Raw genomic sequence first — 50,227 nt, 5'->3', positions numbered from 1 at the left:
GGGGGGGGTGTTTGGGGGTTGGGGGGTGGGTGGGCGCGCCCGGGCGCGCTCGCGGGTGGGCGCGGCGGCCTCCCCTCGCGGGGGGGGGGGCGCCCCCCCCCCCCCCCCCCCCCCCCCCCCCCCCCCACGTCTCCGCGAACCGGTCCTCAGCAGGACTCGGTCACGTACTTCTCAACGGGGGCGGCCAGGTTCTTGGCCCAGACGGTGTGCGTCTTCACGTAGCTGTCGACCTGAAGGGCGTCCTGGATCTGCTGGCCCAGGGAGGTCTCCAGATGTGCGGACTTGACGTGCTGGAGCAGCACGCTCAGTGCGTCGTCGGCAATGGCGCCGGAGCCGTTGACGGCCGGAGTGAGGATCGACTCGACCCAGACGGTGTGCATCTTGATGTAGCTGTCGAGTTCGAGGGCGTCCTTGACCTGCTGGCCCGGGGATGTCTCCAGGTGTGCCGCGTTGAGGTGCTGGAGGATGGGCTTCAGCACCTGCTGGAAGCTGGCGCACTGGGCGTCGTTGCCCCCGCCGGAGCCGCCGGAGGACGAGCCGCCGGAGCTTGACCCCCCGGAGGACGAGCCGCCGGAGTCCGAACCTCCCGCGTCGGAACCGCCGGAGGTGCCCCCTCCGGAGTCGGTACCCCCGGAGCCGGATCCGCCGGAACTTCCCGATCCCCCCGTACTTCCCGAACCGCTCTCGACGACCGTGATGCCGGCCACCATGTCGGGGTGCACGGCGCAGTAGTAGTCGTACACACCGGCCTTGGTGAAGGTGAACGACCAACTGTCGCCCTTCGCCAGGTTCCCGGAGTCGAGCGTGTCAGGACCGCTGGAGGTGGTGACGGTGTGCGGCGCGGTGTCCTCGTTGACCCACGTCACGGTCTGGCCGACCTCGACCGTCAGCTTCGGCTGCGCGTACGCCATGTCCTTGATGACGATGGTGTAGTCGGCCGCCTTCACCTGCTGGGCCGCCGCGGGCTGGGCAGCCTGGGCCTCGGGCTGTGCGGCCTGCGCCGCGACCGGGACCGTGGGTGACGCCGGCGTACCGCTCGCCGACTGGAGCAGCGCCAGACCGGCGACTGCGGTCACCGCCGCGCCGAGACCGACCGCCAGAAGGACGCGGTTGCCGAGCCGGGACGGTGCCCTGCGACGGTTGGTTTGTTCATCGTCCATGGGTGAGGTACTCCCTGGTGTGTGAGTGTGAGAAGGGTGGTTGGGACGGTCAGCGGCCCGGAGAGGCCGTGACGAGCACACTCGCCGCGGCGAGAACGGCCAGTACGAGACCGGTCTCCGCCGCGACCGAGTAGACGAAGGGCCGTACGGTGGCGCGGTCGCCCCGCAGCAGTACGGCGATGTCGAGCCGGGTGCGTACCCAGCTCCGGCTGCGCTGCGCGATCAGCAGCACTGCCGCCAGGAGCGCCAGCTTGATCAGCAGCAGCCGCCCGTGGTGGGTGTCGAACAGCGCCCCGAAGGACCCGAGGACCTGCCAGGACAGCACCACACCGGCCACCGCGATCGCGGCGACCGAGGCTCCGGCGAGCACGGAGTAGCCGGGTACCACGGCAGCCAGTTCATCCGGCCGCCGCCGGGGCAGTACGCCGACGACGAGCAGCACGAGGCCGCCGATCCACAGTGAGATGCCCAGCAGATGGACCAGGTCCGCGACCGCGCCCCAGCCGGGGTGACTCCCCTCGCCGCTGTGGGAGTTCATGCCGAACGTGTACAGCAGCCCGAGGCAGACGGTGATCGCGCCGATCCGCCAGCCCGGCGAGCGGGCCGTTCGCTCGCCGCCATGGAGGACGGCGGTGAGCACGACGGTGGCCAGGACCCACAGCAGTACCCGCGCGGCGGAGGCGACCCCGGCGTCGGTGGCCAGTACGTCCCCGTACGTCGACGCGCGCAGGACATCGCCGAACGAACCCATGGTCGCGTACACGGCCTGGAGTCCGGTGGCGGCCACCGTGGCCAGGCAGCCGCAGGCCCATGCGAGAGCGAGAACGGTACGGGCCCTGCGGTCCTCAGCACCCTGCGGCCACAACAACAGCAGAAAGCCGAGGCCGCCGACGAACAGCGCGAGCGCCAGGTACTCCGTCCAGCGCGCCACCGCGACAGCGTTCCGGAGGGAGGACGACGGCTGGGGAACAGCCTCCTCCTCGGCCTGTTCGCCCGCCCGCTCGGTGGAGCCGGTGGAACCGGCAGAACCGGCGGATTCGTCCGAGTCGTCCGAGGCGGCACGGATGCGGTACGAGACCTTGCCGGTGCTGCCGTGACCGTCCTGCTCGCTGACCACCCGCCACACCAGCGACAGCCGTCCCGTCCTGGCGGTCGGCAGCGCGACGGAGACGGTGCGCGGGTGACGGGCGTCCGGCCGGGTCACCGTCAGCCTCTCCCCGTCTGCGGTGACCCTCACGTCGTCCGGCCCGACCGGCTCGCTGAAATTGAGTCGCACGCTGTGTACGGAAGGGGCGAGGACCGCACCGTTCCCCGGGCTGGAGGAGGTGAAGTCGGTATGGGCGGAAGCGGCGGGTGCGCACAGCAGCACGGCGATCAGCGCGAGCACGGGAACACCTGACCTGCGCAGTGTCATGGTGTCGCCTCACTGGTGGCCTCGCGCGCGGGACTGGCCGTCCCGCCGCCGCCCAAGGCACCGAGAGCGTCGTCAAGACCGGTGCACACGCGGCCGGTTGAAGCGGCCCCGGTGGAGGGCGATGGGGTGGTGCTCGGAGCCGGGGACGGGGTGCCGGGCGCGAGGAGTCCCTCCGCCAATCCGTACAGGGGGGTGATCACCCCGTTGAGCAGCGGCTGCACGAGGCGGACCTCGCCGTCCTGGCACGGGCCCGGATCGGACGGGGTGGGGGACGGGGTGGGAGTGGGGCTGGGAACGGGCGAAGCGGGCGGGCCGGAGGGGCCGCCGTGTCCGGTGTGGCCGCCGGTGCCGTCGCCGGGAACACCGACGCCCCAGTCGACTTCGCCCACCGGGCCGCCACCCAATCCACCTCCCACCGGCAGTCCGCCGCCGCCCGGGTCCTGGGCACCGGGTCCGGCGCCGCTGTCCCCGTCGGGCGGACCCGTGTCGCCCGAGGGTGCGGACGGCGTGGGCGCGGGGGAAGTGGCGGGCGGCGAGGCGGTGTTGACGGCATCGGGTCCCGGAGCGCCGATACCGGAGGCGTAACCGAGGACGACGACCACCGCCGCGACGAGCGCCGCCGCGACAACCTCGTCCCGGCGGTCCGCCGACCACGACGCCCGGGGAAGGAAGGACATGAGCACTCCTGTCAGGCTCTCGTCAAGTAGGAACGTGACGGAGTGAATCGGCACGACGATTCCCCTCAGATACGCGGCAGTTAATGCGCCGTGCCTTCGACCTCTCGCACCGCGCCCGGCCTCCGTGAGATCGGGTATTCACGGGGATCGCCACGCAATAGCCACTGTGCGAGAAGAGTGAAGAATCGAGTGGACCTTCGATTCCCGGGTCCAGCTCCCGCTCCCGCCCCGGCGACGGAGGTTCTTGTTCCCCCGTCTTTGCTCCCGTAGGGAGCGGGTGACCGCTCGTCATGCCCGCACGGAGTTCAGCGATCGGAGTGAACCGCCCCGTCGCGCGGGGCCCCGCCCATCATGCGGAGCATGCTCAGCCCGCCGGTCCGGAAGAAGCGGACCAGGAGCGAGGCCGTCAGGATGAGGAAGGCGATGTTCAGGAAGGTCGTGTAGTTCCAGGTGATCCCCTCCATGGGGATCCTCGCGTCGGCCTGGTCGGGGACGAGACCGAGCCCGTCGAAGACGAACTCCACGACGTAGCCGGCGACGACCGCCGCGAGGTAGAACGTGCCCAGCAGGAAGAGCGCCGTCCTCGCCCCGTAGTACTTACGGTAGATGTTGAGGATCGGCAGGATCAGCAGGTCGGCGAAGATGAACGCGACCACACCGCCGAAGCTGATGCCGCCCTTCCAGAGCACAACCGCGAGTGGCACGTTGCCGATCGAGCAGACGAACGACGCGACGGCGACCAGCGGGCCGATGACCGGGCCCCACAGTTTTGACGCCAGCGGGTGGTCCTCGAAGAAGAACGCGCGCCAGAAGGAGTCCGGCACCCAGGCCGCGATGGCGCCGGCGACGAGCAGGCCGATCACCAGGTCGCGCAGGATCGCCGTCCATTCCATGACGAACACGTGGGAGGTGGCGGTGAAGCCCTCGCGCGAGAACAGCCTTCGGGCGAAGGACCCTTCGCGCCGGACGGACATGTCCATCGCCGCGTGCCCCTCCATGGAGCCCGCCAGCCCGCGTTCGGCCTGCTCACGGGCCCTGCGTAGAAGTCCTTCGCGCAGGAACAGCCGGAACAGTACGGCCAGGACGACGATCATGACTGGCCCCCCGACGAACTCCGCCACGGTGAACTGCCAGCCCATCAACAGCGCCAGGATGACGCCGAGTTCGACCACGAGATTGGTGGAGGCGATCTCGAATGCCATCGCGGCGGTGAAGTTCGCGCCCTTGAGGAAGAGGGAGCGGGCGAGAGCGACGGCGGCGTAGGAGCACGAGGAGGAGGCCGCACCGAGCCCGGCGGCGACGGCCAGGGTGCGGGGGCGGTCGTCGCCCAGCAGGGCGACCACGGTCGACTTGCGGACGACCGCCTGGACGACGGCGGAGAGGGCAAAACCCAGGATCAGCGCCCAGGTGATCTCCCAGGTCATGGAACCTGCGATCGACAGTGCGTGCTGTACGGCGAGGAGGACGTCGTGGATCATCCCCGAAGCCTTCCGACCGGAGCGCGGCCCGGGGCCCACCGACACGACTCCCGGCGGCCCGGACCTCGGCATCCGACTCGTCAGCCGCAACGCCGGCTCCGGGACCCGCGACACCTTCCAACGCCGCATCCTCAAGGGCTTCGAGCCGGGCGCCTCGTCCACCGACTGCCGCCCGGAAGGACGACGCGAGCGCCCGCGTCTTCCGCTGCGAGTCCGAAAGCACCGAGCAGGTCCTCAACACCGTCGCGGAACCGCCCGGCGCCCTCGGCTACAGCGAACTGCGCGCCGCCACCCCGACGAAGGGCCTGCACCGGCTGGAACTGGACGGACGGGCGGCGCCGGTCGGGAACCGGCGCTTTACGATTCGCCGCTCGCCGCGCGGGCGGTGCAGTTCTTGCAGCGTCCGAAGATCGCGAAGTGCTTCATGTCCGTCGTGAAGCCGAACGTGTCACGCAGCTTGTCGGTGAAGTCCGCTGCGACCGAGACATCCGCCTCGATGACGTTCGTGCAGTCGCGGCAGACCAGATGGATGTGGTGGTGCCGGTCCGCGAGGTGGTACGTCGGCGCACCGTGCCCCAGATGCGCGTGGGAGACCAGGCCCAGCTCCTCCAGCAGCTCCAGCGTCCGGTAGACGGTGGAGATGTTGACGCCGGACGCCGTCCTGCGTACCTCGACGAGGATGTCGTCCGGCGTCGCGTGTTCCAGGGTGTCGACGGCTTCGAGGACAAGCTGGCGCTGTGGGGTCAGGCGGTAGCCGCGCTGCCTCAGGTCACTCTTCCAGTCGGTGCTCACCACGCACCCAGTGTAGGCAGCGCGGCCCGGATCGTCGTCCGGACTACTTGAAGAACGCGATGCCGTCGTCCGGCAGATCGCCGAGGTCCTTCGCCCAGGCCGCGACCTGCTCCGGCGAGACGACCTTCTTCAGGTGTGCGGACATGTACGCGCGCAGCGGGACCTCGGGGGTGGACTTCTCGCCGACCCACATCAGGTCGCTCTTGACGTAGCCGTAGAGCCGCTTGCCACCGTTGTAGGGCCCGGCGGACGCCGTACGGGCGACCGCGTCCGTGACGAGATCGATCTGCGGCTTCTGGTCGGCCAGCTCCCCGTACCAGATCTCCACGATGCCCTGGTCGCGCACCATGACGGCCTCGACCTTGCGGTCCTTGTCGATACGCCAGTAGCCGGACTCGGACTCGATGGGGCGCAGCTTGTTGCCCTCGCCGTCCAGCGCCCAGGTGTGCGAGGCGTACTCAAGGAAGTCCCGGCCGTCGTGGCTGAAGGAGACTTCCTGGCCGAAGTTGGCCTTCTCCTCGCCGGGGAAGTCGAAGACACCCACGCCCTCCCAGTCACCGAGGAGGAAGGCGAGCGGGACAAGGTCCGGGTTGAGGTCGGACGGGATCTCGATCATGAGCGGCTCAGGCGATCTGTAGGGAATCGGATGGGATCAGTTCTGGCCCTGGTAGAGCTTCTTCACGACCAGCACTGTGAACGCCAGGATCGCCACCGCGATCAAGGCGAGCAGGGCGGAGAAGAAATCCTCAAGCACGGGGTGCTCCTCGAAGAGCGTCGGGGCGGTAAAGGGCCGGTCCCCAGCCTAATGGGTGGGGACCGGGGCGCTCCGTGGGGCCCTCGGCCGCGCACTAGAGTTCGGAACATGGCGAAGAAGCTCGTGATCAAGGTAACCGCCGGCGCCGACGCCCCCGAGCGCTGCTCCCAGGCCTTCACCGTGGCGGCGGTCGCCGTGGCGAGCGGTGTGGAGGTGTCCCTCTGGCTGACCGGTGAGTCGGCCTGGTTCGCCCTGCCGGGCCGGGCCGCCGAGTTCGAGCTGCCGCACGCCGCGCCGCTGCCCGACCTGATCGAGTCGATCCTCTCGGCGGGCCGGATCACGCTCTGCACACAGTGCGCGGCGCGGCGCGACATCGCGGAGGCGGACGTGCTGGAGGGCGTACGGATCGCGGGTGCCCAGGTCTTCGTCAGCGAGGCGCTGGCGGACGACACGCAGGCACTCGTCTACTGAGGCCGGGCGGTGCGCTCACCGCTTCGCCTGCCCCCGGTTCACCTGCCCCCGGCATCGTTCGACGGCGGCGGCGGAGGCTTCTTCTTGCCGTCCAGCTCGTCCCACCACTCGTCCGACTTCGGATCGCCCGACCGGTCGTCCGACGGTTCGTCCCACCACCGGTCGTCCGGGCCGCGCGCATTGGCGATCATCGCCGCGACCGGCGGGATGACCATGGCCACCACGCACATGCCGATCGCCGCCGGCACCGACCACAGGCGCACGAATGCCCAGGCGCAGACGAACAGCACGATGCATGCGCCCATCAGCACGAAGTAGCGGCGACGGCGTCGCGTATACATACATCGACCTTACGACGGCACGAAGGGCCGCACCCGGTTTCGGGAGGCGTCCAGCTCCCGGGGTGCGGCCCTTCGGCCGATCATGTACGGCTCGGGTCAGACCGCGATGGCCACCTCGGCCAGACCGCCGGTCTGCGCGACGACCGTACGGTCCGCCGTACCGCCCGGCACGAGCGCGCGCACGGTCCACGTGCCCTCGGCCGCGTAGAAGCGGAACTGTCCGGTCGCCGAGGTCGGGACCTCCGCGGTGAATTCTCCGGTCGAGTCCAGCAGGCGTACGTAGCCGGTGACGGGCTCGCCGTCACGGGTCACGGAACCCTGGATGGTGGTCTCACCGGGCTTGATCGCCGAGGCGTCCGGGCCGCCGGCCTTCGCTCCACACATATGGGATCTGTCCTCCGGGTCAGGCGAGTGGGCTGGGATTACTTGCGGGCTGGACTACTTCGCGGCGCCGAGCTCGATCGGCACACCGACGAGAGAGCCGTACTCGGTCCACGAGCCGTCGTAGTTCTTGACGTTCTCCTGGCCGAGCAGCTCGTGCAGCACGAACCAGGTGAGCGCGGAGCGCTCACCGATGCGGCAGTAGGCGATGGTGTCCTTCGCCAGGTCGACCTGCTCCTCCGCGTAGAGGGCCTTCAGCTCGTCGTCCGACTTGAAGGTGCCGTCGTCGTTGGCGTTCTTCGACCACGGGATGTTGCGGGCGCTCGGCACGTGGCCGGGGCGCTGCGACTGCTCCTGCGGGAGGTGCGCCGGGGCGAGCAGCTTGCCGCTGAACTCGTCGGGCGACCGCACGTCGACCAGGTTCAGGCTGCCGATCGCGGCGACGACGTCGTCACGGAAGGCGCGGATGGACGTGTCCTGGGCCTTGGCCTTGTACTGCGTGGCCGCGCGCTCGGGCACCGCGTCGACCAGGTCGCGCGAGTCCAGCTCCCACTTCTTGCGTCCGCCGTCGAGGAGCTTGACGCCCTCGTGGCCGTACAGCTTGAAGTACCAGTAGGCGTAGGACGCGAACCAGTTGTTGTTGCCGCCGTAGAGGATCACGAGGTCGTCGTTGCCGATGCCCTTCGCGGACAGGAGCTTCTCGAAGCCCTCCTGATCCACGAAGTCGCGGCGCACCGGGTCCTGGAGGTCCTGCTTCCAGTCGATGCGCACGGCGTTACGGATGTGGTTCTTCTCGTACGCCGAGGTGTCCTCGTCGACCTCGACGATGACGACCTTCGGGTCGTCGATGTGGGCCTCGACCCAGTCGGCGTCTACCAGGACGTCGCTGCGGCTCATGTGTTCTCCTCCGGGGCAGTGTGCGGCGGGTGGTGCGGGCGGCGGCGCCTTCCGGGCACGGGGGCGCGGCGGGCTGCGTACGGCACGGGGTGGCCCTGATGCGGTCGAAGGGCCGGGGAGAGGTGGCGGGACGGACGTGTCCCGCTCAGGCGGTGCGACAGAGCATGGCGGCGACGCGGCACAGATCGACTGCCCGCCGCTTCGTGAGGTTCGCCTGTCCCCGCTGCTGGAGACCGCTGATGAAGCACTGCATGCGTCCGATCGTAGGGACGGATACGGTGCGATGTCACCGACGTGTCGGATGGTGAGACAGGATCGTCCGGGATGCGGGACCGATCGGTGTTCCCGGTGGCCCGGATCCGGCTCCTCCGGCTCTCGTACGCCTGTTTCGGCTACGGGATGGACATCCGCGTCTCACGATACGGAGACCGACCCCGCCGCCGACCCCGCCGCCGACCTCGCTTCTGCCCGAGGCGGAGGCGCCGGCTCGTCAGCCCGTCAGGTCGACGTCCGTGCCCGTGCCCGAGAACCGCAGACCGTCCTCCGTCGCCGCGACCTTGTCGAGCTTGATGGTCGAGGGCAGTCCGTCGATCGTCAGGTCGTAGTCCACGACGTCCTGGAGCTTGTCATCGACGCCCGGCACCGGCAGCTTGGGAAGATCCTCGGCGCGCAGCCGGACCTTGTCGCCGCCGTCCAGCGAGACGGTGCTGTACGTCGTGAAGTCGTCCTTCAGCAGCCTCTCGAAGGGGGCCGGCACGTCGATGCCCGCGCCCTCCACCAGATCGCCCAGCGGCCCCGAGACCTTGACCTCGCCCTTCGCCGCCCGCTCGGCCCCCGCGTAGCTGACCGTCGCGCCCTTCGGCGCGGACTTGGTGAGGTCCTCGTACGAGATCATCGCCGAGCCGTCCGCGCTGCCCGCGATCGCCGACGAGAAGCTGCTGTTCACCTTCACGTCCCGCAGCTCGGCCTTCACCTCGGTCACCTCGACCTCGCGGCCCTCGGTGGTGGCGGTTATCCCGCCGATGCTGACCTCTATCTCGTCCAGGGAGGAGTTCGCGACCTGGGTGAGGAAGGGGAAGCCATTGATGGAGACGCTGGGCTCGGTGCTGAGGCCCTGGCTGCTCTTGATCTTGCTCGCCGCCTCGGTCTCGGCGAAGTACACCGCGGCCCGGTCGGCGGCGACGAACAGCCCGCCGAGGATCACGACGACGATCAGCAGAATTCGCAGTGCGCGCATTGCTCGGTGTCCCCCACCTTGGTCGTACCAGCCCCCATGACGACCGCGAGCCTAATGGCGACGCTGATCGCCCTGGTCGTGCGGATCGATCTCGGTGCGGCCGAACGGCGACCGCACTGGGGTCGACGTCCGGGGCGGTTGTTCGGTTCCCGGACGCCCGTGTGTCGCGTGTGCGCCGCGCGTGCGTCGCGTGTGTCGCGCGTCAGGCCAGCGCACGCCCCAGCAGGTAGATCGCGGGCACGGCGACCGTGAGCGGCAGCGCCACCCCGGCCGTCATGTGGACGAAGCGCGACGGGTAGTCGTAGCTGGCCACCCGCAGCCCGATCAGCGCGCACACGCCGGCGCCCAGGCCGAGGAGCGCGCCCTGGCCACCGATGTCCGTCAGCCCGCCCGCCACGACTCCGGCGCCCGCGGCTGCCGCGAGCGCGACCACGACCGAGACGGGGCCCGGCAGCGGGAGCGCGCGGGCGACGGTCGCGGCGGCGACGGCGAGGGCGCCGACCGTCACGGCGTCCGGCGCCGAGGCGAGATTCCCGGTGGCGATGATGGCGAGCGAGGCGGAGGCGACCGTGGCCATGAGGCCCTGCATCCGTTCGTCGGCGCCCGCGTAGCTGCGCAGTTGCAGTACGACGGTGAGCAGCACCCACGCACCGAGCGAGCCGAGGATCGCGGCGAGCGAGTACTCCTCGTCGACCGCGAGCACCGCGACATCGGCGACGAGCGCGCCGGCGAAGGCGAGCGCGATGCCCTGACGGGCGGGCCACATGCCGTTCAGCCGGAACCAGCCGGCGGCGGTGACGGCCTGGAGGATGACGAGCGGGACGAGGAGCGCGTACGGGCCGACGGCCGCACCGCCCGCGAGCAACAGGCCGAGCACGGCGGTCAGCCCGGCGGGCTGGATGCCGGGCGGGATGATCGGCGACCGGCCCTCGGCGCGGGCGCGCTGGGCGTCGGTGATGCGGGCGTTGCCCATGGTGGTGGGCGCGCTGTAGCTGTCGGGGGAGGCGGCGGGTGCGGGGGCCGGGGCGGGGGCCTCCGGTGGCAGCGGGTGCGCGCCGGACTGGTGCGGGAGGTAGGCGGTGTCGGCGGCGGCCTGCTGCGGGTGTTGCTGGGGGTGCTGGTACTGGAGCTGCGGCTGGTACTGCGTGTCCCAGGTCTGCCCCTCCCAGGTCTGCGCGTCCTGCGTGTCGGCGGGTTGCTGGTACGGGGGCTGGTACTGCGGCTGGTGTGGCTGCTGGTGGGGCTGGGGCTCGTACGGTCGCGGCACTCCGTACTGCTGTTGCCCGGAGTCGTAACCCTGCCCATGACCGCCGTACTGGCCGTACTGGTCGTCGCTCATGCTCTGCTGTTCACCCTCCTGCGAACGGCGGGAGCACTTCGACCGTGCCGCCCTCGGCAAGCCGTACGGTCTCATGCCCACGGGTCCCCACGGGGTCACCGTCGACGAGGAACGAACACCTCTGGAGTACGCGGACCAGCTCACCGGGGTGCTTCGCCCGCGCGGCGTCCAGCGCCTGGGCCAGATTCTCCGCCGTGTAAGGCTCCTCGGCGAGGCCCGCAGCCGCCTTGGCCGCCGCCCAGTAGCGGATGGTTCCCGCTGCCATGGCGTACTCCCTCCGCTAATTTCTCGGCAATATTCCAGTCAGATTTCGTCGGCCCCTCATCATGGCCGATCCCCAGTCCCACCACGGCATCGGCGCCCTCCGAAGCGGGCGCCGGAACGGGTGACGCGCTGTTCGCCCCCTCTGACACTGAGCACATCTGGGTTATTCTCCTCCGGAAGAGGATCCGGGCAATGTAGCCCCCGGGTCCTTTTGCGCTTTCCGGCGTGTGGGAGGTGCCCCCTTGCAGGGACCGAGGAGGAACCGACGTAATGGGCGAGCCAATGACGCAGACACCTGAATACTGTGCGACCCGGGCAGGTGAGCGGCGATGAGTTCTCTGCTGCTGCTCACCAACGCCCTCCAGCCGTCGACGGAGGTGCTGCCCGCGCTGGGCCTCCTCCTGCACCACGTGCGGGTGGCCCCGGCCGAAGGACCGGCCCTCGTGGACACCCCCGGCGCCGACGTCATACTGATCGACGGCCGGCGCGACCTGCCGCAGGTGCGGTCGCTGTGCCAGCTGCTGCGCTCCACCGGACCCGGCTGCCCGCTGGTCCTCATCGTGACCGAGGGCGGTCTCGCCGCCGTCACCGCCGACTGGGGCATCGACGACGTCCTGCTCGACAGCGCGGGCCCGGCCGAGGTCGAGGCCCGGCTGCGGCTGGCCACCGGACGCCAGCAGATCTCGACGGACGACTCACCGATGGAGATCCGCAACGGCGATCTGTCGGTTGACGAGGCGACCTACAGCGCGAAGCTGAAGGGGCGGGTCCTGGACCTGACCTTCAAGGAGTTCGAGCTGATCAAGTATCTGGCCCAGCACCCCGGCCGGGTCTTCACCCGCGCCCAGCTGCTCCAGGAGGTGTGGGGCTACGACTACTTCGGCGGTACGCGGACGGTCGACGTACACGTACGACGGCTGCGCGCGAAGCTCGGCCCCGAGCACGAGTCGCTGATCGGGACGGTCCGGAACGTCGGTTACCGCTTCGTCACCCCGGAGAAGGTCGAGCGCGCGGCGGAGGAGGCGAAGGCGAAAGCCATCGCCGAGGCGGCGGCGAAGGCGAAGTCGGCGGAGCCCGCGGACGACACCACCCACACCGCCGACACGTCCGAAGTACGCGAAGGCGCCGTACGGCCTGCCGGGAGGTAGGTCACCACGCGTAGACTGCCGCGCGTGGCCAAGGTGACGCGGGACGACGTGGCACGACTGGCGGGGACTTCGACCGCGGTCGTCAGTTACGTCATCAACAACGGACCCAGGCCGGTCGCCCCGGCCACGCGCGAGCGTGTACTCGCCGCGATCAAGGAGCTGGGCTACCGGCCCGACCGGGTCGCGCAGGCGATGGCCTCACGGCGGACCGACCTCATAGGGGTCGTCGTACCCGACGCGCGGCAGCCGTTCTTCGCGGAGATGGCGCACGCGGTCGAACAGGCCGCCGCCGAGCGCGGAAAGATGGTGCTGGTCGGCAACTCCGACTACCGCAACGAGCGCGAGGTCCACTATCTGCGGGCCTTCCTCGGTATGCGGGTGTCCGGGCTGATCCTGGTCAGCCAGGGCCCGAGCGAGCGCGCCGCCGCGGAGATAGAGGCGTGGGACGCCCGCGTCGTACTGCTCCACGAACGCCCCGAGGGCATCGACGACGTCGCCGTCGTCACCGACGACATCGGGGGCGCGCAGCTCGCCACCCGGCATCTGCTGGAGCACGGCCATCCGTACGTGGCGTGCCTCGGCGGCGTCGAGTCGACCCCGGTCATCGGCGACCCGGTGACCGACCACGTCGAGGGCTGGCGACGGGCGATGCGCGACGCCGGGCTGTCGACGGAGGGCCGCCTCTTCAAGGCGCTCTACAACCGCTACGACGCCTACAACGTCGCCCTGAAGCTCCTGGCCGGCCCGGACCGCCCCCCGGCGATCTTCTGCTCCACCGACGACCAGGCGATCGGCGTCCTGCGCGCGGCCCGCGAACTGCGGATCGACGTACCGGGCGAACTGGCGGTCGCGGGCTTCGACAACGTCAAGGAGGCGGGCCTCACGGACCCACCCCTGACGACGGTCTCCTCGGACCGCCCGGCGATGGCCCGCGCGGCGGTGGACCTGGTACTGGACGACGGCCTACGGGTGGCGGGCTCGCGCAGGGAACGGGTGAAGCAGTTCCCGTCGACCCTGATCGTGCGACGGTCGTGCGGCTGCGCGTAGCGGCGATCACTCCGGCGTGAACTCGTACCGCAACTCGTAGAGATGGCCTGCCTTGGCCATCACGGTGACCTCGACGGGCCGCTCGTCGGCGTCGTACACCACGCGCAGTGTGCGCAACACGGGCAGTGCGCCGGGCAGTTGAAGTGCTTCGTACTGCTCCTGCGTCGGTATGCGCGCGGAGACATGGTCGACGCTGAGCCGGGGCGGGTAGCCGAGTGCCGTCAGCAGGGTGGGAGTTCCTCCCTTGATCCGGCGGTGTTCGGCCAGCGGGGTGCCGCGGGAGATGGCCGGCGGATAGTAGGCGTGCACCAGTTCCACCGGTTCGCCGTCGAGGGTGAGTACCTGGTGTCGGAGAACCGCCGTGCCGTCGGCGGGCAGGCGCAGGGCCGCGGCGACGTCGGCCGGAGGTGTTGTCTCCGTTACGGCGAGGAGTGTGCTCCGGGCCTCTCCACCGTGTTTCGCGGTCTCGGCGAGCCAGGGGTAGGGGTCGTCGCCAGTCACAGCCGTGGCCATGGAGGAGGCGGGGCGTACGGTCAACTGCCGGTGCTCCCGTACGGTCACGGAAGCGCCTGCGCGGCCGACAACCAGACGCTCGCTCTTCAGGAGTTGCAGCGCCTTCTGCACCGTGGCGTTCGAGGCGCCGAATCTCTCCTTGAGCCGCGCGGTGGACGGCAGGCTGGCGCCGGGAGCGAGATCCCCGGTCATGATCTCGTCACGCAGGTCGGCGGCGATCCGCTCGTGGAGCGAGCGCCGGTCGTACCCGTTCCCGTCGGTGCGCGGCACGGTCGTCATCATCCGATCCCGATCTCGTAGCGCAGCCGCTGCCGGTGCGCGGGCATGGTCATCACGTCGGCCTGGATGGGCCGTTCGGCGGCGTCGAAGGTGACGCGGACCAGTCGGAGCACCGGCTCGCCCGGTTCGGTACGGAGCGCTTCGCGCTCCTCCTCGTCGGGCATCCGGGCGGTCACGTCTTCCCGGACACGTACGCCGGTGTGCCCCAGTTCGGCGAGGAGGGTGATGGCGCCGCCCGGGATCTTCGCCGTGCCGGCGAGACGTGTGCCTCGCGCGATGGACGCGGGGTAGTAGGTGTCCGTCAGCTCGCAGGGCACGTCCTCCAGGACCATCACCCGCCGCCGTACGACGACGGCCTCGTTCGGGGTGACGCTCAGCAGCTCCGCAACCTCCTCCGACGCCCCCACCTCCCCCGCACTGACGATCCGCTGCCCACCCCGCCGCCCCCGCGCGGCCAACTCCTCGCCCCACGCGTCGGGTTGCCCCTGTCCTCGCGGTGTCAGATACGGCACCGAGGTGCTGATCCACGCACTGGCGCTCATGACGTCCTCCTGGGGCTGTGCCGGGATCTTGACCTTGCCGCTTTACACAGTAAGCGACTCAGCTACCTCTCCCCGAGCGCAATCTTGCCGCTTTTCATGAATAGCAGTACGGTTTTTCGGGATCGTACATCTCAGCCCAGGCGGAGGTACGTCGCGCCCCGGCGCGCGGGCACCGCCCTGAAGGGGAGTGGACAAATGAGTGAGCCGAGTGGAGAGCACCGCGCGATCAACGACGGAGAGGTCGGCTGATGGTGCACCTGGACGGCGGCGCCGTGGTGCTTCGGTGGCGACGGCATCCGAGTTGCGTGGGATTGGCTCGGTCCGAGTTGCGCAAGGCGCTTGCCGGGTGGGGACTGTCCGCGCTGGAGGACCCGGCGATTCTTGTGCTGTCGGAGTTGGTCACCAACGCGGTGGTGCACGCTCGCGTGCCGGCGGGGCGGGAGATCGAGACGCGCTTTCTGCCGACGGGGCGGCCGGTTCCCGACGGCCTGCGGATCGAGGTGCATGACGCGTCCGACCGGCGGCCGCACGTGCGGACGGGATACCTGGACACATGCGACGGGCGCGGTCTCGTCATCGTGAACACGCTGGCCGACGCGTGGGGCGTCTCCGACCGGGTCGGAGTCGGGAAGCTCGTGTGGGCGCTATGGCGGTCCGCCTCCGATGGCACCGAGGACGGCGCCAGTAATGGTGTCTGAGCTGCTCCTCCGCGCCCTGCGGGGATTGCTGCGGATACGGACCGCCCGTCATGGCAGTTGCCCATGGGGGTGCTGCACTCTCGATGGCGACCTGCCGGGACCTCGCCCCGCGGAACGGTTCATCGCATACCGGCCAGAGGCGACGGACATCACGTCCCGGTAGATCGTTCCCACAGCCTTTATATGGGACATACACGGTTCTGTCGGGCTTCTCAGAACGTCTTCAGACAGCTCTCATCTACGCGGCGGATTGTCGATGACATGACCGACAACCAGCGTCGCAGCGGCGACGAAGACGCGAACCAGCAGGACCACGGCAGCGGCCAGGCGTACCCGCCGCCGCCCCCGTACCAGCCCGTCGGACACCACGCGCAGGCCGGGCACGGCGCCTGGGGATGGGGTGCCGCCGCGACGGCGCAGGCACCCGCGCATGCGCGGCGGGCCAAGCGGCCCGTCGCGCTGCTCGCCGCCGCCGCGATCGTCGCGGCCGTGGTCGGCGGTGGTACGGCCGCGGTGACCCAGACGCTGATGAAGGATTCCCCCACCACCGCGGCGAGCACCGTCGCCACCGGCACCACCGTCTCGCAGAGCAGCAAGGGCACCGTCGCCGGCGTGGCGGCGGCCGTGTCGCCCGCCATCGTGGAGATCAACGCGGCGACCAACGCCGGGGAGTCCACCGGCTCCGGTGTGGTCATCACCAGCGACGGCGAGATCATCACCAACAACCACGTCATCGCGGGCGCCCAGACGGTGAAGGTGCAGCTCAGCACCGGCAAGACCTACACCGCGGACGTCGTGGGCACCAGCCCGGACAAGGACCTCGCCCTGATCAAGCTCCAGGGCGCGAACGGCCTCAAGACGGCGGCCCTCGGCAACTCCGACAACGTGAAGGTCGGCGACGAGGTCGTGGCCATCGGCTCACCCGAGGGGCTGACCGGCACCGTGACCAGCGGGATCGTCTCCGCGCTCGACCGGGACGTCACCGTGTCGAAGGAGCAGGACCAGCAGCAGCAACAGCAGGGCGGTGGCGGCGGCCAGTGGCCGTTCGAGTTCGGCGGCCGGCAGTTCAACGGTGACACAGGCTCGTCCACGACCACGTACAAGGCGATCCAGACCGACGCCTCGCTCAACCCCGGCAACTCCGGCGGCGCGCTGATCAACATGAACGGCGAGATCATCGGCATCAACTCCGCCATGTTCTCCGCGAGCGGTGCGAACGGCGGCGACAGCTCGACGGCCGGCAGTGTCGGTCTCGGCTTCTCCATCCCGGTCAACACTGTCAAGGCCGACCTGAGCGCGCTGCGCGCCGGTAACAGCGACTAGCTCCGGACCGACGTGCGAGGCTGAAGTGTCAGAGATCCTTCACAGAAAGAGCGACGACATGAGCCCCGCCGAAGGCGATCCGCAACGCGTCCTGATCGTCGACGACGAGCCCGCCGTCCGCGAGGCGCTGCAACGCAGCCTCGCCTTCGACGGGTACGGGACCGAGGTCGCCGTCGACGGCGTCGACGCGCTCGCCAAGGCCGCCGTCTACCACCCCGACCTGATCGTGCTCGACATCCAGATGCCGCGCATGGACGGGCTGACGGCGGCCCGCCGGCTGCGCGCCACCGGGTCCACCGTGCCGATCCTGATGCTCACGGCCCGCGACACGGTCGGCGACCGGGTCACCGGGCTCGACGCGGGCGCCGACGACTACCTCGTGAAGCCCTTCGAGCTGGACGAGCTGTTCGCCCGGATCCGCGCCCTGCTGCGCCGCAGCTCGTACGCGGGCTCGGCGGGCGTCGAACCGCCGCAGGACGACGTCCTGGCCTTCGCCGATCTGCGGATGGACCTGGCGACGCGCGAGGTCACACGGGGCACGCGCCGGGTGGAGCTGACCCGTACCGAATTCACCCTCCTTGAGATGTTTCTGGCCCACCCGCGTCAGGTGCTGACGCGCGAGCAGATCCTGAAGGCCGTCTGGGGCTTCGACTTCGAGCCCAGCTCCAACTCGCTGGACGTGTACGTGATGTATCTGCGGCGCAAGACGGAGAGCGGCGGCGAGCCACGCCTCGTGCACACGGTGCGCGGGGTGGGTTACGCGCTGCGCGCCGATGGGGCGAGCACGCACGGCGGCGCCGAGTGACCTCGCTCGCCCGGCGGTTGCGTACGCTGCCCCTCCGCTCCCGCCTCGCGATGCTCGTCGCCACCGCGGTCGCCGTCGCCGTCGCGGCGGCGGCCGTCGCGTGCTGGCTGCTGACCCGCGCCCAGCTCCAGTCCGAGCTGGACAACTCGCTCCGCAACACCTCGGCGCCCACCAACCTCGTGCAGGACGCGCTGAACCGGTGCGCCCTGGGTCAGAGCTCCCCGGAGCCGCCCAACTCCCCCTTCGCGTACGTCCAGATCGTCGGCCGCGACGGCAGCCGCTGCGTGGAGGCGTCCTCGCAGCCGGTGAAGGTCCAGCCCTCCGACGTCGACGTCGCCCGCGGTACGGAAGACAACACCCTGCACAACTCCACCACCGACGACGGCGCTCCGGTACGCGTACACACCCAGCGGGTCCTCCTCGGCCCGGCCGGCGTGCAGGCCGTCTCCGTCTCCCGCCCCCTCGACGAGATCGACGCCTCGCTGAACCGTCTCGCCCTGCTGCTCACCGCCGTCGCCGGCGCCGGAGTCATCGGCGCGGGCGCCGCCGGGCTCTGGATCGCCAGGACCGGTCTGCGGCCGGTCGACGGGCTGACCCGCGCGGTCGAGCATGTCGCGCGTACGGAGGACCTGAGCCTGCGCATCCCCGCCGAGGGTGAGGACGAGATCGCCCGCCTCTCCCGCTCCTTCAACTCCATGACGGCGGCGCTCGCCTCCTCGCGCGACCGCCAGGCGCAGCTCATCGCCGACGCGGGCCACGAGTTGCGTACACCGCTGACCTCCCTGCGTACGAACGTCGAACTGCTCGCCCGCAGCGAGGAGACCGGCCGCGCGATCCCCCCGGAGGACCGTACGGCGCTGATGGCATCGGTGAAGGCGCAGATGACGGAGCTGGCCTCGCTGATCGGCGACCTCCAGGAACTGTCCCGGCCGGACGCCGCCGATCCGGGCCCCCTCCAGGTCGTCGCGCTGCACACGATCGTGGAGAGCGCCCTGGAACGCGCCCGGCTGCGCGGGCCGGACCTGACGATAGAGGTGACGCTGCGCCCCTGGTACGTACGGGCCGAACCGGCCGCGCTGGAACGGGCGTTGGTCAACGTCCTCGACAACGCGGTGAAGTTCAGCCCGCCGGGCGCGGCCATCGAGGTCGCGCTGAGCGAGCGGGGCGAGCTGACGGTACGGGACCACGGCCCCGGCATCCCGCCGGAGGAACTGCCCCACGTCTTCGAACGCTTCTGGCGCTCCCCGTCGGCCCGCGCGCTGCCGGGCTCGGGCCTCGGCCTGTCGATCGTCGCGCGCACGGTGCAGCAGACGGGCGGCGAGATCGCGCTGCGCCGGGCGGCGGGGGGCGGCACGGTGGCGGCGATCCGGATTCCGGGGGCGGCGACCCCGCCGCCCACGATGTAGAGAGCCCTCTTCGACGCGTTCGCCGGCAGGGCGCCGTACGCCGGGTCGCCCTGGGTGCGGGGCGGCGACGCCCGCCTTGACTTTCCCTCAGGCGGCCAGCAGGTCCTCCAGCCTGTCGCGGACCCCGTCCTTGCCGCCGTCACCCGCCGGGTCCGGCACCAGCCTGTCCCGGTCCCGCGGGTCCCGTGACAGGACGTGCAGCTTCCCCTCGTTACGGGCCATGACCAGGTCGGTGCTGGCGCCCGCCGTCTCGGCCGAGCCCACCGCCGTGTACTCGGTGACGGTGACCAGCGCGGAACGCTCCGACCCGGTCAGCACGGCATCGGCGTCCGTCGACTCGTCGCTGTCCGCCGACGAGCCCCGCGGCAGCCACTCGGTGAGTGTACGAAGCGCCTCGTCGAGCTTGTAGAGGCCGATCTGGTGGACGCCGAGCGCGTCGATGCGGACCATCAGGCAGATCCGCTCGGGCTGGGGCAGCAGCAGGATGCGCCACGGCTCGCCCGGCTCCGTTCCGGTCGTACGGGCGTCGAGCACCCTCCTGGCCCGCTGCTGGAACGCCACGGCGATGCCCAGGTCTCCCCGCACCTGGACCTCCTCGCCGGAGGAGTCCGAAGAGTCGGAGGAGTCGGAGGAGTCGGAGGAGCCCGCCAGGAGCAGTTGGCGTGCGGCCAACGAGCGGACGGCCTCGGCGAGTTCGTCCTCCGACGGCCGGGCCTCCAGGAAGTCCACGATCGCGTCCACGGCGGTGAGTTCGGCGATGGTGTACGCACCGAGCAGCACCGGCCCGGTGTTCACCAGATCCACCACGGCCGTGACCAGCCCCTCGGGAACGGACGCCTCGCCCGGTGACCCCGGTGAAGGCGATGCCGCAGCAGTGCCGCGCTGATCGTCGCTCATGACGAACCTCCTCTCGACCTCCCGCCGCGAAGAACCGCGGCGGCGGTACGGGACGGCGTCTGCGTCACCCACACGTCGGAGTTGCCGAACAGCCCCCGGCCGGCCCGGCCGGACAGCGCCGCGCCCAACTCCCCGGCCAGATCCGGCCGGTCCGGTGGCGGGAAGCGGGCCGCGAGTTCCTGTGAGGCGGAGGTGACGTCGTCGTTCGCCTCGATCCGGCGCAGCGCCCGGGTCACGGACCGCGCGATCGGCGGCGTCAGGGACGTGGGCACCGCCAGGACCGGCGAGAGATACAGCGGGCGCCTCTCGGTCATCCGCGACAGACCCCAGGGCCCGACGTTGCTGTCGGTGAACTTGTACACCACGTAATCCACCAGGTGCCGCAGATCGCTCGGCCGGGGCAGCTTGGGCCCACCGAACGCGGCCGGCGTCTTCTCCAGCTGCACCCAGGTGCCCTGCGTCGTACGACCGTGCAGTTTCTCCCGTACGACGTGTCCGCGCATTCCGATGTCGGGGTAGACGGACTTGTCGATGTCACGGTGATGGCTGGACAGCCGCGGATGGCTGCCCTTGGTGAACCGCCACTTCTCGTACAGCTGCGGATCGTCCACCAGCACATGGCCGCCGCGCAGCACGTCCCGCAACTGCGGTACCTGCAACCCGTGCCATGCCAGATCGGAGAGGACCACCGCTTCTTCGGGGGTGAGGTGCTCGGCGGCCTTGACCAGGCCTTTCCGGTACGATCCGGCCCGCGCGGTGATCTCGACCAGGAGCCGCACCCTGGTGCGCACCCGTTCCACCTGCTCGGCGCTCACGGCATCGGAGGCCGCCCTGCCGGGCCTGACAGCGTGTGTGACGAACGCCGGTGTGTGCGCTCGCGTGTGCTTGCGCTCCATCTGGCCAGTACAGCACGGCGGGCACATACGCGCAGGGCCAGGCGCTGCCCGCCCGGTCGGCGGGCCTCCGAACGAGGCCCCGAGCAGGCCTCCGAGCGGGCCTCTCAGTGGGTTTCGCGGAGCCAGTCCCGGTAGTGCGTGCCCGCCAGACGTGCGTCCGGCCCCGCGAGGAGTACGTCGCCGGGGACGGCCGCGAACATCCCGGCCCCGGCGTCGGTGACGACGGTCCGCGCGTCCTCCTTCGCGGCCAGGGTGATCCTGCCCAGCTCGTCGAGGGGGAAGATGTCCGGTCCCGCGACGTTCCGGATTCCCCCGAGCGGCGCGCCGGTGGCGGCCTCCACGACCGCCGACACGACGTCCGCCGCGGCCATCGGCTGGACGCGGGTGGCGGGCAGCCGGACCGTTTCCCCGTCGGAGGTCATGGAGATGACCGCGTCCATGAACTCGAAGAACTGGGTGGCGCGGACGATGGAGTACGGCGTCGGCCCCTGTCGGAGCAGTTCCTCCTGAAGCGCCTTGGCCCGGTAGTAGTCGAGCTGCGGCACCTCGTCCACACCGACGATGGACAGGATCACCTGGTGCCGGACACCGGCCCTCTCCCCGGCGGCGAGCACGTTGTCCATGGAGGTACGGAAGAAATCCAGCGACTTCTCGTCGAAGGTGGGCGAGTTCGCCACGTTGATCACGACCTCGGCACCCTTGACCGCCTGGTCCAGGCCCTGGCCCGTGAGCATGTCGACGCCCGTGGACAGGGCGGCGGGGAAGGCCTCATGTCCGGCGGCGTTCAGCTTCCCGACCACCTGGGAGCCGATCATTCCGGTACCACCGATCACCGTGAGCTTCATCTCTGCGACCTTTCAGGGCATGCCGACGGATACGCGGGCAGTCAAGCGGAGCCCGAGTCGAGCGGAGGGAGGCGCGCGGGCAGGGAGGTGCGAGGAGGGTTCGAATGGCGGCCTCGCCTCGCGCACCTCGCGGCCAGGCCGGGCCCGCGTACTGACCGCACGCCGGCCCGGCCCCCAGCCTCCTGCCTTCCGTCAGCTGTCGGCCGTCAGCCCGTCAGCGGGTCGGCCGTCAGCCGTTGTGCCGGATCAGCGAGTCCACCAATCCGCCCCTGGTCTCCGGGAAGTCCAGCGGCACGATGCCCAGTCCGCGCCAGCCGGCCCCTTCCGACCCGTCGAGCAGCGTGTGCACCTGCGGGTTCAGCCGGTCGGAGTTCCAGCGGGGCGGCAGCAGCGCCGCCGTGCTGACGAAGTTGATGAACTGCTTGCCCGGCTGCTGTACGGCCTTACGGAAGTGCGCCTCGATCTTGGGGAACTTGGCGCCCGGCTCGGCCATGTAGTCGTCCTGGATGTCGAACAGCCCGCCGTCCCCGTACCGCACACCCGGCAGACCGCCGTTGTCCGCGAGCAGCACGACCTTGCCGCGCGCCTCGCCGAGGGCGGGCAGGTTGCTGTCGAGCCGGAAGAGGGAACGCCAGCCCTTCCCGTCCAGGTAGGTGTCGAAGATCCGCCGGAACTCCGCGTCGCTCTCGGTCGAGTACTCCTGCTTGAGTCGCATCAGTACGGTCTCGGAGGGGTGCGCCCGGAGGAAGTCGCGGCACGCGGTGAGAACGTCGTCGAAGTTGAGGTTCTGGTAGTACGCGGCGTGGTGGATCGGGAAGGCGTTCTCGAACGCCCGGCAGCGTATGTCCAGGAACCGCACACCGCTGTTCAACTGGTCGGCGATGGTGGTCCCTTGGCAGGCGACGTACAGACCACCGCTGCGCGCACCGGAGTTGTGGGTGCCGGGAAGTGTGAGGCGCTGTACGGGAGTCGAGTCGCCGATCCTGGCGAGCCAGTCGGAGGGGGCGAGGGCGCGCCGCGCCTTGGCGCGCAAGGTCGTCGCCGCCGTGGCCGCCGTGGTGGAGGCCGTACCGACAACGGCGGTGGCGGAGACGGCGAGAGCGCTGGCGAGGATTCCTCGGCGGCCAAGTCCAGTACTGGTGGGGGGAGTTGTACCTCTGTCTGTGACCATGAGCCGAATTATGGCGTGCACGCATCACGCACCGACAGGGCCCAATTCGCGCCTCTCTCAGGCCACGGTCCTGATGAGCGGCGCGTCCCGCGCGAACTCCCGGAACCCGACGCCGTAGTACAGCCCGCGCGCCCGTGGATGCCCCGGCGCCCCCAGGCAGGCGACCGTCATGTGATCGGCCCCCGCCGCCCGCGCCAGACGCATCCCGTGCAGGAGCATCGCCCTTCCCAGCCCCAGACGGCGGTAGTCCGGGTGAGTACCGACGGGCTCGAACTCGGCGGTGCGGTTCGCTTCGTCGAGCCACATGATGGTCGACGCGGCCATCGTTCCGTCCGGCGCCTCGACCAGGACGTGCAGATCGCCGCGGTACGGGGCCGTCCGCCGGACGCCCTCGTACGCCTCCGCTGTGTACGGTGACGGAGCCCAGGCGTCCAGATGGGCCTGAACAGCGGCCCGCGGCCCGGCCTCGCCGGCGGTGCGGAAGCGGAATCCGTCCGGCAGCACCGGCTCTGCAACGTCGGTGAGGTCGCGCTCGTTGACCTGGATCCAGGATCCGGTGTCCCCGAGCGAGTCCGGGTCGGTCTCGTAACCGTGTGCCGCCCATCGCTTCAGGGCGAACTCATCGGCGGCGCTCGGCGTCACCCTGCGCTCGATGTCCGCCGCCGTACCGTCGTACCAGCCGATCACCTCGTCGACCAGCCCGGCATGGTCGGGATGCACCTGATACACGAGATGCGCGCCGGTGACGTCCTTCACCGACCCGTCGCTGCGCCGCGCCCGGCGCGGCAGCCAGGCCCAGCCCCACGCCACGAGATCCCCGTCGGCGAACCACAGCCGCCGCCGCCAGCTCGCACCAGTGTCGGCGTACCCCTTGCCCCAGTTCCAGGCCAGCTCACCGAGAGCCGCGTCGCCGTTCACCAGGTCCGGGCGGATGGCGGTGACACGCTGCGCCAGACCTTGCATGAGCTGAAGGTCGGCGGCGGTCATAGGCTCGAAATTCGTCACAGTGCGCCACGGTGCCAGGATGCGGCAGGGGCGTCGAACTCTTTACGAAGTGACGATGGGGAGGAGCGTGGCATGACGAAGGTGAGCGGCATTGATGCCCGCGGCGGGACCTCCCGCAGGCGGGCACGGTCCTCCGTGATCTTGCGCGTGTGGAGCGCGAGGCGATGGAGGCGTTGAGCTGCCTGGGGCGGGGGACGGGGCCTTCGATTCACCATTAATCAAGTTTGACTAGCAGTCTGGGACGGACATACACTTCGGGCGAACTAGTCAAGCTTGACCAATGAGTCACGGGAGACACCATGCCCCTGCTGCCCGACACCGGATACACCCCGACCGCCGCCGAACTCGCCTCCATCGACGCGTGGTTCGCCGCGTACGACGCACACAGCGCCAAGCGTGAGATCGAGCGGATGGCCGACCTCGCCGTCTTTCCGCTCAACCTCGTCAGCGACGACTCGGCCGGCGACGGCGCGTCGGCGCAGTGGGACAGGGAGCAGTTCATCGGGACGATGACGCAGGTGATGGGTGACAGCGGTGACGGTGACATCACCTTCGATTCCGTCAGGACACCCGTCTTCCTCACCTCCGCGATGGTCGTCGTCTTCACCGACTCGACAATGACGGCCGGAGGCGAAACCCAGCGGCTGCGCTACGCGGACGTCCTGATCAAGCGGAGTGGGGAGTGGGCGTTCCAGACGATGATCCAGGGCGGCTGGGGCGACAACCTCCGCTGACACCCGCGCCGTTCCGGGCGATCCGTCCCTCACGCCTGGCCGGCACTCCTGCTCACTGATGAGGAACGGTTAGCGTCAGTGGTGATCGAACCTCGACGCCGTGGAGAGCCCCCCATGAGTGACGCGTACTCACCCATCCCCGAGCTGAATCTGCTCAAGGAGTTCTACGACCAACAGCCTTGTTTCTCCGACGGCTTCGAGATGTACGAGTACGGGCAGCCGGACGACGTGTTCATCCACTGGCTGGACATGGCCGGTTCGCAGGACCCTGAGCTGCCGGGGCATCTCGCGCGGCTCGTTTACTTCGCCCAGGCCACCGGCTCCGGCTCGTTCTACGCGCTGTGGCGGTGCGACGACCGGGCCGATCTCGCCACCCTGCCCGTCATCCGCTTCGGCGACGAAGGGGATCTCGACGTGGTGGCGATCGGGCTGCGGGACCTGTTCCGGCTGCTCGCGCTCGACGACGAGTGGTTCGCCCCTGACGAGGACGAGGACGACGACCGCAGCATGGACCACCACGACTACGTGATCTGGCTGCGGCGTACCTTCGGGCTCACGCGCCCCGAAAACCCCAGCACGATCCTGGACGCGGCCTCGGAGGCGTACGGGCGCCGATTCGCCGACTGGCTGCGGCAGTTCGCGTCGGACGACATAGCCGACTCAGTGGTGGGACCTTCCCACTAGGGCGTGCAGCCCCGACCGAGAGCGCAATCCGGGAGTGGGCCGCCGTCGCGGGTCTGCCGGACAATTACGTCATCCATTCCCAGCCGACGGACAAGCCCTGGGAGACCCCGATATGGCCCATATCAGCCTCAACAACGACCTGCCCGGCATCAGCGGACTCATGCGCAACCGCCCCGACACCGCCGCCCCGTTGAACCAGCTGGCCGAGGTCATGCTGCGCGGCCCGCTGACGCTGAGCCGCGGAGAGCGCGAACTGATCGCGGCGTACACCTCGGACCTCAACGAGACACCGTTCTGCGCCGGCTCGCACAGCGCCTTCGCCGCCGCCCAGCTGGAGGGCGGTCACGACCTGGTCAAGGCGGTCCTGCACGACATCGACGAGGCGCCCGTCACGCCCAAGCTTCGGGCGCTGCTGCGGATCGCGGGCGAGGTGCGCGGCGAGGTGAAGGTGCTCCCGCCGGAGGTCGTCGCCGCGGCTCGCGAGGAGGGTGCGAGCGACGAGGAGATCCATGACACCGTACTGATCGCGGCGTCGTTCTGCCTGTTCAACCGGTATGTCACCTGCCTCGACACCGACATCCCGACGGACCCGGGCGTCTACGACGTGGCCGCGCAGCGCATCGTGAACCACGGCTACTCCGCCATCTCCTGACCGGCCCTCGGCCCCGCGCCGCCGAGCCGGAACTCGGCCGGCGCGCGCGGGTGCCAGAGGGGTCAGGGCTCGATGTTCTCCAGATCCTCCAGAAGGCTGGGCTGCTTCGGCTCCCAGCCGAGCGCCTGCCGGGTGTGGGTGCTGGACGAGGGCTGGTCCATCGAGAAGATCGGGCCGAGGCCGCCGTACGTCTCCTCCGGCACCGACTCGACCGGTACGCCCAGCCGCCGGCCGATGACCGCCGCGATGTCACGCACCTTGTCCCCCTCGTCGGCCACGGCGTGCCAGGCGGTACCGGCCTCCGCCCGCTCCATCGCGATCCGGAAGAGAACCGCCGCGTCGAGCGCGTGCACGGCCGGCCAGCGCTGGGCGCCGTCGCCCGGAACGCCGGAGACTCCGTTCCGGCGTGCGATGTCGGTCAGCAGACCGGCGAACCCGCCCGTGCCCTGGTTGTGAACCGTGCGCGGCATGCGTACGGCCGTGCTCCGGACCCCCCGCGAGGCCAGGCCCAGCACCGCCGTGACCGCGCGACTGCGGTCACCGATCGGCCCCTCGGTCGGCAGCGGGTCGGCCTCGGTCGAGGCGCGGCCAGGCACAAGGGGCGTACCCGAGACGGTGACGAAGGGGCGGTCGCTGCCGACGAGTTCCTCGCCGAGGGTCGCGAGGGCGCCGCTTTCGTCGGCGATCCCCTTCCTCAACGCCTCAAGGCTGCTGAAGTCGTTGGCGAACGCCAGGTGGATCACGCCGTCGGACTGGGCGACGCCGGCGCGAAGGACGTCCAGATCGGTGAGGGATCCGCGCAGCGCGTCGGCACCGGCCGCCTCGGCGGCCAGCGCCGACGCGTCGGAGCGGGCGAGTGCGAGGACGGTGTGGCCGTTGCCGAGCAGCTCGGGGACGACGGCGGATCCGATCAGGCCGGTGCCACCGGTGATGAAGACGCGCATGGGACTCTCCGCAAGTGATGGGACTCTTGTCCCGTCAGCCTAGCAAGGTGATGGGCCAAAGGTCCCATCACCTATGATGAGCCCATGGGCCGATGGGAACCGGGAGCGCGCGAACGCCTCGTCATCGCTGCCCTCGACCTGTTCACCGAACAGGGGTACGACGCCACGACAGTCGCGCAGATCGCCGAGCGCGCCGGGGTCACCAAAAGCACCTTCTTCCGGCACTTCCCCGACAAGCGCGAGCTGTTGGTGGCCGGACAGGAGACGCTGGGCCGGCTGCTGACCGAGGGGATCACCGAGGCACCCGGCGACGCCGGCCCGCTGGCGGCGGTCGCCGCCGGCCTTGAGCGCGCGTCGACCGCGATGGGCCCCATCAATCGCGAACTCGCCCCGCGCGTGGAGGCGGCCATCGCCGCCTGCGTCGAACTCCAGGAGCGCGACGCCCTCAAGACCGTGGCCCTCGCCGCCACGATCACGACCGCCCTGGTCGCCCGCGGCGTACCCGATCCGACCGCGGCTCTCGCGGGCGAGCTGGGCGTCCTCGCCTTCAAACGAGGGTTCGCCGCATGGTCCGAGGGCGAGCGTGACGCCAAGGACGAGCTGGCCGGGTACGTTCTGGCGGCCCTGGACGAGCTGCGCGTGGCGAGCGCGTCACTGGGCTGATCACTCCCTATCTTCCCCTCTGACTCACCAATAGGGAAGCTTGCGGTAGCATTCGCGCATATGGAGAGGGATGAGCACGAGCTGTACTCGGTCGGTGAGGTCGCCGAGCGGCTGGGACTGCATGTGCGGACGGTGCGGAACTACGTCCGTGACGGGCGGCTGAAGGCCGTTCGGATCGGCAAGCAGTACCGCATCAGCCGGGCCGACTTCGAGGCGCTGACCAGCGCGCCGGAGACCGAGGAACCCAGCGCGGGCGGTATTCCGCGCGGGCGGCACGTCGAGGTGTCGAGCATCGTGCAGATCGACTCGGTCAGCCCGGAATCGGCGAGCCGGCTGAGCACCCTCGTCACGGCGAGCGTGCAGGCCGTGCGGGACACCGCGGACTCCCTGCGTATCCAGGTGGTCTACGACAAGGAGCGGGCCCGCATGAAGATCGTGGTCCTCGGCGGCGCCGCCGACACCGCCGCCGTGCTGAACCTGCTCGACAGTGTGCTGGGGCCGGGCAACGACCTGCTGCCCACCGAAGGATGGGGGATCGACCATGCCTGACCTGATCGTGGAACACCACGGCGTACCGGTACTCGTCTGCGACCCCGACGGCGCGCCGATAGCCACCGTGCAGGACGCGCTCGACCACCTCGTCGGCATGGCCTTCCAGGGCGCGGAGCTGATCGCGGTCCCGGCCGGGCGGTTCGACGACAGCTTCTACGACCTCAGCAGCGGGCTGGCCGGCGAGATTCTCCAGAAGTTCGCCACCTACCGGCTCCGGCTGGCCGTGGTCGGCGACATCTCGCACCATCTGCTGGCCAGCGCGGCCCTGCCCGATCTCGTACGGGAGGCGAACCGCGGCCGGGACATCTGGTTCGTGGCCGACCTGGCCGAACTCACGTTGCGGCTCGGCACGTAGGGAGCGCACCGATCGGCCCGCCGCGACCGGCGTGCGGTACATGACGGCGAAGGGCGGCGGGACGAGTATCCGTCCCGCCGCCCTTCGGTCAGGCTGCTCCGGTGACTACTGGATGACCGTGATCCGGTCCATCGCCGGCGGCGCCAGCGGCGTGGTGGCCGTGGAGTTCGCCGCGAGGTAGGCGTTGAACAGGTCCAGGTCGGACGCGCCGACCAGCTTGTTCTTGCCCTCGCCCAGTGCCGGGAAGCCGTCGCCGCCGCCGCCGAGGAACTCGTTCATCGCGACGCGGTACGTCTTCGCCGGGTCCAGCGCCTCGCCGTTCAGCTTCACCGAGTCGGTGACGATCCGGTCGGCGCCTGTCTTGGTCAGGTCCAGCGTGTAGGTGAAGCCCTTCGAGACCTGGAGGATCTTGGGCGACGCCGCGTTGGAGCCGCTGACCTGCTGCTGGAGCGCGGTGATGACCTGCGCGCCGGTCAGGTCCACGACGTTCATCATGTTGGTGAACGGCTGCACGGTGAACGCCTCGCCGTACGTCACCACGCCGTCGCCCTCGCCACCCGAAGCGGCGTACACGAGGTCGGAGCGGATACCGCCGGGGTTCATGAACGCCAGCTGCGCGCCGCCCTTGTCGGCCGGGGACGTGCCCGCGAGCTGCGCGTCGGCGATGAGGTTGCCGAGCGGCTGCTCGAGCGTGCCGGAGCCGCGGCCGTTGATGTCGGCGGAGATGTAGCCCTGCGGGGCGCCCGCGATCGGCGCGGCGGTCTTGTTCCACCGCGTGATCAGGTCGGTCATGTCCTGGGCCTTGGCCTGGGCACGGCTCACGACGTGGTTGGCCGACTTCACCTTCGTACGGACGATGTCCTTTGTCCGCAGGTCGTAGGTGAGCGTGGTGTCCGTGTAGACCTTGCCGAAAGACGACGCCGAGGTGACCATGCGGTCGTTGCCCGCCGGGTCGGGCACGGTGCACGCGTACGCCTGGTGCGTGTGGCCCGTGACCAGCGCGTCGACCTTGGGCGTGATGCCCTTCGCGATGTCGACGATCGGACCCGAGATCCCGTCACCGGGGCCGGGGCTGTCGCAGTCGTAGTTGTACGAGGTGGAGGCCGGGGCCCCGCCCTCGTGGATCAGCGCGACGATCGACTTGACGCCCTGGCGGTCCAGTTCCTTGGCGTACTTGTTGACGGTCTCGATCTCGTCGTGGAACTTCAGGCCCTTGACGCCCTCGGCGGTGACGATGTTCGGGGTGCCCTCCAGGGTCACGCCGATGAAGCCGACCTTGACGCCGTCCTTCTTCCAGACGGTGTAGGGCTTGAGGACCGGCTTGCCGGACTTCTCGTACGTGGCGTTGGCCGCCAGGTAGGGGAAGTCGGCGCCCTGGAACTCCTTGCCCTCCTCGAAGCAGCCGGCCGTCGGGTGACAGCCGCCGTTCTGCAGGCGGGTCAGCTCGGCGGAGCCCTCGTCGAACTCGTGGTTGCCCACGGCCGAGACGTCGAGGTCGATCTTGTTGAGCGCCTCGACGGTGGGCTCGTCGTGGAACAGCCCGGACAGCAGCGGGCTCGCGCCGACCATGTCGCCGGCCGCGGCGGTGATGGAGTACGGGTTGCCCTTGCGCGCGGTCCGCAGCGAGCTGGCCAGATACTCGACACCACCGGCGGGAACAGCCTTGACGCTGCCGTCGGCCTGGATCTCGTTCACATTGCCCGAGGACCCGGCCGGCGGCTCCAGGTTCCCGTGCAGGTCGTTGAAGGACAGCAGCTGGACGTCCACGGTGCGGGGCGTGGGGTGCCCGCGGTCCGGCCCGTCCTGCGCCCCGACGGCTGCGGGCGCCGCGACGGCGAGAGCGCCGAATGTGGCAAGCCCGGCCACGCCGGCGAGCACCCGCCGGGCCGTGCGGTTTTTCTTCGGTGTCGGTGACATCGGTCCCCTTGTTGCTTCCGCTTGAAGTTCCGTGTGAGCGAGAACAGCTGCGAGCGGCAGCCTAGAGTCCACGCGCGTAGAGCAACAGGGGTGTTCTGGTTACGACCTGGTTGCCAATACCCGTCAACGGGCGGTCTTCGGCGGACGCGTACCGGAACGGGGCGATTGGCCAAGGTCATCGACCGGATCTCCACCGAGCTGCGGACGGAGTTCCCCAACCAGCGCGGCTTCAGCCGCAGCAACGTCAAATACATGCGGCAGATGGCCCGTACCTGGCCGGAGCCAATTGTCCAACAAGCTGGACGACGTTCCGGGCATCCCCCTGTGCCGCCACGGTGATCCTGCCGAGCTCTTCGAGAGGGAAGACGTCCGGCCCGGCGATGTTCCGGATTCCCCCCAGCGGCGCGCCGGTCGCGACGTCCACCACCGCGGCCACGATGTCCGCGGCCATCGGCTGGATACGGGTGGCGGGCACCGTACGGTCTCCGCGTCGGAGCTCCAGGACAGCACCGCGTCCATGAACTCGAAGAACTGGGTGGCGCGGACGATCGAGTACGGCGTCGGCCCCTGCCGGAGCAGTGCCTTCTGGAGGGCCTTGGCCCGGTAGTAGTCCAACTGCGGCACCTGGTCCACGCCGACGATGGAGAGGACGACCTGGTGCCGAGCACCACCACGAGGAAGTCGTCGACACCCCGCCCGGCGCCCAGGCGCCGCTCGGCCAGGTTCGCCGCACATACATCGTGCCGCAGGGCCACTGGTGCCTTGGGCCGTTCCGCGACCGCGGATACCAAGGCGACGTCGCGCGGTCCCAGGTTGGGAGCGAACCGGACCGTCCCGGCTCCGATGTCGGGCAGTCCCGCAGTACACAGGCCGACGGCGGCGGTGTCCGCATGGGTGGGGCGGCGGCCTCACCCACTGCGGCAACCTCCACATCGGGTCCGTCCCGCACGGAGGTTGGCCAGTGGAGGCTCTGCTCCGTGCGGCCTTCGATGTTCAGCCGTGCGGCCTTGATCCCTGTGCCGCGACGGCAACCACGGTTACTTGCTCCTTTCGGGCACCCCGTGGTGGCCGCCCGTGTCCCCGGCCATGGGACGCCCCGTGTCACTGGCCCTCCTTCGCGCGACTCGTGGTCAGCGGACCAGGGTCTGCACGGTGCCGCTGCGGCGGGAGCGCTCGGCGGCCCAGGCGACCATGTGGCTTTCCAGACTGGTGGCCGGGTCCGAGAGGATGTGGGTGGGGTCGCCGGTGGTGAGAGCGTCGAGGAAGGCATCCACCAGGCGCTCGTCGCCGCCGCCGTGGCCGCTGCCCGCGTCGGGGCCCTCGAGGCCGAGGACGAGGGTCTCCTCCTGGCCGGTGACGAAGTCGGTGACCGTGACCCGCACGCCGTCGCCGTCGAGGTAGCCGCGAGTGCCGAAGATCCGGGTCTTGCGCTGCGCGAGCGGGGTGAACGCGGTCATGGTGAACGAGGCGGTGGCCCCGCCTTCGTATTCGAGGTTGACGACCTGGTGGTCGACCACGTCGTTGTCGCAGGCGTACACGCAGCGCCCGTACGGGCCCTCGCGCAGTGCCTGCTCGACACCTTCGGGGGTGCGGGCGTCGGTGACAGCGCCCAGGGGCCAGCGCTCGAGGCCCGGGTCGCCGAGGCACCCGAGGTAGAGCCGCTTGGCGGAGTACGGGCAGTCGGGCTCCACCGGGCAGTCCAGGCAGTTGTCTGCGGCGGCGACGGGGCGGTTCTCGGGGCGGAAGTGCATGAGGCTGCCGAAGGAGGAGACCTGGCGCACCGGCCGGTCGATGATGTAGGAGATCCAGTCCAGGTCGTGGCAGGACTTGGCGAGGAGCATCGGGACGGCGAGGTCCTCGCGGCGCCAGTTGCCGCGGACGTAGGAGTGGGCCTGGTGCCACCAGCCGACCGGCTCCAGGTGTTCGATGCTGACGATGTCGCCGAGCCGGCCGGAGTCGACGATCTCCTTCACACCGGCGGTGTAGGGGGTGTAGCGCAGGACGTGGCATACGGAAAGCATCACGTTGGCACGCTCGACGGCGGCGGCGATGGCCCGGGTGCCCCCCTCGTTGGTGGCCATCGGCTTCTCCAGCAGGATGTGGTAGCCGAGTTCGGCGAACCGCGCGGCCGGCTCGACGTGGTCGGGGTCCAGAGTCGCGATGATCACCGCGTCCGCCTCGGGTGCCGTCTCGGCGAGTTCCCGCCAGTCGTCGAAGAACGCCGCATCGGGGTGGACCTGGCGGGCCTCGTCGGCGCGGCGCCGGTCGGGTTCCGCGACGGCGACCACCTGCGCGCGGCCGGTGGAGGCGGCGTGGCTGGCGTAGACGCTGCCGCGCCCTCCGGCTCCGACGAGGAGCAGGCGGAGCAGCCGGACGGGAGCCTTCGCGGAGGCGGGTCCTGGGCGCACGGGAGCATGGGGCATGGCGATGAGTCCTTTGACTGTGACGGAGCTGGAGGCGAGTGCCGGCCGGCCGATGTGCGGCGGTGGCCGGGAGGTCAGCCCTTGACTGCGCCGGAGAGCATCCCGGCGATGAAGTGCCGCTGGAAGAAGAGGTAGACCGCGACGACGGGAGCGATGATGATGAGCGTGGCAGCGGACAGCAGCGGTACGTCGATGTTGTGCGCGCCGACGAAGAACCCGAGGCCGGCGGGGGCGGTGCGGCCGTCCGGGTCCTGGATGAGGATCAGGGCGAGCAGGAACTGGTTCCAGGCCCACAGGAAGTAGAGCAGTCCGAGGGTGATCAGGGCCGGGCGGGCGCAGGGCATGAGGATCCGCCACAAAGTGGTCCAGCTGCCGGCGCCGTCGACGGCGGCCGCCTCGACCATCTCCTTGGGCAGGGCGAGGAACTGCTCGCGCATCCAGAAGGCGCCGAAGGGCATGAACAGGCCGACCAGGGCGAGGATCAGGGCGAGCGGGGTGTCGGTGAGGCCGAGCGTACGCAGGTCGTAGTACAGCGGGACGACGGCCGCTTCGTAGGGCAGGGCGAGTCCAAGCATGATGAAGCCGAAGACGACCTTGCGGCCGCGGAACTCCATGGTGGCGAAGGCGTACCCGGCGAGGCTCGCGCAGACGAGCGCCAACGGGACAACGCCGAGCGCCACGACGGTGCTGTTGCGCAGGAGTTGACCGAAGCCCGCGGTCGACCACGCTTGGCCGAAGCTCGCCAGGGTGGGGTGGTCCGGCCACTGCAGGCCCGCCACGATGGTGCCGGGCGGGTTCAATGCGGCCAGGACGATGCCGGCGAAGGGAACGATGACGGCGATGACGAACGCCGTGATCACGGCCCGTCCGGCAAGACCTTCGAAGCGGTTCCCGCGGGCGGCCCGCTGGGGCTTTGCGTCGGTGCTCATGTCTGCTCCCGAGTGAGTCGGCTGATCGCGAGGACGACCAGTGCGACCAGCGCGCTCAGGACGACGGCCAGTGCGCAGGCGGAACCGACCTGACCGTCGGTGAAGGCAAGCCGGTAGATGAGGACACCGGGGACGGTGGTGGAGTCGCCCGGACCGCCGCCGGTGGTGACGTAGACGACGTCGAAGCTGGCCAGGGCCGCGATCACGGTGATGGTGAGGGCGATGCCGATCTCTGCGCGCAGGCCTGGCAGGGTGACGGCGAAGAACTCCCGTACGGGGCCGGCTCCGTCGATCCGGGCGGCCTCGTAGAGGCTGGTGTCGATCTTCTGGATGCCGGCCTGGAAGATGATCAGGCAGAGTCCGAGCATCACCCAGGTCCCGACCAGGCCGACGGCGACGTAAGCCCAGGTGAAGTCGCCGAGCCAGGCCCGCGTGATCGAGCCGAGGCCGACCGCCCGCAGGGCCTGGTTGACGATGCCGTCGGTGGAGTACATCCAGCGCCAGGTGACGCCGACGGCGACCAGCGGGACGACCTGCGGCAGGAAGAGGATGGTGCGACTGAGGGGATAGCGGCGGGCGCCTCGCCCGCCGATCACGGCCGCGAGCACCAGGCCGATGGCGATCGGCAGCAGCGAGTAGAAGCCGATGAAACCGAGTGCGTGCAGGATCGAGGTCCGCAGCGCGGGATCGGTGAGCACCTGACGGTAGTTGTCGAGTCCGGCCCAGGTGCCGGGGGTGACGCCGTCCCAGGTGAACAGGGACAGCCACATGGTGTGCAGCCACGGCAGGGCCACGAAGGCCGTATAGAGCGCGAGCGCGGGCGCGAGGTAGAGGTAGGCGGCGTTGCGGCCACGGCGTCGGCGGGGGCCGGTGCGCAGTGTGCGCGCAGGCATCTCCTTCCGCACCTGCGGCTGAGATCGCCGGTTGTGGGGCTCTTCCCCGGGAGTGCGGTAGCGGCGTGCGGCCGGCTGGTGCGGTTGCAGACGGGGGCTGCTCACTGTCGCCCTGTCTTCCAGTCGTTCTGCAGGGCGTTGAGGTAGGCGTCGGGTGTGATCTTCCCGGCGATGAGCTGTTGGCCCTGCGCGGTGAGCGTGTCGTTCATGGTGGCGTTGGTGTTGGCGAAGAAGTTGACCAGGCCGTCATCCTTGTTGATCTCGTCCCAGGACTTGGCGACGTCGTTCATGACGCTGCTGGGGTCGGCCTTGACCTGGTCGGCGTGGGCGACCGGGAGGAAGCCGGTGGCGAACTCGATCCGTGCGGCCTCGGGACTGTTCATGAAGTCGAGGAACGCCGCGGCGAGATCGGGGTTCTTCGCCTTGACCGGGATGGCGTAGGCCACGGAGGTGCCGATGCCCGTGGCCTTGCCGTCGGTGCCGGGGAAGGGGAAGAAGCCGGCCTTGCCCGGCAGGGCCTTGTCGATGATCTGGGCATCCCAGCTGCCGTCGAACAGGAACAGTCCCTCGCCCTTGGCGAAGGCCGCGACCGACCCGGGCAGGTCGGTACCGTTGGCGCCGTCCGGCAGGTAGCCCTTCTTCGCCCAGTCCGCCAGCGTGCCGGCCCCGTCCTTGCCGCCGGGGGTGAGGAGGGTCGAACCTGGCTTGCCGTTGACCCAGTCCCTGGTTGTGGCGGCGCCGTCGACGGAGTCAGTGACGGACTGCACGATGTAGGAGGAGTGGCCCCGCAGGGTGCCGAGCTGCACGGGGAGCTCGCCGGCCGCCTTGGCCTTGGCGAGGGCGGCGTCGAACTCCGCCCGGGTGGTCGGCTCGGGGATGCCGAGCCTCTTCGCGATCTCCTTGTTGTAGTACACGCCGACGACCGAGAACCCGGCCGACCCTGCCCACAGGTGCCCGGTGCCGAGCTGCTTGCCGTCGTCGCTGGAGCGCCACTGGTCGAGCTCGGCTTTCGGGTAGGTCTTGTCCCAGCCGTAGGCCTTGGCGTACGGGTCCAGGTTCCGTACGAGCTGGGCCTTGACGGTGGTGCCGAGCTTGTTGAGCAGGGCGAGATCCGGGGCGCTGTCCGAGGACAGCCTGAGGTTGAGGCTCTTGTCGTAGTCGTCCTGGGTGGCCGCGTACCGGAAGTCGACCTTGATGTTCGGGTGCTTTTCTTCAAACGCGGCGGCCAGCGCCTTGGTGATCCCGACGTTCTCGGAGCTCACGATGGTCAGCGTGGCAGGGCCGTCGGGCAGGGCCGTGGAGACGGGGCCGGAGGGGGCCGCACTCTTGGTGCCTCCTCCCGGGGTCAGGCCGCCACAAGCGGTCAGCCCGGCGGCGGCGGTGAGGCCGACGGCGGCGAGGAGGGCGCGGCTGAACACCGAGCGGCGGCCGACCAGTTGGTGGGAGGATCTTGCGGACATCGGGGCTCCTCAGTGCCTGGCGGGGAGGCCTAAGCGGCGGAAGTACTCGCCCGCACCAGCTTTACGTCGATCTGTTTCGTAAGTTGCCAGAGTATTAAGGGTGACCCAGGCTCGGGTCAATAGCAGTCAGCTAGAAATACGCCGCGTAGTTACGTAAGCTAGGCCAATGGCTGCCCCAAAAAGGCGGCACGACGCTGGAAGCGAGGTCTCGTGCACACTGCCCCCCTCTCCGGCGGTGATCCCACACTGCTGCGGCGCCTCAACGTGCGCGCCGTCCTGCGGGTGCTGCGCGGCTCGGAGTCGCTCACGCTCACCCAGATCGGCCGGGCCGCGTCGCTGTCCCGGCAGACCGTGGACGTCGCGATCACCGAGCTCGACCGGGAGGGCTGGATCGAGGAGGTCTCGCCCGAAAGCGGCATCGGTCGCCCCGCCCGCCGCTACCGCTTCCGCGCCGAGGCCGGATACGTTCTCGGACTCGACATCGGCGTGGGCCAGGCACGGATGATCCTGGCCAGCCTCGACGGCGCGGTCGCCGCCACACGGCGCACCGAGCTGCCACAAGATCTGGACGCACAGGGGCGGCACGACCTCGTCCGCGCGGCTGCTACCGGATTCCTGCGCGACAACGCCGTTCCGCACAGCCGACTCCACGGGCTGTGCCTGGGCATGCCCGGGATCATCGACTCCACCGGCCGTATCCGCCTTTCCATCTCGATCCCCGAGTGGACCGGGTTCGACCTCGCCCATGCGGCGAGCGAGTGGTTCGGCTGCCCCGCACATGTCGAGAACGACGCCAACCTCGCCACCCTGGCGGAGCACTGGCGCGGCGCCGCGCAGTCCACCGACGAATGCATCTGCATCCTCGCCGGGCGGCGGATCGGCGCCGGCCTCCTCCTCGGTGGCCGGCTCCATCGCGGCAGGAGCGGCGCGGCCGGTGAGATCGGCACGCTGGACGTCATCAACTGGGAGGGCAACGGCGTTGCCGCACTGCAGGACACCCACAACGAGGAACAGGTGTTCACCGATGCCGCCGCGGGCGAGGCGAAGGCCATCGAGCTCGTCGACCGCTTCGCCCGCAGCCTCGCCCACGGCGCCGCCGCCATGGCCCTCACCGTCAACCCCGACCTGGTCGTGATCGGCGGCGGCTACTCGTGGGCCGGAGAAACCCTGGCGGCACCACTGCGCCGACACCTCGAAGCACTGTGCCTGGACCCACCGCAGGTCGCCATCTCGATGCTGGGCGCCGAGGCCCCGGCACTCGGCGCCGTACGCCTGGCCCTCGACCACGCGGACGCCGAACTGTACGGCCTCCAGGGCCCGCCTCGCAGCAACCGGGCGAACGACGCTTAGAGCCTGTCGGGTGAAGCCTGAGATCCGCCTCACAGACGTGTCCCGGGCGGCCCCATCGGCACGCCGTACGACCGCACCGGTGAACTGCTGAGCTGGCTCGCGGCCCGGGCCGGCGATTTTCACCGAGTTCTCGACGGCACCGTGAACCTGGGGTGGATCCGCTTCTACGAGTCACACGAGGTCGAGCCGCTGGTGGTGCGTGAGGGTGCGGTCATCTGGCCGTCGTAGCGACGCTCGGGGCAGGAGGCACGTGTGGCTCACGTCGAAGACCAGATACGCGACTGGACGATGACGGCCGGGGGCGAGACCCAACAGCTGTGCTACGCCGACGTGTTGATCAAGCGGGGCAGCGAGTGGGCGTTCCAGACGATGATCCAGGGCGGCTGGGCCGACAACCTCAGCTGAGGAGCGCGGTGAGCGGTGAACCCGAATCGACAGGTCGACACCGGGCTTGGCTCCGGGAGTCTGCTACTCCCGGGGCGCCAGGGGCTACGAGAGCGAGGCAGGCAGCCGCGTCGTGCCGTCAACACGGGCCGAGTCAACCTGCTCCTTCGTCAGATTCTCCGCGCCGGACAGGTCCGCGTTCAGTAAGTCCGCGCCGGACAGACCCGCTTCAGACAGGCCCGCGCCGGTCAGGTCCGCGTTGGCCAAGGTCGTGCGGGACAGGGTCGCGCCGCCCAAAGCCGCCCCAGAGCCCAGCTTGCGGACAGGAGGTCGAGTCCGGGGAGTTCGGCGGCACGAAGGTCCGGTTGGAAGGTGCCGTCCCGAGTCGCGTCGCGGGCGGCCACGACGGTGAAAGCCGCGTGGACGTCGGGCGACGGGCAGGCGTGGGAGGCATACCGGCATTCGACCCCGAACCCCCGCTTCACCGCAGCGTTTTCGGTTCCACGTTCTCGTGTTCGTCGGGATGGGAGAGGCCAAACCGACCTCCGCCGGTCACGAGCACGGGACGCCCGTCGAGACGCGCCACCGTCGGCTTGGAGACGATCTCGTAAGCGTCCGCTTCGAGCTTCGGGCTTCTCTCGTCGCCCTCCTCCTCTTCCTCGAACCACACGCCGTTCTCGTAGTACCAGTCGTCTTCCGGGCCGGCGGCGTCCAACTCCAGGCAGCCGCCCCTCTTACCTGATCACGCCGCCTTGCCGGCGAGAGACGCCCCGTGGGCGCGAAACACCGCCCGCCTCAAGGGCGACGGTGTTGGCGGCGGTGGCCCCGGCCGGAAGGGCGGCGAGAATCCCGCCCGTGATGAACGCGACCAGCCGCTCCCGACCCGCGGCCCCAACTCATACGGCGCCCCGCCACCGCCCTCTCCCGTCTGCCGGACAAGGTGAAGGAGCTGATGCCCAGCGCCGACGATCTGTCGCGGATCGCCGACAAGGTCCTGCGGCCCGAGGCGGTCGACGAGCGCACGTGAAACCGGGGGAACGCGCGGTCGCGCCGTACCCTCGGAGGCATGACTGATACGGCAGCCCCCGATCCGGGCCGACAGATCGAGACCCTTGACGAGATGACCCCCGAGCAGGCTCGGGCCGTCCTCGAACTGCTCGACGCGGCAGCCCGGTCCGACGGGGTGCAGGCCGTGTCCGAGCAGGGGCGGTTGCAGTTGCGGGGCGGGCCCCGGGTCGGGGTGCGGCATCTTCTGCTGACCGTCGGTGGGGAGCTGACGGGGTACGCCCAGCTGGAGGACACCGATCCCGTCGAGGCGCCGGCCGCCGAGCTGGTCGTGCATCCCTCGCACCGGGGGCGCGGGCACGGGCGGGCGCTCGGGGCCGCGTTGCTGGCCGCCTCCGGGAAGCGGCTGCGGGTGTGGGCGCACGGCGGCAAGTCGGCCGCGCGGCATCTGGCACAGGTGCTCGGGCTGTCGATGTTCCGTGAACTGCGCCAGTTGCGGCGGCCGTTGGAGCCCCTGGACATCGCCGAGCCGGTCCTGCCCGAGGGTGTCACCGTCCGTACCTTCGTACCCGGCCAGGACGAGGCCGCCTGGCTCGCCGTCAACGCCGCCGCCTTCGCCCACCACCCCGAGCAGGGCGGACTCACCGAGCGCGATCTCGCCGACCGCGAGGCCGAGCCGTGGTTCGATCCGAAGGGCTTCTTCCTGGCCGAGCGGGACGGCCGGCTCGTGGGCTTCCACTGGACCAAGGTGCACGCCGCCGAACACCTCGGCGAGGTGTACGTCGTCGGCATCAGTCCCGACGCGCAGGGCGGCGGCCTCGGCAAGGCGCTCACCGCGATCGGGCTGCGGCACCTGGCCGCGCAGGGCCTGCCGACGGCGATGCTCTACGTCGACGCGGACAACACGGCCGCCGTGACGGTCTACGAGCGCCTGGGCTTCACGACGCACGAGGTGGACCTCATGTACCGGACGGAGTCGTAAACCGGAAGCACCTGGTCAAGTAGGCGGATGGGGCGGTGGAGTTGACACCGCCCCTTCTTCGTTCCATGCTTTCACTACTTCCCTAGTGAAAGGGTGCTTGCGGGTGATCGAATACCGCATCGACCGGCGCAGCGGTGTCTCCACGTACCTCCAGATCGTCCAGCAGACCAAACAGGCGCTGCGGCTCGGCCTGCTGGAGCCCGGCGACAAACTGCCCACGGCACGCGAGGTCGTGGAAGCCACGGCCATCAATCCCAACACCGTCCTCAAGGCCTACCGCGAGCTGGAACGCGAGGGCCTGGCCGAGGGCCGCCGCGGGCTCGGCACCTTCGTACGCGGCACGCTCGGCGGCGGTGACTCGGCCGACCACCGCGCACTGCGCGACGAATTGCGGGCCGAACTCGCCGCATGGACCGAACGGGCCCGCGCGGGCGGCCTGGAGAAGGACGACGTCACCGCGCTCTTCACCGCCGTCGTCGACGAACGCTTCACCACCCACCATCAGAACCAGCATCAGCAGCAGGGGGAACACTCATGACAGCCGCGGCGATCGAGGCGACCGGCCTCGGCAAGCGCTACCGGAGGAAGGGCCGTTGGGCCCTGCGCGACTGTTCCTTCCGGGTGCCCGCCGGCCGTATCTGCGCCCTCGTCGGCCCCAACGGCGCCGGCAAGTCCACCCTCCTCGCCCAGGCCGCGGGACTGCTCCCGGCCACCGAGGGCAACGTCCGCGTGCTCGGCGAGCACCCGGCCGACGCCCGCGACCGCATCGCGTACGTCGCCCAGGACAAGCCGCTGTACGGGCAGTTGACGATCCGCGACACCCTGCGCATGGGGTACGAGCTGAACCCCGGCCGCTGGGACATGGAGACCGCCGAGCGGATCGTCACCGAGGGACGGCTCGACCCCGGCGTACGCGTCCGTACGCTCTCCGGCGGCCAGCGCACCCGCGTCGCGCTCGCCCTCGCCCTCGGCAAACGCCCCGAACTGATGCTGCTGGACGAGCCGATGGCCGACCTCGACCCGCTCGCCCGCCACCAGCTGATGGGCACGCTCATGGCCGAGGCGGCGGAGCACGACACCACGGTCGTGATCTCGTCCCACATCCTCACCGAACTCGAAGGCACCTGCGACTACCTGCTGCTCGTCGACGGCGGGCACATCCGCCTCGGTGGCGAGACCGAGGACCTGCTGACCGCGCACCGGCTGGTCACCGGCCCCGTACGCGACCTCGCGCCGCACACGGTCGTGGAGTCCCGCACCACCGGCCGCCAACTGACCGCGCTGATCCGCCCCGAAGGCCCGGTCGACGCCGACTGGCAGTCCCTGCACCCCACGCTGGAGGACCTGTTGCTCGCCCATCTGCGCTCACCCGAGGCGCCCATACTCCTCACCCCCAGCGCCGAGCAGCACAGCCCCACGGCGGTGACGGCATGAGCGCGCTCCTCGAACGGCCACCGGCACCCGCACCGGCGTCGGCGCGCACCGCGCTGCGCGGTCCGCTCTGGGTGTCCGTACGACAGCACCGCACCGCCCTGCTGATCGCCGCCGCCGCGGTGCTCGTCGGCGCGCTGATCCTGGTCGCGTACCGGATCTGGGCCGGCAGCGTCACGGACGACTTCGCGGCTACGGGCTGCAAACCCGACGGCCCCAACGGGCCGGACTGCTCCCAGGTCGCCCGCGACTTCAGCGACGACATGAACTCCTTCCACTATGTGATGGGGTACGGAAGCCTCTTCCTCCAGCTGCTGCCGATGGTGCTGGGTGTGTTCGTCGCGGGTCCCGTGGTCGCGCGGGAGCTGGAGTCGGGGACGTACAAGCTGGCCTGGACCCAGTCCGTCAGCCCGGCCCGCTGGCTGACCGCGAAGCTATTGCCCTTCGCGGTGCCGGTGCTGCTGCTCGTCCCGGTGCTGACGGCCGTCCGTGCCTGGACCGCGTCGTCCCTCCCGGACAACACCGCGTACGACCCGCGGCCGTGGTACGAGATCACCACATATCTCTCGCTCGGCACCCTCCCCCTGGCGTACGCCCTGTTCGGGATCGCGGCCGGAGCGCTCGTCGGGCTGCTGGCCGCGCGTACCGTCCCCGCGATGTCCGTCACCCTGCTCGCGTTCGGTGGGGTGTATCTGGCTCTGAACGGTGCACGGGAGCACCTGTGGCCCACGGCGTTCGCCACCACCCCTCTGGATTCGCCGGGCCCGGTCGGCGGCTCCACCGAGTGGTGGTTGGAAGGCGGAGTGATCATGGCCAACGGCGACCGCCGCTCCGGCCCGCAGTGCGTCTCCGTCGACCCGGACATGCCCGCGTGCCTGGCGGACCGCGGCGCCACGGGCCGGTACGCCGAGTACCACCCCGCCTCGCACTTCTGGCCGCTCCAGCTCGTCGAGACCGGCATCGTGCTGGTGCTGGCCGCGGCGTGTGTCTTCGCCGCGTTCAAGGTGTTGCGCCGACGCCACGCCTGACCCCCGGCCAGGGGCGCAGACACGGGGGTCCCGTCCGCCACGGGGAAGCGGATGGGACCCCCGTACCCCCGCGGGCGCCGCCCCGCCACGCCCCGCCCCGCTTCCCTGTACGTCATGTCGCCGTTACCGGCCATTCAGACGAGGTTGCGACCCTCGCGGAATGCACCCCGCTGTGCCCCCCACTCCCAACGGCAGGTTCCGCCTCGCCCCCGCGGTCTCCGACGCGCCCGTCGTGCCTTCCGCGCGGAACAATGGAGGTATGAGCCAGCAGCCCGCCGAGACCCCGGTCCACCCGCAGCCGTCCGTCGGTTCCATCGCCGCACACCGGCCGCACGCGGTGGCCGCCGCCGTGTCCGACCTGGAGCCCGATCTCGACTCCGATCTCGACGCGTACGAGCAGGACGACGGCCCGCAGGGCGGGGAGCTGCCCCAGGGCCGTTTCCTCGACCGTGAGCGCAGCTGGCTCGCCTTCAACGAGCGCGTACTGGAACTGGCCGAGGACCCGGCCACCCCGCTGCTCGAACGGGCGAACTTCCTCGCCATCTTCGCGTCCAACCTGGACGAGTTCTTCATGGTCCGCGTCGCGGGCCTGAAGCGCCGCATCGCGACCGGCGTCGCCACCCGTTCGGCCTCAGGCCTCCAGCCCCGCGAAGTTCTCGACCTGATCTGGACCCGGTCGCGCGAGCTGATGGCCCGGCACGCCGCCTGCTTCCAGCAGGACGTCTCCCCCGCGCTCGCCGACGAGGGCATCCACGTGATCCGCTGGGACGACCTCACGGAGAAGGAGCAGGCGCGCCTCTTCACCCTGTTCCGGCAGCAGATCTTCCCCGTCCTGACGCCGCTGGCCGTGGACCCGGCGCACCCCTTCCCGTACATCTCGGGGCTCTCCCTCAATCTCGCGGTCGTCGTCCGCAACCCCGTCAGCGGCCACCGCCACTTCGCCCGCGTCAAGGTCCCGCCTCTGCTGACGCGCTTCCTGGAGGCGTCCCCACAGCGGTACGTGCCGCTGGAGGACGTCATCGCGGCGCACCTGGAGGAGCTGTTCCCGGGCATGGAGGTCCTGGCGCACCACATGTTCCGGGTCACCCGCAACGAGGACCTGGAGGTGGAGGAGGACGACGCGGAGAATCTCCTCAAGGCGCTGGAGAAGGAGCTGACGCGGCGCCGCTTCGGCCCGCCCGTGCGGCTGGAGGTCGAGGAGTCGATCGACCCGTACGTGCTTGACCTGCTGGTCCGCGAGCTGAAGGTGTCGGACGCCGAGGTGTATCCGCTGCCGGGGCCGCTGGATCTGACCGGTCTGTTCGGGATAGTCAAGCTCGACCGGCCGGAGCTGAAGTTCCCCAAGTTCATCGCGGGCACGCACCGCGACCTCGCGGAGGTGGAGTCGGCGTCGGCGCCGGACATCTTCGCGGCGCTGCGGGAGCGCGACGTACTGCTGCACCACCCGTACGACTCGTTCTCCACCTCCGTCCAGGCGTTCCTGGAGCAGGCGGCCGGCGACCCGGAAGTGCTGGCGATCAAGCAGACGCTCTACCGGACGTCCGGCGACTCCCCGATAGTCGACGCCCTGATCGACGCCGCCGAGTCGGGCAAGCAGGTCCTGGTCCTCGTGGAGATCAAGGCCCGCTTCGACGAGCAGGCGAACATCAAATGGGCGCGCAAGCTCGAAGAGGCCGGCTGTCATGTCGTGTACGGGCTGGTCGGGCTCAAAACGCACTGCAAGCTGTCGCTCGTGGTCCGGCAGGAGGGCGAGACCCTGCGCCGCTACAGCCACGTCGGCACCGGCAACTACCACCCGAAGACGGCACGGCTCTACGAGGACCTGGGCCTGCTCACGGCGGACCCGCACGTCGGGGCGGACCTCTCCGACCTCTTCAACCGGCTGTCGGGATACTCACGGCGCGAGACCTACCGCCGGCTGCTCGTCGCGCCCAAGTCGCTGCGCGACGGGCTGATCACCCGGATCAACAAGGAAGCGGCGCACCACCGTTCGGGCCGCCCCGCCTACGTACGCATCAAGGTCAACTCGATGGTCGACGAGGCCGTGATCGACGCGTGCTACCGCGCGGCGCAGGCAGGCGTGCCGGTGGACATCTGGGTGCGGGGCATCTGCGCCGTGCGCCCCGGCGTGCACGGCCTGTCGGAGAACATCCGGGTGCGCTCCGTCCTCGGGCGCTTCCTCGAACACTCCCGGATCTTCGCCTTCGGCAACGGCGGCGAGCCCGAAGTGTGGTTCGGCAGCGCCGACATGATGCACCGCAACCTCGACCGCCGTATCGAGGCCCTGGTACGGGTCACCGACCCGGCGCACCGCGCGGCCCTCACCCGGCTCCTGGAGACCGGCATGGCGGACAACACCGCCTCCTGGCATCTGGGCCCCGACGGGGACTGGACCCGGCACTCCGTCGACGCGGACGGGCAGCCGCTCAGGCACGTACAGGAAATGCTCATTGACGCCCGGAGGCGCCGGCGTGCAGCACCATGAAGCAGACACCGCCGGCTCGGTCGGTACGGCTCGGCCCGCACCCCCCGACGACGCCTTCGAGGCGACCGCCGGGCAGCTGCTCGCCGGGTATCTGAACACCCGCTGCGGGGACTTCCTGCGCAGCCTGCGGCTGTACGGGGAGAGCGGTTCGGACACGGCGGCGGCCGAGGAGGCCGCGTCGGCGCTGCGCTGCTCGGCGCGGCGGATCGCGGCCGGTCTGCACACGTTCCGGGTGCTGCTGGACCCGGTGTGGGCGGACCAGCTCCGTACGGAACTGGGCTGGCTGTCCGGCACACTCGCGCAGGAGTACGCGTGCACGGCACGGCTCCACCGGCTGGTGTCGGCGCTGGTGCGGCTGTCGGGCGCGGGTACGGCGCCTGCCGCCCGTAACGGCGAGAGCGGCCCGGAGGCCTCCGACGCGTCGGCCGCGGGGGCGCTCACCGTCGGGGCGTCGCGCGCCGGGGCGCTGCTGGAGCGGCAGTTGACGCTCGCGCGTACGCGGTCGCACTCGGCCGCGCTCCAGGCGCTGGGCTCGTCCCGCTTCCACGCGGTGGCCGACGCCGTCGCCGTACTGGCCTCCGAGGTCCCGCTGGCGTCGGTCGCCGGCGCGCCCGCCGCCGAGATCCTGGCGGCGCCGCAGAGCGCGGCCGAACGGCGGCTGCTCGACGCCGTGTCCGCGCTGCCCCTGTCGCGCGCCGCGCACCCGTACAACGCGGAGGCCCTGGTCCACGGCCTCTCCACGCCCTCCGACGGCGAGGCCCAGGACGCCCCGTGGCACCAGGTGCGGCTGCTGCTCAGGCTGCACCGGTACGCCCAGGAGGTCCGGCCCACGGGCGGGGCCCCGGACACGGTGCTCGCCGAGGCGGGCCGTGCACTGGACCGGCACCGCGACGCGGCCGAGGCGGCGGCGGCAGCGGCGAACGCGGCCCGTACGCCGCGGATCGCCCCGGCGACGGCGTACGCGCTCGGTGTGCTGCACGCGGACCAGCGGCACGAGGTGGAGGCGGCGCGCTTCGAGTTCCAGCGGATCTGGGGGCGGAGGGCGGTGACCGCGCCGTGAGCGAGAGCGCCGGCAGCGGCAGGACGGGAACCGTCCTGGCTGCGGGCTGCGTGCTGTGGCGGAAGTCGCCCTACTCGGCCGATGACACGGAGATCTGCCTGGTCCACCGGCCGAAGTACGACGACTGGTCCCATCCGAAAGGCAAGCTGAAGCACGCGGAGGACGCCCTCACGGGGGCGCTGCGCGAGGTCCTGGAGGAGACGGGCCACCACTGCTCCCCCGGCGCCCGGCTCGGCACGGTCAGCTACCTGGCCAACGGCCGCCCCAAGCAGGTCATTTACTGGGCGGCGGAGGTGACGGACGGTGCCTTCGAACCGAACCACGAAGTGGACCGCATCCTCTGGCTCACCCCGCCCACGGCCCGCGACCTCCTGACCCAGCCGCGCGACCGCCTGCTGGTCGACGCGCTGCTGAACTCACTGCCGACGAGGGGCGCGCCGGAGGCTTAAGCCCTGTCGGACCAGGGCGCCTGGGGTTCCGGTGCCTGCCGGTGCCTGAGCCGGGCGGCTTGGGCACTCGCGGCACTCGCCCCGAGGCCGGAGGCTCACTGGCCTCGGGGTACAGGAGGCGTTTCGTCTCGGTGAGGTTGGACGCGAATCCGTGAGGCTCCCAGGAATGCCCGTTCCATCTCTGGATGGCGCGGGGCGCGTCCGGGTTCAGATGCGAGCCCTTGGGGCCGTCGCCTGAGGCGAGGGGAACAGCGCGAAGCCGCCCGATCTTCGCGTCACGGCGCTCCGCCCACTCCGACAGCGGTTCGTCGTCCATCTCGCTTCCCTACAGTTCGGCGACTGCTCTGCCAGGAGAGTGGGAACGGGCGGTCCCGCATGAGGAGTACGAGCCGTCCTGAACCACGAGTGAAACAGGCATCGTTCCCTCGTGGCCCCATCGCCGTCGCCGTCGCCGCTTAGCGTTCAACAAGCCACGTGCAGCGCCGTGCGCACCGACCGGCCGGAGCGCACACCCCGGACGCGGTTTCGGCCTCGGGATCAGTCCTTGACGTCCTCGACAGAAGTCGGGCCCAGCTGCTGGGCGCTGGCGTACTCCGGCATCGTCATGGGCCTGTCGAACAGGAAGAACGACTGGTTCGTCCCGACCGTGAACTCCATGAAAACACCGGTCGTGGCATCGAAGCCGTAGTACGTGTCGCACATCGAGCCCGACGAGTACGTGCCGTCCATACCCGGCAGCGACACGACCGCGGTGCCGTTGGTCGAGCGGTCCACCTTCTCCGTCGGCGTGAGCATCTGGCAGCGCGCGACCGGCATGCCCTTCATGACGAAGTACCCGTACTCGCCCTTGCCGTTCTGGATGTAGACGTAACTCAGCTTTCCCCGCTTGCCCCACGTCTTCACCCACTGGTTGATGGCCTCGCGGGTCGGCGAGTACTCCATCCTCCCGGCGGGCTGGTTCGCCACGAGTTGGTCGTAGCTCTTCTCCTTGGCCTTGGTCTCCTTGCCCCGGCTGGAATCGTCCTCGCAGGCGGTCAGGCCCACCGCCAGGGTGAGCGCCGCCATTGAAGCCACGACGGTGCGTGTGATCGTGTTCATGCTGTACTGCCCCCTATCCCGGGATGGCGCAGGTGGTTTTGCCGGCATCGGCGTCCAGGCGGTACGGCAGATCCCGGTCACGGAACGGCGCGCGGTGCTCTTGGGCGGCCTTTGAGTTGTAGTCGTTGATCGACTCGATCCGCGACGCCTTCAGCGCCGTGACCGACTGGTCGATCTGCGTCCTGCGGACCTCCGAAGCGGACCCCCGCTCCTCCTTGAGCGCCTGGATCGCACCCTCGGCGTTCTGCGCGGCCTCGCACAGATCGAAGAACTCCTGGTAGGTCGACTGCCGGAAGGCGGCCGACCCGACGGTGTTCTCCCGCTCCTGCGCCTCCCCACGGAACGGGGCGGTGATCCATCCCGCGCCCCCGAAGACGAACGTGCCGATCACACCCAGCACCGCCAGGGCGACGATCCCGCCGCCGATCCATGTGCTGACCCGTACTCCTTCTCGTACAACCCCCATCACTTTCCCTCCCTCGGTGGACCGACGGCCGGTCCTTCGAGTGTGGGCGCCCCTCAACCGCCCCACCATGGAGAGGAGTTGGAAACTGGATGTACGACGCTCCGGCTACGCGAGCCCCGACCACGGCTCGGGCGGCGAGGAGGCGAAGAACCGCAGGATGCCGAGCAGCCGGGCGGCCGGGGGCGCCGTCCAGTGACGCTCGTCAGGAACCGGCGCGGGGTTCTTCAGGCGGGCGAGCGCCCACGTGAGGTGGTAGCGCAGTACGCGCGCCTCCCAGGCGTACGAGTCGTACGGGCCGTCTTCGGAGGCCCCGCCGCCCTCCCGGTAGCCGTCGAGCATCGCCGGAACGCCCCACAGCGGCGTCTTGGCGAACTCGACCGCCGGGTCCGCCCACATCGCGTCGCCCCAGTCGACGATCCCCGTGAGCGTGAGTGTGCGCGCGTGCGACCCCGACCCCGCGCCCGGCGTCACGAGCAGATTCTGCGGGGCGATGTCACCGTGCACCAGAACCCGCGACGCCCCACCGGCAATCCGCTCCGCGAGCCGGTCGAACCAGCCCCGCAGCCAGCGCGCGGCCTCCGCGTCGAGCATGCCGTCCGCCAGCAGACCGTCGACCAGCCGGTGCGGGGCTCCGGCGTCGGGGTCGTACTCCACCGGCACGCCGGCCAACTCCCCCACGCCCGCGGGTGTCACCCGGTGCAGCCGGGCCAGCTCCCGCCCCACCTCACGGAAAACGCCCTCCCGCAAGACACCCTCCGCGCCCGCCCCGATCCCGTGACGGCCCGCGAGGTCCACCCCCGGCGCCCGCTCCAGCACCATGTACGGCACGTCCACGTCCGTACGACTGTCGTCGAAGGTGACCAGCGCCGGCGTCAGCACCCCCGCCGCCCGCGCGACGGGAATCACCGCCGCCTCCTTCACCAGGTCCGCGACGGACGCCTCCGTACGCGGCACACGCAGCACCAGGTCCGGCCCCAGGAGCCACACCCGGTTCGCGACCCCGGATTCCATGGGGCGCACTTTCTCGGCGGTCACGCCGTGTCGAGCACCGATCACGGCCGCAGCCGCACCAGGCTGTCCGTCACGGTTCACCTCCCGTTCACTCCCACCCGTCGGCGGCTTCACCTGATCTGCCTAATTTCGGCCTTACAAACGGTGACCGGCACACCGCCGGACCCACCACATCGACGCACGCCGCCGCAGAAGTGCACATCGCACACAGGCGGCTTCTGGAAGGAACACCCGAAGTGAAGCTTCAGCGCAAGAACCGGCTGCGCGCCACCGCGCTCGGTGCTCTCGCCGTCTCCGGCGCCCTGGTTCTCACGGCGTGCGGCTCGGACGACAACACGAAGGCCTCCGGCACGGGCGACAAGACCGCCGCCGCCTCCAGCATCAAGTGTGACGACGCCAAGGGCCAGATCCTTGCCGCCGGATCGAGTGCCCAGAAGAACGCGATGGACCTCTGGGTCAAGAACTTCCAGCAGGCCTGCGCGGGCGTCGAGATCAACTACCAGCCGATCGGTTCCGGCGGTGGCATCACCAAGTTCACGCAGGGCCAGGTCGCCTTCGCGGGCTCCGACTCCGCGCTGAAGCCCGAGGAAGTCAAGGCCTCCGAGGCGATCTGCAAGGGCGGCAAGGGCATCAACCTCCCGATGGTCGGCGGCCCCGTCGCCATCGGCTTCAACGTGCCCGGCGTCGACAGCCTCGTCCTGGACGGCCCGACCCTCGCGAAGATCTTCGACTCGAAGATCACCAAGTGGAACGACAAGGCGATCGCGGACCTCAACCCCGACGCCAAGCTCCCGGCCACCGCGATCCAGGCCTTCCACCGCTCGGACGAGTCGGGTACGACGCAGAACCTGAACAAGTACCTCAAGGCCGCGGCCCCGGCCGACTGGAAGTACGACGACAGCTCGAAGTCGTGGGAGGCCAAGGGCGGCCAGGCCGCGAGCGGTTCCTCCGGCGTCGCCTCCAGCGTCAAGGACACCGAAGGCGCCATCGGCTACTTCGAGCTCTCCTACGCGACCGCCAGCAACCTGACCACGGTCAAGGTCGACACGGGCGCCGGTGCGCCGGTCGAGGCCACCACGGAGAACGCCTCCAAGGCCATCGCCGCCGCCAAGGTCAAGGGCACCGGCAGTGACCTGGCCCTGGAGCTGGACTACGCCACCAAGGCCGAGGGTGCCTACCCGATCATCCTGGTGACGTACGAGATCGCCTGCGACAAGGGCAACAAGGCCGAGACCCTGCCCAGCGTCAAGGCGTTCCTCAACTACACCGTCAGCGACGAGGGCCAGAAGGTCCTGAGCGAGGCCGGCTACGCGCCGCTCCCGACCGAGATCGCGGCCAAGGTCCGCGAGATCGTCCCCACCCTGTCCTGACCCCCGGACGTGGGGGGGGGGGGGGGGGGGGGGGGGGGGGGGGGGGGGGGGCGGGGGGGGCCGCCCCCCCCCCCCCCCCCCCCCCCCCCCCCCCCCCCCGGGGCCCCCCCCCCCCCACCCCC

General features: G+C 70.3%; 54 protein-coding genes and 3 pseudogenes. 23 read left to right on the top strand and 34 right to left on the bottom strand.

What is annotated here, in order from left to right; genetic code table 11:
- Positions 1 to 146: 146 nt before the first annotated feature.
- The 6 genes from ACIBLA_RS23950 to ACIBLA_RS23925 all read right to left on the bottom strand — a co-directional run bounded on the left by ACIBLA_RS23950 (position 147) and on the right by ACIBLA_RS23925 (position 6,137).
- On the bottom strand, positions 147 to 1,160 hold the full coding sequence (locus ACIBLA_RS23950) for a plastocyanin/azurin family copper-binding protein (protein WP_399199810.1): 1,014 nt from the start codon (positions 1,158 to 1,160) through the stop codon (positions 147 to 149).
- A 49-nt stretch (positions 1,161 to 1,209) separates the two neighbouring features.
- Positions 1,210 to 2,574: a copper resistance CopC/CopD family protein gene (locus tag ACIBLA_RS23945; protein WP_399199809.1), complete on the bottom strand. Its 1,365-nt coding sequence runs from the start codon at positions 2,572 to 2,574 to the stop codon at positions 1,210 to 1,212.
- Positions 2,571 to 3,251, bottom strand: coding sequence for a hypothetical protein (locus tag ACIBLA_RS23940; protein WP_363241068.1), 681 nt, complete (start codon positions 3,249 to 3,251; stop codon positions 2,571 to 2,573). Before ACIBLA_RS23940 ends, ACIBLA_RS23945 begins: the two co-directional genes overlap by 4 nt.
- Positions 3,252 to 3,556: 305 nt before the next feature.
- Complete coding sequence (locus ACIBLA_RS23935; RefSeq protein WP_399199808.1) at positions 3,557 to 4,729, bottom strand: permease; 1,173 nt, start codon at positions 4,727 to 4,729, stop codon at positions 3,557 to 3,559.
- Positions 4,730 to 5,086: 357 nt separating this feature from the next.
- A complete protein-coding gene (locus ACIBLA_RS23930; RefSeq protein WP_363241066.1) occupies positions 5,087 to 5,524 on the bottom strand; it encodes a transcriptional repressor in 438 nt (145 codons plus the stop codon).
- A 40-nt stretch (positions 5,525 to 5,564) separates the two neighbouring features.
- A complete protein-coding gene (locus tag ACIBLA_RS23925) occupies positions 5,565 to 6,137 on the bottom strand; it encodes an FABP family protein (protein WP_399199807.1) in 573 nt (190 codons plus the stop codon).
- Positions 6,138 to 6,383: 246 nt separating this feature from the next.
- On the opposite strand from ACIBLA_RS23925, the gene ACIBLA_RS23920 reads away from it, so the two are divergent.
- Complete coding sequence (locus tag ACIBLA_RS23920; protein WP_363241064.1) at positions 6,384 to 6,746, top strand: DsrE family protein; 363 nt, start codon at positions 6,384 to 6,386, stop codon at positions 6,744 to 6,746.
- Between the two features lie 38 nt (positions 6,747 to 6,784).
- Here the strand turns inward: ACIBLA_RS23920 and ACIBLA_RS23915 are convergent, their stop codons facing one another.
- The 7 genes from ACIBLA_RS23915 to ACIBLA_RS23885 form a co-directional block, all read right to left on the bottom strand.
- A complete protein-coding gene (locus tag ACIBLA_RS23915; RefSeq protein WP_363241063.1) occupies positions 6,785 to 7,087 on the bottom strand; it encodes a DUF3099 domain-containing protein in 303 nt (100 codons plus the stop codon).
- Between the two features lie 96 nt (positions 7,088 to 7,183).
- Positions 7,184 to 7,471, bottom strand: a complete 288-nt coding sequence (locus ACIBLA_RS23910; protein ID WP_078076505.1) for a DUF1416 domain-containing protein — start codon at positions 7,469 to 7,471, stop codon at positions 7,184 to 7,186.
- 54 nt (positions 7,472 to 7,525) lie between these two features.
- Positions 7,526 to 8,365, bottom strand: a complete 840-nt coding sequence (locus ACIBLA_RS23905; RefSeq protein WP_363241062.1) for a sulfurtransferase — start codon at positions 8,363 to 8,365, stop codon at positions 7,526 to 7,528.
- Between the two features lie 145 nt (positions 8,366 to 8,510).
- Positions 8,511 to 8,618 (bottom strand): putative leader peptide, encoded by a 108-nt coding sequence (locus tag ACIBLA_RS23900; RefSeq protein WP_023540667.1) that lies wholly within the window; start codon positions 8,616 to 8,618, stop codon positions 8,511 to 8,513.
- Between the two features lie 237 nt (positions 8,619 to 8,855).
- Entirely contained in the window at positions 8,856 to 9,602 is a 747-nt protein-coding gene (locus ACIBLA_RS23895; protein WP_399199806.1) for a DUF2993 domain-containing protein, read from the bottom strand.
- Between the two features lie 202 nt (positions 9,603 to 9,804).
- Positions 9,805 to 10,941, bottom strand: coding sequence for a hypothetical protein (locus ACIBLA_RS23890; protein WP_363241060.1), 1,137 nt, complete (start codon positions 10,939 to 10,941; stop codon positions 9,805 to 9,807).
- Between the two features lie 10 nt (positions 10,942 to 10,951).
- The gene (locus ACIBLA_RS23885) at positions 10,952 to 11,206 is read right to left on the bottom strand and encodes a MoaD/ThiS family protein (RefSeq protein WP_363241059.1); all 255 of its coding nucleotides are present in this window, start codon (positions 11,204 to 11,206) and stop codon (positions 10,952 to 10,954) included.
- Between the two features lie 328 nt (positions 11,207 to 11,534).
- Here ACIBLA_RS23885 and ACIBLA_RS23880 point away from each other — a divergent pair, with 328 nt between their 5' ends.
- Positions 11,535 to 12,353 (top strand): response regulator transcription factor, encoded by an 819-nt coding sequence (locus ACIBLA_RS23880; protein WP_363241058.1) that lies wholly within the window; start codon positions 11,535 to 11,537, stop codon positions 12,351 to 12,353.
- Positions 12,354 to 12,377: 24 nt separating this feature from the next.
- Positions 12,378 to 13,400 (top strand): LacI family DNA-binding transcriptional regulator, encoded by a 1,023-nt coding sequence (locus tag ACIBLA_RS23875; protein ID WP_363241057.1) that lies wholly within the window; start codon positions 12,378 to 12,380, stop codon positions 13,398 to 13,400.
- Between the two features lie 6 nt (positions 13,401 to 13,406).
- Here ACIBLA_RS23875 and ACIBLA_RS23870 read toward each other — a convergent pair whose 3' ends face one another.
- Both ACIBLA_RS23870 and ACIBLA_RS23865 read right to left on the bottom strand, forming a co-directional pair.
- On the bottom strand, positions 13,407 to 14,192 hold the full coding sequence (locus ACIBLA_RS23870) for a GntR family transcriptional regulator (protein ID WP_399199805.1): 786 nt from the start codon (positions 14,190 to 14,192) through the stop codon (positions 13,407 to 13,409).
- The gene (locus ACIBLA_RS23865) at positions 14,192 to 14,734 is read right to left on the bottom strand and encodes a UTRA domain-containing protein (RefSeq protein ID WP_363241054.1); all 543 of its coding nucleotides are present in this window, start codon (positions 14,732 to 14,734) and stop codon (positions 14,192 to 14,194) included. Before ACIBLA_RS23865 ends, ACIBLA_RS23870 begins: the two co-directional genes overlap by 1 nt.
- A gap of 248 nt (positions 14,735 to 14,982) precedes the next feature.
- On the opposite strand from ACIBLA_RS23865, the gene ACIBLA_RS23860 reads away from it, so the two are divergent.
- The 4 genes from ACIBLA_RS23860 (at position 14,983) to ACIBLA_RS23845 (ending at position 18,966) form a co-directional block, all read left to right on the top strand.
- Positions 14,983 to 15,432, top strand: a complete 450-nt coding sequence (locus ACIBLA_RS23860; RefSeq protein ID WP_363241053.1) for an ATP-binding protein — start codon at positions 14,983 to 14,985, stop codon at positions 15,430 to 15,432.
- Between the two features lie 261 nt (positions 15,433 to 15,693).
- Positions 15,694 to 16,755, top strand: coding sequence for a trypsin-like peptidase domain-containing protein (locus ACIBLA_RS23855; RefSeq protein WP_363241052.1), 1,062 nt, complete (start codon positions 15,694 to 15,696; stop codon positions 16,753 to 16,755).
- A 58-nt stretch (positions 16,756 to 16,813) separates the two neighbouring features.
- A complete protein-coding gene (locus tag ACIBLA_RS23850; RefSeq protein ID WP_363241051.1) occupies positions 16,814 to 17,560 on the top strand; it encodes a response regulator transcription factor in 747 nt (248 codons plus the stop codon).
- Positions 17,557 to 18,966, top strand: coding sequence for a sensor histidine kinase (locus ACIBLA_RS23845; RefSeq protein ID WP_399199803.1), 1,410 nt, complete (start codon positions 17,557 to 17,559; stop codon positions 18,964 to 18,966). Before ACIBLA_RS23850 ends, ACIBLA_RS23845 begins: the two co-directional genes overlap by 4 nt.
- A gap of 87 nt (positions 18,967 to 19,053) precedes the next feature.
- Here the strand turns inward: ACIBLA_RS23845 and ACIBLA_RS23840 are convergent, their stop codons facing one another.
- From ACIBLA_RS23840 to ACIBLA_RS23820, 5 genes are all read right to left on the bottom strand, one after another.
- On the bottom strand, positions 19,054 to 19,863 hold the full coding sequence (locus ACIBLA_RS23840; protein WP_399199802.1) for a hypothetical protein: 810 nt from the start codon (positions 19,861 to 19,863) through the stop codon (positions 19,054 to 19,056).
- Complete coding sequence (locus ACIBLA_RS23835; RefSeq protein WP_399199800.1) at positions 19,860 to 20,678, bottom strand: hypothetical protein; 819 nt, start codon at positions 20,676 to 20,678, stop codon at positions 19,860 to 19,862. The genes ACIBLA_RS23840 and ACIBLA_RS23835 overlap by 4 nt, the downstream gene beginning before the upstream one ends.
- A 185-nt stretch (positions 20,679 to 20,863) precedes the next feature.
- Positions 20,864 to 21,604, bottom strand: a complete 741-nt coding sequence (locus ACIBLA_RS23830) for an SDR family oxidoreductase (RefSeq protein WP_399199799.1) — start codon at positions 21,602 to 21,604, stop codon at positions 20,864 to 20,866.
- Between the two features lie 229 nt (positions 21,605 to 21,833).
- On the bottom strand, positions 21,834 to 22,775 hold the full coding sequence (locus tag ACIBLA_RS23825; protein ID WP_399199798.1) for a phosphatidylinositol-specific phospholipase C: 942 nt from the start codon (positions 22,773 to 22,775) through the stop codon (positions 21,834 to 21,836).
- Between the two features lie 57 nt (positions 22,776 to 22,832).
- Positions 22,833 to 23,780 (bottom strand): GNAT family N-acetyltransferase, encoded by a 948-nt coding sequence (locus ACIBLA_RS23820; protein ID WP_363241040.1) that lies wholly within the window; start codon positions 23,778 to 23,780, stop codon positions 22,833 to 22,835.
- A 299-nt stretch (positions 23,781 to 24,079) separates the two neighbouring features.
- Between ACIBLA_RS23820 and ACIBLA_RS23815 the strand changes: the two genes are divergently transcribed.
- The 3 genes from ACIBLA_RS23815 to ACIBLA_RS23805 all read left to right on the top strand — a co-directional run bounded on the left by ACIBLA_RS23815 (position 24,080) and on the right by ACIBLA_RS23805 (position 25,850).
- Entirely contained in the window at positions 24,080 to 24,514 is a 435-nt protein-coding gene (locus ACIBLA_RS23815; protein WP_363241039.1) for a nuclear transport factor 2 family protein, read from the top strand.
- 114 nt (positions 24,515 to 24,628) lie between these two features.
- Positions 24,629 to 25,198 (top strand): hypothetical protein, encoded by a 570-nt coding sequence (locus ACIBLA_RS23810; RefSeq protein ID WP_399199797.1) that lies wholly within the window; start codon positions 24,629 to 24,631, stop codon positions 25,196 to 25,198.
- Positions 25,199 to 25,310: 112 nt separating this feature from the next.
- Positions 25,311 to 25,850, top strand: coding sequence for an alkylhydroperoxidase (locus ACIBLA_RS23805; protein ID WP_363241037.1), 540 nt, complete (start codon positions 25,311 to 25,313; stop codon positions 25,848 to 25,850).
- Between the two features lie 62 nt (positions 25,851 to 25,912).
- Here ACIBLA_RS23805 and ACIBLA_RS23800 read toward each other — a convergent pair whose 3' ends face one another.
- Positions 25,913 to 26,794, bottom strand: coding sequence for an SDR family oxidoreductase (locus tag ACIBLA_RS23800; RefSeq protein ID WP_399199796.1), 882 nt, complete (start codon positions 26,792 to 26,794; stop codon positions 25,913 to 25,915).
- An 84-nt stretch (positions 26,795 to 26,878) separates the two neighbouring features.
- Between ACIBLA_RS23800 and ACIBLA_RS23795 the strand changes: the two genes are divergently transcribed.
- From ACIBLA_RS23795 to ACIBLA_RS23785, 3 genes are read left to right on the top strand one after another with little or no spacing between them, the layout of a single operon-like run.
- Positions 26,879 to 27,457, top strand: coding sequence for a TetR/AcrR family transcriptional regulator (locus ACIBLA_RS23795; RefSeq protein ID WP_399199795.1), 579 nt, complete (start codon positions 26,879 to 26,881; stop codon positions 27,455 to 27,457).
- 60 nt (positions 27,458 to 27,517) lie between these two features.
- Positions 27,518 to 28,006 carry a helix-turn-helix domain-containing protein gene (locus ACIBLA_RS23790; RefSeq protein ID WP_363241034.1) on the top strand — a complete coding sequence of 163 codons (489 nt, stop codon included), beginning with the start codon at positions 27,518 to 27,520 and terminating at the stop codon, positions 28,004 to 28,006.
- On the top strand, positions 27,999 to 28,364 hold the full coding sequence (locus tag ACIBLA_RS23785) for a DUF4180 domain-containing protein (RefSeq protein WP_399199794.1): 366 nt from the start codon (positions 27,999 to 28,001) through the stop codon (positions 28,362 to 28,364). The genes ACIBLA_RS23790 and ACIBLA_RS23785 overlap by 8 nt, the downstream gene beginning before the upstream one ends.
- Positions 28,365 to 28,469: 105 nt before the next feature.
- Here ACIBLA_RS23785 and ACIBLA_RS23780 read toward each other — a convergent pair whose 3' ends face one another.
- The 7 genes and pseudogenes from ACIBLA_RS23780 to ACIBLA_RS23750 form a co-directional block, all read right to left on the bottom strand.
- Positions 28,470 to 30,281 (bottom strand): bifunctional metallophosphatase/5'-nucleotidase, encoded by a 1,812-nt coding sequence (locus ACIBLA_RS23780; RefSeq protein WP_399199793.1) that lies wholly within the window; start codon positions 30,279 to 30,281, stop codon positions 28,470 to 28,472.
- Positions 30,282 to 30,582: 301 nt separating this feature from the next.
- Positions 30,583 to 30,956 (bottom strand): annotated as a pseudogene (locus ACIBLA_RS23775) (SDR family oxidoreductase); the annotation flags it as partial.
- Positions 30,957 to 30,997: 41 nt separating this feature from the next.
- Positions 30,998 to 31,126: pseudogene (locus ACIBLA_RS23770) on the bottom strand (ROK family protein); the annotation flags it as partial.
- 285 nt (positions 31,127 to 31,411) lie between these two features.
- Positions 31,412 to 32,704: a Gfo/Idh/MocA family protein gene (locus ACIBLA_RS23765; RefSeq protein ID WP_399199792.1), complete on the bottom strand. Its 1,293-nt coding sequence runs from the start codon at positions 32,702 to 32,704 to the stop codon at positions 31,412 to 31,414.
- Positions 32,705 to 32,778: 74 nt separating this feature from the next.
- On the bottom strand, positions 32,779 to 33,633 hold the full coding sequence (locus ACIBLA_RS23760) for a carbohydrate ABC transporter permease (RefSeq protein ID WP_363241028.1): 855 nt from the start codon (positions 33,631 to 33,633) through the stop codon (positions 32,779 to 32,781).
- On the bottom strand, positions 33,630 to 34,526 hold the full coding sequence (locus ACIBLA_RS23755) for a sugar ABC transporter permease (RefSeq protein ID WP_363241027.1): 897 nt from the start codon (positions 34,524 to 34,526) through the stop codon (positions 33,630 to 33,632). The genes ACIBLA_RS23760 and ACIBLA_RS23755 overlap by 4 nt, the downstream gene beginning before the upstream one ends.
- A gap of 101 nt (positions 34,527 to 34,627) precedes the next feature.
- Entirely contained in the window at positions 34,628 to 35,986 is a 1,359-nt protein-coding gene (locus ACIBLA_RS23750; RefSeq protein WP_399199791.1) for an ABC transporter substrate-binding protein, read from the bottom strand.
- Positions 35,987 to 36,196: 210 nt separating this feature from the next.
- Between ACIBLA_RS23750 and ACIBLA_RS23745 the strand changes: the two genes are divergently transcribed.
- A complete protein-coding gene (locus ACIBLA_RS23745; RefSeq protein WP_363241025.1) occupies positions 36,197 to 37,336 on the top strand; it encodes an ROK family transcriptional regulator in 1,140 nt (379 codons plus the stop codon).
- 279 nt (positions 37,337 to 37,615) lie between these two features.
- Positions 37,616 to 37,741: pseudogene (locus tag ACIBLA_RS23740) on the top strand (nuclear transport factor 2 family protein); the annotation flags it as partial.
- 84 nt (positions 37,742 to 37,825) lie between these two features.
- Here the strand turns inward: ACIBLA_RS23740 and ACIBLA_RS23735 are convergent.
- Complete coding sequence (locus ACIBLA_RS23735) at positions 37,826 to 38,182, bottom strand: pentapeptide repeat-containing protein (RefSeq protein WP_363241024.1); 357 nt, start codon at positions 38,180 to 38,182, stop codon at positions 37,826 to 37,828.
- 19 nt (positions 38,183 to 38,201) lie between these two features.
- Entirely contained in the window at positions 38,202 to 38,435 is a 234-nt protein-coding gene (locus tag ACIBLA_RS23730) for a hypothetical protein (protein WP_399199790.1), read from the bottom strand.
- Positions 38,436 to 38,786: 351 nt separating this feature from the next.
- Between ACIBLA_RS23730 and mshD the strand changes: the two genes are divergently transcribed.
- From mshD to ACIBLA_RS23695, 7 genes are all read left to right on the top strand, one after another.
- Complete coding sequence (gene mshD, locus ACIBLA_RS23725) at positions 38,787 to 39,707, top strand: mycothiol synthase (protein ID WP_363241022.1); 921 nt, start codon at positions 38,787 to 38,789, stop codon at positions 39,705 to 39,707.
- Positions 39,708 to 39,810: 103 nt separating this feature from the next.
- A complete protein-coding gene (locus tag ACIBLA_RS23720) occupies positions 39,811 to 40,245 on the top strand; it encodes a GntR family transcriptional regulator (protein WP_363241021.1) in 435 nt (144 codons plus the stop codon).
- Positions 40,242 to 41,141: an ABC transporter ATP-binding protein gene (locus ACIBLA_RS23715; protein ID WP_399199789.1), complete on the top strand. Its 900-nt coding sequence runs from the start codon at positions 40,242 to 40,244 to the stop codon at positions 41,139 to 41,141. The genes ACIBLA_RS23720 and ACIBLA_RS23715 overlap by 4 nt, the downstream gene beginning before the upstream one ends.
- The gene (locus ACIBLA_RS23710; protein WP_363241018.1) at positions 41,138 to 42,166 is read left to right on the top strand and encodes a hypothetical protein; all 1,029 of its coding nucleotides are present in this window, start codon (positions 41,138 to 41,140) and stop codon (positions 42,164 to 42,166) included. The genes ACIBLA_RS23715 and ACIBLA_RS23710 overlap by 4 nt, the downstream gene beginning before the upstream one ends.
- A 259-nt stretch (positions 42,167 to 42,425) precedes the next feature.
- On the top strand, positions 42,426 to 44,651 hold the full coding sequence (locus tag ACIBLA_RS23705; protein ID WP_363241017.1) for an RNA degradosome polyphosphate kinase: 2,226 nt from the start codon (positions 42,426 to 42,428) through the stop codon (positions 44,649 to 44,651).
- Entirely contained in the window at positions 44,638 to 45,711 is a 1,074-nt protein-coding gene (locus ACIBLA_RS23700) for a CHAD domain-containing protein (RefSeq protein ID WP_399199788.1), read from the top strand. The genes ACIBLA_RS23705 and ACIBLA_RS23700 overlap by 14 nt, the downstream gene beginning before the upstream one ends.
- Positions 45,708 to 46,160, top strand: a complete 453-nt coding sequence (locus ACIBLA_RS23695) for an NUDIX hydrolase (protein ID WP_399199787.1) — start codon at positions 45,708 to 45,710, stop codon at positions 46,158 to 46,160. The genes ACIBLA_RS23700 and ACIBLA_RS23695 overlap by 4 nt, the downstream gene beginning before the upstream one ends.
- On the opposite strand, the gene ACIBLA_RS23690 is transcribed toward ACIBLA_RS23695, so the two are convergent.
- The 4 genes from ACIBLA_RS23690 to ACIBLA_RS23675 all read right to left on the bottom strand — a co-directional run bounded on the left by ACIBLA_RS23690 (position 46,057) and on the right by ACIBLA_RS23675 (position 48,735).
- A complete protein-coding gene (locus tag ACIBLA_RS23690; RefSeq protein WP_399199786.1) occupies positions 46,057 to 46,476 on the bottom strand; it encodes a DUF6087 family protein in 420 nt (139 codons plus the stop codon). The genes ACIBLA_RS23695 and ACIBLA_RS23690 overlap by 104 nt on opposite strands.
- Positions 46,477 to 46,697: 221 nt before the next feature.
- Entirely contained in the window at positions 46,698 to 47,258 is a 561-nt protein-coding gene (locus tag ACIBLA_RS23685) for a hypothetical protein (protein ID WP_363241013.1), read from the bottom strand.
- 13 nt (positions 47,259 to 47,271) lie between these two features.
- Entirely contained in the window at positions 47,272 to 47,724 is a 453-nt protein-coding gene (locus ACIBLA_RS23680; protein WP_399199785.1) for a hypothetical protein, read from the bottom strand.
- A gap of 105 nt (positions 47,725 to 47,829) precedes the next feature.
- Positions 47,830 to 48,735, bottom strand: a complete 906-nt coding sequence (locus ACIBLA_RS23675) for a phosphotransferase family protein (protein ID WP_399199784.1) — start codon at positions 48,733 to 48,735, stop codon at positions 47,830 to 47,832.
- A gap of 236 nt (positions 48,736 to 48,971) precedes the next feature.
- On the opposite strand from ACIBLA_RS23675, the gene pstS reads away from it, so the two are divergent.
- Positions 48,972 to 50,105 carry a phosphate ABC transporter substrate-binding protein PstS gene (pstS, locus tag ACIBLA_RS23670; RefSeq protein WP_363241010.1) on the top strand — a complete coding sequence of 378 codons (1,134 nt, stop codon included), beginning with the start codon at positions 48,972 to 48,974 and terminating at the stop codon, positions 50,103 to 50,105.
- Positions 50,106 to 50,227 lie beyond the last annotated feature (122 nt).

Origin of the sequence: Streptomyces sp. NPDC050433, assembly GCF_044458565.1 — a bacterium.
Classification (GTDB): Bacteria; Actinomycetota; Actinomycetes; order Streptomycetales; family Streptomycetaceae; genus Streptomyces.
The sequence above is the reverse complement of the archived record's forward strand: the minus strand, read 5'-3'. Positions and strand labels throughout refer to the sequence as shown.

Bases quoted from the DNA above. Each gene is read 5' to 3' on its own strand.
- ACIBLA_RS23950 (WP_399199810.1), bottom strand. From the start codon at position 1,160: ATGGACGATGAACAAACCAACCGTCGCAGGGCACCGTCCCGGCTCGGC.
- ACIBLA_RS23945 (WP_399199809.1), bottom strand. From the start codon at position 2,574: ATGACACTGCGCAGGTCAGGTGTTCCCGTGCTCGCGCTGATCGCCGTG.
- ACIBLA_RS23940 (WP_363241068.1), bottom strand. From the start codon at position 3,251: ATGTCCTTCCTTCCCCGGGCGTCGTGGTCGGCGGACCGCCGGGACGAG.
- ACIBLA_RS23935 (WP_399199808.1), bottom strand. From the start codon at position 4,729: ATGATCCACGACGTCCTCCTCGCCGTACAGCACGCACTGTCGATCGCA.
- ACIBLA_RS23925 (WP_399199807.1), bottom strand. From the start codon at position 6,137: ATGATCGAGATCCCGTCCGACCTCAACCCGGACCTTGTCCCGCTCGCC.
- ACIBLA_RS23920 (WP_363241064.1), top strand. From the start codon at position 6,384: ATGGCGAAGAAGCTCGTGATCAAGGTAACCGCCGGCGCCGACGCCCCC.
- ACIBLA_RS23915 (WP_363241063.1), bottom strand. From the start codon at position 7,087: ATGTATACGCGACGCCGTCGCCGCTACTTCGTGCTGATGGGCGCATGC.
- ACIBLA_RS23910 (WP_078076505.1), bottom strand. From the start codon at position 7,471: ATGTGTGGAGCGAAGGCCGGCGGCCCGGACGCCTCGGCGATCAAGCCC.
- ACIBLA_RS23905 (WP_363241062.1), bottom strand. From the start codon at position 8,365: ATGAGCCGCAGCGACGTCCTGGTAGACGCCGACTGGGTCGAGGCCCAC.
- ACIBLA_RS23900 (WP_023540667.1), bottom strand. From the start codon at position 8,618: ATGCAGTGCTTCATCAGCGGTCTCCAGCAGCGGGGACAGGCGAACCTC.
- ACIBLA_RS23895 (WP_399199806.1), bottom strand. From the start codon at position 9,602: ATGCGCGCACTGCGAATTCTGCTGATCGTCGTCGTGATCCTCGGCGGG.
- ACIBLA_RS23890 (WP_363241060.1), bottom strand. From the start codon at position 10,941: ATGAGCGACGACCAGTACGGCCAGTACGGCGGTCATGGGCAGGGTTAC.
- ACIBLA_RS23885 (WP_363241059.1), bottom strand. From the start codon at position 11,206: ATGGCAGCGGGAACCATCCGCTACTGGGCGGCGGCCAAGGCGGCTGCG.
- ACIBLA_RS23880 (WP_363241058.1), top strand. From the start codon at position 11,535: ATGAGTTCTCTGCTGCTGCTCACCAACGCCCTCCAGCCGTCGACGGAG.
- ACIBLA_RS23870 (WP_399199805.1), bottom strand. From the start codon at position 14,192: ATGACGACCGTGCCGCGCACCGACGGGAACGGGTACGACCGGCGCTCG.
- ACIBLA_RS23865 (WP_363241054.1), bottom strand. From the start codon at position 14,734: ATGAGCGCCAGTGCGTGGATCAGCACCTCGGTGCCGTATCTGACACCG.
- ACIBLA_RS23860 (WP_363241053.1), top strand. From the start codon at position 14,983: ATGGTGCACCTGGACGGCGGCGCCGTGGTGCTTCGGTGGCGACGGCAT.
- ACIBLA_RS23855 (WP_363241052.1), top strand. From the start codon at position 15,694: ATGACCGACAACCAGCGTCGCAGCGGCGACGAAGACGCGAACCAGCAG.
- ACIBLA_RS23850 (WP_363241051.1), top strand. From the start codon at position 16,814: ATGAGCCCCGCCGAAGGCGATCCGCAACGCGTCCTGATCGTCGACGAC.
- ACIBLA_RS23840 (WP_399199802.1), bottom strand. From the start codon at position 19,863: ATGAGCGACGATCAGCGCGGCACTGCTGCGGCATCGCCTTCACCGGGG.
- ACIBLA_RS23830 (WP_399199799.1), bottom strand. From the start codon at position 21,604: ATGAAGCTCACGGTGATCGGTGGTACCGGAATGATCGGCTCCCAGGTG.
- ACIBLA_RS23825 (WP_399199798.1), bottom strand. From the start codon at position 22,775: ATGGTCACAGACAGAGGTACAACTCCCCCCACCAGTACTGGACTTGGC.
- ACIBLA_RS23815 (WP_363241039.1), top strand. From the start codon at position 24,080: ATGCCCCTGCTGCCCGACACCGGATACACCCCGACCGCCGCCGAACTC.
- ACIBLA_RS23810 (WP_399199797.1), top strand. From the start codon at position 24,629: ATGAGTGACGCGTACTCACCCATCCCCGAGCTGAATCTGCTCAAGGAG.
- ACIBLA_RS23805 (WP_363241037.1), top strand. From the start codon at position 25,311: ATGGCCCATATCAGCCTCAACAACGACCTGCCCGGCATCAGCGGACTC.
- ACIBLA_RS23800 (WP_399199796.1), bottom strand. From the start codon at position 26,794: ATGCGCGTCTTCATCACCGGTGGCACCGGCCTGATCGGATCCGCCGTC.
- ACIBLA_RS23795 (WP_399199795.1), top strand. From the start codon at position 26,879: ATGGGCCGATGGGAACCGGGAGCGCGCGAACGCCTCGTCATCGCTGCC.
- ACIBLA_RS23790 (WP_363241034.1), top strand. From the start codon at position 27,518: ATGGAGAGGGATGAGCACGAGCTGTACTCGGTCGGTGAGGTCGCCGAG.
- ACIBLA_RS23785 (WP_399199794.1), top strand. From the start codon at position 27,999: ATGCCTGACCTGATCGTGGAACACCACGGCGTACCGGTACTCGTCTGC.
- ACIBLA_RS23780 (WP_399199793.1), bottom strand. From the start codon at position 30,281: ATGTCACCGACACCGAAGAAAAACCGCACGGCCCGGCGGGTGCTCGCC.
- ACIBLA_RS23765 (WP_399199792.1), bottom strand. From the start codon at position 32,704: ATGCCCCATGCTCCCGTGCGCCCAGGACCCGCCTCCGCGAAGGCTCCC.
- ACIBLA_RS23760 (WP_363241028.1), bottom strand. From the start codon at position 33,633: ATGAGCACCGACGCAAAGCCCCAGCGGGCCGCCCGCGGGAACCGCTTC.
- ACIBLA_RS23755 (WP_363241027.1), bottom strand. From the start codon at position 34,526: ATGCCTGCGCGCACACTGCGCACCGGCCCCCGCCGACGCCGTGGCCGC.
- ACIBLA_RS23750 (WP_399199791.1), bottom strand. From the start codon at position 35,986: ATGTCCGCAAGATCCTCCCACCAACTGGTCGGCCGCCGCTCGGTGTTC.
- ACIBLA_RS23735 (WP_363241024.1), bottom strand. From the start codon at position 38,182: ATGCCGGTATGCCTCCCACGCCTGCCCGTCGCCCGACGTCCACGCGGC.
- mshD (WP_363241022.1), top strand. From the start codon at position 38,787: ATGACTGATACGGCAGCCCCCGATCCGGGCCGACAGATCGAGACCCTT.
- ACIBLA_RS23715 (WP_399199789.1), top strand. From the start codon at position 40,242: ATGACAGCCGCGGCGATCGAGGCGACCGGCCTCGGCAAGCGCTACCGG.
- ACIBLA_RS23710 (WP_363241018.1), top strand. From the start codon at position 41,138: ATGAGCGCGCTCCTCGAACGGCCACCGGCACCCGCACCGGCGTCGGCG.
- ACIBLA_RS23705 (WP_363241017.1), top strand. From the start codon at position 42,426: ATGAGCCAGCAGCCCGCCGAGACCCCGGTCCACCCGCAGCCGTCCGTC.
- ACIBLA_RS23690 (WP_399199786.1), bottom strand. From the start codon at position 46,476: ATGGACGACGAACCGCTGTCGGAGTGGGCGGAGCGCCGTGACGCGAAG.
- ACIBLA_RS23685 (WP_363241013.1), bottom strand. From the start codon at position 47,258: ATGAACACGATCACACGCACCGTCGTGGCTTCAATGGCGGCGCTCACC.
- ACIBLA_RS23680 (WP_399199785.1), bottom strand. From the start codon at position 47,724: ATGGGGGTTGTACGAGAAGGAGTACGGGTCAGCACATGGATCGGCGGC.
- ACIBLA_RS23675 (WP_399199784.1), bottom strand. From the start codon at position 48,735: ATGGAATCCGGGGTCGCGAACCGGGTGTGGCTCCTGGGGCCGGACCTG.